Here is a 56,723-nt window from a genome sequence, read left to right as displayed (position 1 = left end):
CCGCGTGCGGTGAGTTCGGGTGCGGTGGTGCGGCACAGTTCGGTGGCGGCGGCGCAGCGTGAGACGAACCGGCAGCCGGTGCCGAAGCCCTGGGGTGCGGGGACGATGCCACGGATCTGGTGCAGCCGGTCGGCGCCCGCTTCCAGGGAGACGACGGAGCCGAGCAGGCCGCGGCTGTAGTGGTGGGTGGGGTCGGTGAGTACGGAGCGGGTGGCGCCGATCTCCGCGAGGCGGCCCGCGTACATCACGGCGACGCGGTGCGAGAGGTCGCCGACGAGCGCGAGGTCGTGCGAGACGAGGACCATCGCGAAGCCGAGTTCGTCGCGCAGCTGGACGAGGAGTTCGACGACCTGGGCCTGGACGGTGACGTCGAGGGCGGTGGTCGGTTCGTCGGCGATGAGCAGGCGGGGGTTGCGGGAGAGCGCCATGGCGATCAGGACGCGCTGGCGCTGGCCGCCGGAGAGCTCGTGGGGGTAGCTGCGCAGGGTGCGTTCGGGTGCGAGGCCGACGAGTTCGAGGAGTTCGGCGGGGGTCTTCGTACCGCCGCGCGAGGTGAGCTGCCTCAGCTGGGTGCCGACGAGGACGGACGGGTTGAGGGAGGAGAGCGCGTCCTGGTAGACCATCGCGATCTCCGGTCCCATCAGGGCGCGGCGTTCCTTCGGCGGGAGCTTCAGCAGGTCCCGGCCGCGGTACAGGATCTCGCCGCTGACCTCGGCGTTGCGGGCGAGCAGCCCCATGACGGCGAGGCTGGTGATTGATTTGCCGCAGCCGGACTCGCCGACCAGGCCGAGTGTCTCGCCCTCGTGGACGGTGAAGTTCAACGCGTCGACGACGGGGATCTCGCCGTAACGGTCGGGGAAGCGGATCGCCAGGTCCCGTACGACGAGGAGTTCGGCGGCGTCCTCCCGTACCGGCTTGATGGACGGTTCGGTGGCGTTGACGCGGTCCGCGAGCTTGGCGAGGGCGGCGTCGATGTCCACGGTGGAGGTGGCCTCGACCGGGTCGGGGGCGGTGGCCGTGGCGGGGTCGGCGGCGGGGCGGGCGCTCTTCGGGGCCGCGGAGGCGTCGGTGAGGCCCTCGGAGAGGATGTTGAGCGCGAGGACGGTGATCAGCAGCGCGAGGCCGGGGAAGAACGTCGCCCACCAGCCACCGGCCAGGAGGATCTGCCGGCCGTAGGCGAGGACGCTGCCCCAGCTGGGGTCGGGGTCCTGCACTCCGGCGCCGATGAACGAGAGGCTGGCCTCGAAGATGATCGCCTCGGCGACCATGACGGTGGCGAACACCATGACCGGGGCCATGCAGTTGACGGCGACGTGGCGGAGCACGATGTAGCCGCGGCGGGCGCCGATGACCTTCTCGGCGGCGACGTAGTCCTCGCCGTACTGGGACAGCACATTGGCGCGGACCACGCGGGCCAGCGAGGGGGTGTAGACGAAGGCGATGGTGAAGATGATCACCGGGATGCTGGTGCCGAAGACCGCGACGAGGACGGCGGCCAGCGCGATCGGCGGGAACGACATCACGACGTCGAGGGTGCGCATCACGGACTCGTCGCCGAGCTTGCGCGAGGTGGCGGCGAGGGAGCCGAGCAGTGCGCCGGCGACCAGTGCCAGGGCGGTCGCGCCGAGGCCGATGATCAGCGAGTAGCGCGCGCCGTGCACGACCCGGGCGAAGACGTCGCGGCCGGCCCGGTCGGTGCCGAACCAGTGGGCGCCGCTGGGGGCCTGGACCGGGGTGCCGGTGGTCAGCGGGTTCTGGGTGAACAACGGTGCGAGCACGGCGCCGAGGATGACGACGACGAGCACGCCGAGGGCGATGCGGGAGGTGACCGGGAGGGCGCGGAACGCGATGCCGGGTCGGGACAGCTTGTTGGCCAGACGGCCGGTGGCGAACATGTCACACCGTCCTGATGCGCGGGTTGACCAGCAGGTAGAGCAGGTCGACGATGACGTTGACCACCAGGAACGCGATGGCGATGGTCAGTACGGTGCCCTGGACCAGGGCGACGTCGCCGCCGGTGACACCTTCGAGGATGAGCTTGCCCATGCCGGGCAGGTCGAAGATCGCTTCGATGACGACGGCGCCGCTGAGCATGTACCCGACCTTGATGCCGAGCACGGTCAGCGGGGTGACGAGCGCGTTGCGCAGCACCGAGCGGATCACCAGCAGCGGCGGGAGGCCGTTGCCGCGGGCGGTGCGGACGTAGTCGCGGTCGAGTTCGGCGACCATCGAGGTCCGTACGAGCCGGGCGAGGGAGGCCGAGACCGGGAGCGCCAGCGAGATGGCGGGCAGCGCCATGGTGGTGAGCCAGCCGCTGAGGGAGTCGGCGGGGTTGGTGTAGCCGCCGGTCGGGAAGATCCGGGTGTTCAGCGCGAACTGCTGGATGAGCAGCACGCCGAGCCAGAAGGACGGGATGGCGACGCCGGCCATGGACAGGACCCGGAACAGCTGGTCGGGCCAACGGTCCCGGTACATCGCGCCGACCACACCGAACAGGACGGCCAGGATCACCGCGAGGATCAGCCCGAGGAGGGTCAGCTGGAGGGTGAGCGGAAACGCGGCCGTGATCCGGTCCAGTACGGGCTGGCTCGGCGGGACGGTCATCCCGAGGTCGAAGTGGAGCAGCTGGCCCAGGAAGTGGAAGTACCGGACCGGGAGCGGGTCGTTGAGGCCGTTGGCCTCGGCGAAGGCCGCACGGGCCTCGGGAGTGGCGCTCTCCCCGAGCGCGTTGAAGGCCGGGTCGACCGGCGAGAACTGCAGCACCACGAAGACGAGCAGCGCGATACCGAGGATCATCACCGGCATCATCGCGACGCGGCGCAGCGCGAGCCGGAGAAAAGCAACCATCGTCGGGTTCCTTGTGGTTGGACGGTCTGGGGTCTTTCGTTTGGATCAGGCCCCGCGAGCCCGGTCTGATCCGAACGAGAGGCCCTGGGTCCGGGACACCTGGATCGAGCAGGTGTCCCGGACCGGGCGATCGGGCGCCGGGGGCCGGTCAGGCGCGGCTGACGTCCAGGAAGGACAGGCCCGTGGTGGGCAGCGGCTTGAAGCCGGGCAGCGCCTTGTCGTTCCAGGCCGTGGGCAGTTTGCGGTGCAGGATCGGGTAGAGCGCGGCCTCGTCGGCGACGAGGTCGGTGACCTCGCCCCACAGTTCCTTGCGCTTCGCGTCGTCGGTGGCCTGGGCGGCCTTGTCGAGGGTCTGCTTGACCTTCTTGTACGCGGCGGACTTGCCCCAGCCGTAGCGGCTCTCGGGCCAGAAGCCGTAGTAGAACCAGCGCAGCAGGAGGTCGGCGTCGTTACCGAAGACGGACGGGTCGCCGGGGGCGACCAGCACGTCGAAGGCGCCCTTGTCGATCTTGGCGTACTGGGCCGGGGACTGGGCGATGTCGAGGGTGACCTTGACGCCGGCCGCCTCCCAGCTCTCCTTCAGCAGCGGGGCGACGTCCTTGACCCAGCCGGTGTCGGTGGTGAGGACGGTGAAGGAGAGGTTCTTCGCGCCGGCGTCGGCGAGCAGTTGCTTCGCCTTGGCCACGTCGTGGGTGTAGACCGTGGCGGCCTTGTGGTAATCGGGGTGGGTGGCGGGGACGTACCCGGTGGCCGGTGCGGCGTTGCCGACCATCGCGGTGGAGATGATCTTCTCGGTGTCCAGGGCGTAGTGCAGGGCCTGGCGCACGCGCTTGTCGGCGAACCGCTTGTCGGCGGTGTTGAACATCAGGAAGAGCAGACCGAAGGACTGGACGGACTCGGTCTTCGAGGAGCCGGCGAGGCGCTTGACGTCGATGTAGGGGACGTCCTCGATGGCCTGGACCCGGCCCGACTCCATGGCGCTGACACGCGCCGACGGGTCGGACATCAGGCGCCAGATCATCTTCTTGGCCTTGGCCGGGTGCGCGCCGTTGTACTTGTCGTACGCCTCGAAGACGATCTTGTCCTCGCGGGTCGCCTCGATGAACTTGTACGGTCCGGAGCCGACCGGCTTGGCGTCGAAGGCCTTCGGGTCCGGCTCGACGATCTTCTTCGGGACGATCCGGGCCACGGCTATGCGGGACGGGAAGAGCGCGAAGGGGTACTTCAGCTTGAACTCGACCGTGCCCGCGTCGACGGCCTTCACCGTGTCGATGAAGGGCACGAACTGCGCCATGAGGGAGGCGTTCTTCGGGTCCAGGATGCGTTCGAAGCTGAACACCACGTCGTCGGCGGTGACGGCCGATCCGTCGTGGAAGGTCGCGCCCTTGCGGAGGGTGGCCCGGTAGGTGGTGGCGTTGATCTTCTTCGGCATCTCGGTGGCGAGCGCGGGGCGCGCCACAAGTGTTGCCGGATCGAGATCCACGAGGCCCTCGAAGATGTGCATATTAGCGGCGTACGGAGTCGCACCCGAGGTGATCATGGGGTCGAAGCCGGTCGACAGGGGGTACGAGAGGCCGGCCTCGATGAGGCCGTTGCCACTGCCCTTGTCCGCCGTGCCGTCGGCGGTCGATGACGGTCCGCCACAGGCGGCAAGGCTCGCCGTGATGGCGGCTGCCGCACCGACAGCGCTGGTGTAACGCAGGAAGGTGCGGCGCTCGACACCGGCTGGTCTCAGCTCGGGCACGGGTCCTCCAGGGACGTCGAAGGTGGAACGTGGGGCGGGTACAGGCGTCGGAACGCGGGATCGCGAAGGCCAGGAAGCCTGGAGCATCAGACGTCAGATGTCTGATGCCTTGATAGCGTGGGAACGTAGCTTGACAATCGATAGGGGTCAAGAGGTGGGGAGTTCACATATGTCCGGTACGAGACCCGGACGGCAGCTGCTCCGGCAGGAAGTCGTCGACGGCATCAAGCGTTACATCCTTGAGAAGCGGCTGCGCCCCGGAGATCCGTTGCCCACCGAACCGGCCCTGTGCGAGGCGCTCGGCGCCAGCCGTTCCAGCGTCCGCGAGGCGGTCAAGATCCTCGACGCGCTGGACATCGTGGAGGTGCGGCACGGACACGGCACCTACGTCGGCAGGCTGAGCCTGTCCGCCCTAGTGGAGAGCCTCACCTTCCGCGGCCTGCTCTCCCCCGACGACGACTTCCAGGTGATGGCCGACCTCGTCGACGTACGCGAACTCTTCGAGCGCGGCATGGCCGACCGGATCGTCTCCACGCTCAGCCCGGAGCAGCTCGACGCGCTGGACGGACTGGTCGCCACCATGCGCGAGACCGGCGCGCAGGACGGACACGGCTTCGTGGCGGCCGACCGGGCGTTCCACGCACTGCTGGTGGCCCCGCTCGGCAACGACCTGATCGGCCAGCTGTCGATGGCGTTCTGGGACGTGTACACGATCGTCGCGCCGCACCTCGACGGATTCACCCACGCCGACGAGATGGCCACGATCGCGGCGCACCAGAACATCGTGGACGCCGCGCGGGCCGGGGACATCGCCGGTTTCATGGAGGCCCTCGCCGACCACTACGCCCCCGTCAGGCGCCGGATCTCCGAGGCCCGGGCCCGCGACAACGCCGCGGGCTGACCAGCCCGCCACCCCTCCCGGAGGGATGAAACCGCGCCCCGCCAAGGGCCGGGCCGGGCGGGACCCTTGACGGCCGCCGTGAGCGCTGCCTAGGGTCCGTGTGCCGATAGGACATCTGACGTCTTCTGTCCGGCCGCTCGGCATTCAGCATCCCAGCACCGCGGTTCCATCCAGGAGGGCACCTCCATGCCGTTGACGGACCTCTCACTCGCCGACTGTCGCGACTACCGGCCCGAATTGCCCGTTCCAGTCGGTTTCGACGCCTTCTGGTCGAGCACCTTGGGCGCGGCGCCCGCTGCCGACGGGCGCGGTCCGACGGAGAAGCCGGTGTTCACCCCGGTCGACACCGGGCTCGCCCAGATCCGTACGTACGATGTGACCGTGCCCGGCTTCGCCGGACGGCCGGTCCGCGGCTGGCTGCACCTGCCGACCGGGGCCACCGAACCGCTCGGCTGCGTCGTGGAGTTCCTGGGGTACGGGCGCGGACGTGGCCTCGCCCACGAGAACCTGCTCTGGGCGTCCGCCGGTCACGCACACCTGATCATGGACACCCGCGGTCAGGGCTGGTCGTCCGCGGAGGGCTCCACCGCCGATACGGACGCCGGCGCGGCAGGCACCGTACCCGGCTTCCTCACCCGTGGCATCGAGAGCCCCGAAACGTACTACTACCGAAGGGTGTTCACCGACGCGGTGCGCTGCGTCGAGGCCGTGCGCGCCCATCCCGAGGTCGACCCCGACCGGATCGTCGTCACCGGGGTCAGCCAGGGCGGCGGCATCGCCCTGGCGGTGTCGGGGCTCGTGCCGGGGCTGGCCGGGGTGATGCCGGATGTGCCGTTCCTCTGCAACTTCCGGCGTGCCGCGGAGATTTCGGGCCGACCGCCGTACACCGAGATAGCCGAATACCTGAAGCTCCACCGCGACCGCACCGAGACGGTGTTCACCACCCTGTCGCATTTCGACGCCGCACTGCTCGCCACCCGCGCCACCGCTCCCGCGCTGTTCTCGATCGCGATGATGGACGAGATCTGCCCGCCCTCCACCTGCTTCACCGCCTACAACCACTACGCGGGCCCCAAGGACGTACGGGTCTACGAGTTCAACGGGCACGAGGGCGGCGCAGCGTATCAGCAGCGGGAGCAACTGGCCTGGGTGCGTTCCCTGTTCGCCGGCCCGCCGTCGGGGCGGGCCGGTCACTCCTGACTGGAGGCACCTTCCGTGCGCAGACGATCCATGCTTCTTGCCGCCGGCGCGGCAGCCCTGAGCACCCCGCTCGGCGGCCGCGCCTTCGCCGCCGCTCCACGGAGCGGCCCCCGCCTGGACCACGACACCCCCGTGGACCTGGACGGCAGCCAGTACGTCGACCTGTCGAACCGGGTCCGCGCACTCGCCCCGCTCACCGCGGGGACCATCGTGGTCACCTTCCGCACCACCAGTCACAACGAGGCGATGACCCTGCTCAGCGCCTCGGACCCGACCGCCCCCTCCTCCAACATCACCCTGAACCTGAGCGGCGGCGCCCTGCAGTTCTCCGTGCGCGAGAAGGGCGCGGTGCTGATCAATGTCATGACCCGGACACGTTACGACGACGGTCAGCGCCATACCGTCGCCGTCACCGTCGACGGCTCGGGCACCTCTCCATCGTGTTGCGGCGCAGCACGGACGGAGGTGTGACGTGGCAGCCGCAGCATGTGGTCCGCAAGGACGCCGCCCCCAAGGGCTACGGCGACCCGAGCCTGCTCGTCGACCGCACCACCGGCCGGATCTTCCTCTTCTACCCGGCCGGGGTGAACCAGGGCTTCTTCGGCTCGGGCACCGGCCATGACGAGATCGACCCGAACATCCTCCAGGCCGACTACAGCTACTCCGACGACGACGGGCTGACCTGGACCCATCGCCGTATCACCAAGCAGATCAAGAACCCTGCCTGGGCGGGCATGTTCGCCGCCTCCGGCGAGGGCATCCAACTGCACCACGGGGCGTACGAGGGCCGGCTGATCCAGCCCCGGGGCCGGTGACGGTCACTGGGCCGGTGACGGTTCGAGGCGGGTGCGGATGCCGTCGAAGTGGGTGCGCATGGCGCGTACCGCGCGTTCGGCGTCGGCCGCCGCGACCGCGGCGACGATCTCGCGGTGCTGGGCACAGGTGGTCGCCGGGTCCTGGTGACCGTCGTCGAGGTCTTCGCGCACCCGGTCCATGGCCGCCCAGAAGGCGTCCAGCACCTCGCTGAGCAGGTGATTGTCGAGTGAGGCGTAGAGCGCGAGGTGGAAGGCGCGGTCGGTGCCGCGGGCCACCCGGCCGTCACGGCGCGCCTCCGCCTCCATCGTCGCCACGAGGCCGCGCAGCACGTCGAGATCCTCGTCGGGGATACCGGCCGTGACGGCGCCTACCAGGCCCGTCTCCAGCGCCTCGCGCACCTTCATCAGCTCGAAGAGGCCCGGCTCGCCCTGCCGGTGACGGACGGCGGCCCGGAAGGCGAGCCCCTCGGCGAAGGGCGACAGGGAGAGCGAACCGACGAAGGTGCCGAAGCCGCGGCGGATCTCCACGACATTGACGGCCTGGAGTGCCTTGAGGGCCTCGCGCACGGACACCCGGCCGACGCCGAAGAGCGCCATCAGTTCCGTCTCGGTGGGCAGCGCGTCGCCGGGGCCGAGTCCGCGTTCCAGGATCAGTTCCTTGAGTCGGCGCTCTATGTCCTGAGCCATGGTGGGGCGCGCCACTACGTCCTCCTGAGGTGCGATTGCCCCTTGACCGGTCACAGGGACATCTGTTTAAGGTGAGGCCAGACATAGGACATCTTACGTCTCATGTCCCGCTCCGTGCAGTCGCTTCGGGCCACGGATCGGTGCATCAACCAAGCTGGAGCCCTCACCATGCCTCTGACCGCACCCCTGCACGGCGTCGTCCCGCCGGTCTGCACCCCGCTCGACCCCCAGGGGGAGGTCGACACCGCATCCCTCGCCCGGCTCGTCGAGCACCTCATCGGCGGTGGTGTGCACGGGCTGTTCGCGCTCGGCTCCACCAGCGAGGTCGCGTACCTCACCGACGAACAGCGCGCCACGACGCTGGAGATGGTGGTCAACGTGACCGACGGCCGGGTGCCGGTGCTGGCCGGTGTCATCGACACCACCACCGCACGCGTGATCGAGCATGCCAGGTCCGCCGCCGAGCTGGGTGCGGACGCCCTGGTCGCGACCGCCCCGTTCTACACCCGCACCCACGGCAAGGAGATCGCCCAGCACTTCCGGCGGCTGCGCGCGGCGGTCGACCTGCCGCTGTTCGCGTACGACATCCCGGTCGCCGTGCACAGCAAGCTCTCCGCCGCACTGGTCCGGGAACTCGCCGAGGACGGCACGCTGGCCGGGCTCAAGGACAGCAGCGGCGACGAGGGCGGGCTGCGCCGGCTGCTCGTCGAACTGGGCGGCCGCGACGGCCGCAAGGAGGGCCCCGCGCCGCAGTTCAGCGTGCTCACGGGTTCCGAACTCACCGTGGACGCGGCCCTGTTGGCCGGGGTCGACGGTGTCGTGCCGGGCATCGGCAATGTCGACCCGGCCGGGTACGTCCGGCTGTACGACGCCGCGCGGGACGGGAACTGGGCGCTCGCCGCGAAGGAGCAGGAGCGGCTCGTCGAGCTGTTCGGCATGGTCGACGTCGGGCCGGAGGCGGACATGGGCCGCAGCTCCTCGGCGCTCGGCTCGTTCAAGGCGGCGCTCCAGCTGCTCGGCATCATCCAGTGCGGTGACACCGCGTTCCCGCAGATCCAGCTGAGTGCCGAGTCGGTCGCCCTGGTTGCCCAGCGCCTGCGCGCCGCCGGTCTGTCGCCGGTCCGATGAACTCCGCACCCCTGTACGCCGGCACCGGCGTCGCCGTGATCGGCCTCGATCTCGGCGGTACGAAGATCGCCGCCGCGCTCTTCGGCGCGGACGGCGCGGTCATGGCCAGGCACACCCGGCCCACCCCGGCCCGGGACGGCGCGCCGGCCGTGCTGGACGCGCTCGCCGAGGCCGCCGCCGCCGTCGATCCGGGACGGCTGGCCACGGCGATCGGCGTCGCCGCCGCCGGGGTCGTCGATCCCCGTACCGGCATGGTCACCAGTGCCACCGACGCCATCCGCGACTGGGCGGGCACCGCGCTGGGCACCGGCCTCGCGGACCGTACCGGGTCCCCGGTGGCCTGCGACAACGACGTACGGGCCACGGCCGGACCGGAACTGGCGGCGCTGAACGCCCCGGAGCCCGGTCGCGGGCCGACCGGCCACGGGTCGTTGCTGTTCGCGGCCATCGGTACGGGGGTGGGCGGCGCCATCGCCGTCGACGGGCGGATGCTGCACGGCGCCGCCGGTATCGCCGGGCATCTCGGCCATCTGCCCAGTCCCGAGGCGGCCGGGCTGCCCTGCACCTGCGGCGCCACCGGGCATCTGGAGGTCATCGCCTCCGGACCCGGCATCGCCGCCCACTACGAGCGGCTGACCGGCTCCCCCGTGGACCGGCTCGAAACCGTCGCCGCCCGCGCCGAGCAGGGCGACGCGGCCGCCGTCCGCGCCATCACCACCGGCGCGGCCGCCACCGGCCATGTGCTCGGCGGGCTCGCCAACGCCCTGGGACCGGACCGCGTCGTCGTCGGCGGCGGAGTGCCACGGATCGGCCCGCTGTACGGGGACGCGCTGGCCGCGGCCTTCACCGCGGAGCTGATGCCGCCGCTGCGCGGGCTCGTGCCCGAGCCACCGCTGTTCGGCGCCGACTCGGCCGTGCTCGGCGCCGCCGCCCTGACCACCACCCTTCCCCTCCACCACCCGGGAGCCCCTCGATGACCGCACAGGAACTGGCCAACTCCCTGCAGGGCAAGCTGATCGTGTCCTGTCAGGCGCCTCCCGGCGACCCGATGCGGGAGACCGGCACCCTCGTCCGGCTCGCGCGGTCTGCCGTCGCCGGTGGCGGCGCCGCGATCCGCGCCAATGAGCCGGAGGTCGTCGCCGCGATCGTCGCGGCCGTGGAGCTGCCGGTCATCGGTCTGTGGAAGGACGGTGACGTCGGCGTATACATCACCCCGACCGTCCGGCACGCGCTGGCCGTCGCCGAGGCCGGCGCCGTCGTCGTCGCCGCGGACGCCACCGACCGGCCGCGCCCCGACGGCTCCACCTTCGCCGAGCTGGTCGCAGCGGTCCACGCGACCGGCGCCCTGGTCATGGCCGATGTCTCCACGCTCGCCGAGGGCGTCACGGCGGCCGGGCAGGGCGCGGACTTCGTCTCCACCACCCTCTCCGGCTACGTGCCCGGCACGCCGAAGCAGACCGGCCCGGATCTAGACCTGGTCGCCGCGCTCTCCGCGGCGATCGATGTCCCCGTGGTCGCCGAAGGCCGTATCAACACCCCCGAGGACGCCGCCGAAGCCCTGGCCCGCGGCGCCCACAGTGTCGTCGTCGGCACGGCCATCACCGCCCCCACCGCCCTGACCGCCCGCTTCGTCGCAGGCCTGACCCGGCCCTGATCCTGCCCCACCACGCGGGCCGGCCGCTCAACGGCGAGCGCCGTCCCGCATCCTGGAGTCACCGTGCACACCACAACACCCCCCACGCTCCCCTGGCACCGCGAGGTGAGCGGTACCCAGTGGAAGTCGTTCCTGGCCGCCTGGATCGGCTATGCCCTCGACGGCTTCGACTTCGTGCTGATCACGCTCGTCCTCACCGAGATCAGTGACGACTTCGGCCTGAGCACGGTGCAGGCCGCCAGCCTGATCTCCGGTGCGTTCATCACCCGCTGGCTGGGCGGGGCGGTACTCGGCGCCCTCGGCGACCGGTACGGCCGCAAGTTCTCCATGGTCCTGAGCATCCTGCTGTACTCGCTCTCCACCTTCGCCTGCGGATTCGCCTGGAACTACCAGAGCCTGTTCGCCGCCCGGCTCGCCATCGGCATGGGCATGGCCGGTGAGTACAGCGCCAGCGCCACGTACGTCATGGAGAGCTGGCCGGCGAGGCTCCGCAGCCGGGCCAGTGGCTTCCTGATCTCCGGTTTCTCGGTCGGCTCGGTGCTCGCCGCGCAGGTCTACAGCTGGGTGGTGCCGTCGCTCGGCTGGCGGTGGATGTTCTACATCGGCCTGATCCCGATCGCCGTCGCGCTGTGGATGCGGCGCGCGCTGCCGGAGGCCGAGGAGTGGACGGAGACCGTCGCGGACAAGGGAGCCAAGCCCAATCCGTTCCGGCCGATGTTCGTGACGCGCGGCCGGGCCGTCGTCAACACCGTCCTGGTCGTCCTCGCCACCGTCTCGCTCTTTTTGGTCTTCACGCCGGGCGGTGCCGGAATGGTTCCGGTCCTCTCGGTGGTCGCCGGGCTCGCGCTCGCCGCGTTCGCGGTGCAGCTCGGCGGGAAGCGGGGCTGGGTGCTGTACCTGTCGATGATCGTGACGCTGTTCTTCGCGTTCCTGTACTCGTGGCCGATCCAGGCGCTGCTGCCCACGTATCTGAAGACCGAACTCGGCTACACCACCGACCAGGTCACCGACGTCCTGTACTTCGCGGGCTTCGGCACCATGGTCGGCTGCTGGACCGCGGGATTCCTCGGTGACCGGATCGGCGCGAAGAAGGCGTACGCGCTGACACTGCTGGCCTCGCTGGCCTTCGTGTACCCGGTCTTCGCCGTGCACGACAATCTGCTGCTGCTCGGGATTCTGCTCTTCCTGCTGCAGGCCACCAGCTTCGGCATCTCCGGGCTGCTGCCCCGCTACATCGGCGGGCACTTCCCGACCGAGAACCGCGGCGCCGCGTTGGGCTTCACGTACAACGTGGGAGCGCTCGGCGGCGCCGTGGCCCCGGTCCTCGGAGCGCATCTGGCGTCCGGGATGGACCTGGGTCGGGCGCTGGCGGTGCTGACCTTCGCGGGCACGGTGATCGTGGTGCTGCTGGTCGGGTTCGACGTACCGGCCAGGCTGAACCGGCTGACCGATCCGGACGCGGAACGGGACCACCTCGCGGTGCCCCTGGCGACGGAACGGGGCGAGGCCGCCCTCACGACGGCCTCCGGCTGACACACCGGGAACGCGTTCTCGTAACAGCCGACCGGGACCCGCGGGGCCCTGCGGGGGCCTGCGGGGGCCTGCCGGAGCCACGGACCCCGCAGGACCCGGCAGGTCCGAGCAGGACCCGGCAGGTCCGAGCAGGACCCGGCAGGTCCGAGCAGGACCCGGCAGGTCCGCCCGCGACTCGCGGATCACCGCCCATGTCCGTTTCGTACAAGACCCGCAGGGACGACCGGCCTACGGTCGGGGCATGACTCCACGCATGGACGCGATCAGCATCATCACCGCGGATCTGGCCGCTTCGCTCGCCTTCTACCACCGGCTCGGTCTCGACATCCCCGCCGACGCGGAATCCGCACCCCACGTCGAAGTGACGCTCCCGGGCGGGCAGCGTCTGCTCTGGGACACCGAGGAGGTCATCCGGTCGTTCGACCCGCAATGGACCGCGCGGCACGGCGGGGAACGCCTCGGGCTCGCCTTTCTCTGCGACAGCCCGGCCGAAGTGGACACGGTGTACGACGACCTGACGGGCGCCGGTTACCGGGGACATCTGAAGCCGTGGGACGCGGTGTGGGGGCAGCGTTACGCGGTGGTCCTCGACCCGGACGGCTGCGCGGTGTCGTTGTTCGCGGGCAACGGCTGAGGCCGGGACCCGGGCGTCACCGGGACGCCAGGTAGGCGGTCAGGGTGGTCCCGGCCAGGTCGCGCATCTCCCGGGCGAGATGGGCCTGGTCGGTGCAGCCCGCTTCGACCGCCGCCTCGGCGTACGGCGTTCCCGACCGGGCGAGGCCGAGCGCGCGCTGGAGCCGCAGGACCCGGGCGAGCGTCTTGGGCCCGTAGCCGAAGGCCGCGAGCGAACGGCGGTGCAGCTGGCGCGCGCCGAGGCCGACCGTCCACGCGGTGTCCGCGACGGACCGGCCGTGACCGAGCTGCGTCGCGACGGACCGCATCACAGGGTCCGGCGGTGCGGTGTCGGCCGCCCGCCGCAGGGCGATGGTCTCCAGTGCGGCGGCGGGATCGGGGGCTTCGGCGATCCGCTCGGTGAGTGCGCGGACCAGCGCGCCCGGCCACAGATCCGCGAGGGCGACCCGGCGGTCGCGCAGTTCGCGCGCGGGCACGCCGAGGAGCGCGGGGGCCGTGCCGGGCGCGAAACGGATCCCGGCGTACTGCCCGCCGGTCCCGACGGCCGACGTCCCGGCATGGGTGTCGGGACCCGCGACGAGCAGCCGTCCGTCGATCCAGAGCAGGTCCATGCAGCCGTCGGGCAGTACCGCGTGGACCGCTCCTTCCGGCACGCGCACGGTCCACACGGTCGCGCCGTCGAACCGCGACGCCCGCTCTTCGTACGTGTCGCCCATGCCCCACACGCTAACCTCGTCCCCGTCTCGTCGGAGAACTTCTCGTCGGAGACATCTCGTCGGAGAACGGATTCTGCTTCCCGGGGGCGGGCCATGACAGCACTGATGGAGTTCACCACCGACAGCGGTGCGACGGTGACGGTCGAGGTCGACCGTCATACGCCGGGTGCGCAACTGGTCGCGTTGGGCGACGACAACACCCTTGCCAGGGCAGGGCGTACGTTCGACAGCGCCCTCACCGGAATCCGTTCCGCCGCCGAGTCCGCGCTCGCCGTGTTCCGGGACGGCGCTCTCAAACCGGACGGTGTGGAGCTCGAATTCGGGGTGAAGATCACGGCGGAGGCCGGGGCCGTGATCGCCAAGAGCGCGGTCGAGGGTCACTTGGTGGTCAAGCTGTCCTGGTCCCCCGGCACGACACCGACGACACCGGCGACGCAAGCACCTCCGACGACTCCCGCTCCACCGGCGGCCGTCACCGTACCGGCGCCCACAACGCCACCCGCGGCGGCGCCGCCCGTGCCACCCGCCGGTTAGGGCCTCTCGTTCGGATCATGCCGGGCTCGGCCTGATCCAAACGAAAGAGCCTGGCCGAGGGCCGCTCTCAGCCCTCGGACGCGTTGTCCGGCTTCTCCACGTCCGGCTTCTCCACGTCCGGCCTGTCCGGGGACGGCTTGTCCGGGGACGGCTTGTCCGACTCCTTGTCGCGGCTCGGCTGCAGCCTGGACTTCACATCGTCCGGCGGCAGGAACCTCGACCACCGCTCCGGGAACTCGGACGGCATGTAGGGACTCTCGCCGACGTCGTCGTCCTCGTCGTCGTCCTCGTCGTCATCGCCGTAGTCCCCGTTCGCTGCCCTCTCCCGGCTCTCCGCCTGCGCCCGCGCGACGAGCTCCGCGGCCTGTGCCGCCCGTACCCGCTCATTCGCCGCACGCGCCGCGGCCGTCGCCAGCGAGGGCCACACCCGGTCGATGGCGGCATTGACCGCCGCGCCCACGAGCACCGCGAACGCGGAGATGCCGATCCACAGCAGGACGGCGATCGGGGCCGCCAACGAGCCGTAGATCGTCGGCCCCTCGACCGTACTGGTGAGGTAGATCCGCAGCAGGAAGCTGCCGAGCACCCACATCGCGAGCGCCACCAGCGCACCGGGCATGTCTTCGATCCAGGGCGAACGGACCGGTACGGAGACGTGGTAGAGCGTCGTCAGGAACGCGATCGACAGCAGGATCACCAGCGGCCAGTACAGGACGCTTATGAGCTCGGTGCCCCACGGGATGAACTCCACGACCCGGTCCGGGCCGACCACGAGCAGCGGCAGCACCACGGCGCCGAGCAGCAGCGCGATCACGTACAGCAGGAAGGAGAGCAGCCGCGTCTTGACGATGCCGCGCTGGCCGTCGAGGCCGTACATCACCGTGATCGTGTCGATGAAGACGTTGACCGCGCGGGAGCCGGACCAGAGCGCGATCGCGAAGCCGATGGAGATGACATCGGGCCGGGCGCCGGTGGTGACGTCCGCGAGGAGCGGTTTCGCGATATCGTTCACGCCCCGCTGGCTGAGCACCGTCTGGGCGGCGTTGAGGATGTTGCGCTCGATGGAGGCGACCGTGGTGGTGTCGGTCCACGCGTCGACGTATCCGAGCAGCCCGATCAGGCCGAGCAGCAGCGGGGGCAGGGACAGCAAGGTGAAGAACGCCGCCTCGGCCGCGAGTCCCAGAATGCGGTACTCCATGCACGAGTTGACGGTGTCCTTGAGCAACTGCCAGACCATCTGCCGCTTGGATACGTTGCGGTAGAGGACCCTGGCCCGGTGGAGCCGCCCCGATGGCCGCTCGGGTGTTTCATTTGCTGCCTGCACATCCTTACCGTAGCGGCATGGCAGCCACCACCCACACCGTGTTCAACCAGGTACCGCCGCTGGCCGGCTACGACGTCTTCGGCGCCGACCTCGCGCTCACCGAGGCGGTACGACGTCACATCTCACCCGAACTGCTATCCGAGGCCCGGGGCGGGCTCAGTGAGCTGGGCCGGGCCGCGGGCTCCGCGCAGGCGCAGGCGTGGGGAGCGCAGGCGAACGAGAATCCGCCCGTGCTGCGTACCCACGACCGGTACGGGAATCGCATCGACGAGGTGGAGTTCCACCCGGCCTGGCACCGACTGCTGGGGCATGCGGTCGGTGCGGGTCTCACCGACGCCTGGGGCAGGCCCGGCGGTCATGTGCGGCGGGCGGCCGGCTTCCTGGTGTGGACGCAGGCCGAGGCGGGGCACGGCTGCCCGCTGTCGATGACGCACGCGGCGGTGCCCGCGCTGCGGACCGATCCGGCGCTGGCCGCCGAGTGGGAGCCGCTGCTGACCTCTACGGTGTACGAGCAGGGGCTGCGGCCCGCCGCGCAGAAGGCCGGTGTGCTGTTCGGGATGGCCATGACGGAGAAGCAGGGCGGCACCGACGTACGGTCCAACACGACGCGGGCCGAGCCGCTGTCCGCGGCGGGCGAGTACCTGCTCGCCGGGCACAAGTGGTTCTGTTCGGCACCGATGTCCGACGGCTTCCTGGTGCTGGCGCAGGCGCCCGGCGGCCTGACGTGTTTCCTGCTGCCCCGGGTGCTGCCCGACGGCACCCGCAACCCGTTCGCGATTCAGCGGCTGAAGGACAAGCTGGGCAACCGGTCCAACGCGTCGAGCGAGGTCGAGTTCGACGGGACGTGGGCGCGCCGGCTCGGCGACGAGGGGCGCGGGGTGCGCACCATCATCGACATGGTGGCGGCGACGCGGCTGGACTGCGTGGTCGGTTCGGCGGCGCTGATGCGGCAGGCGGTGGCGCAGGCGATCCACCACTGCACCTACCGCAGCGCGTTCGGCGGGGTGCTGGTCGAGAAGCCGCTGATGCGCAATGTGCTGGCCGATCTGGCGCTGGAGTCGGAGGCGGCGACGGTGCTGGCGCTGCGGCTGGCCGCGGCGTACGACGCTGATACGGAGAGCGAGCGGGCCTTCCTGCGGATCGCGGTGCCGACGGCGAAGTACTGGGTGACGAAGCGGTGCGCGCCGCTGGTGGGCGAGGCGCTGGAGTGTCTCGGCGGCAACGGCTACGTCGAGGAGTCCGGGATGCCGCGGCTGCTGCGGGAGGCGCCGCTCAACTCGATCTGGGAGGGCTCGGGGAACGTACAGGCGCTGGATGTGCTGCGGGCGCTGCAGCGCGAACCGATGGCGCTGAACGCGTTCCTCCAGGAGATCGGCAGGGCGCGCGGAGCCGATCACCGGCTGGACAGGGCGGTCAAGGACATGCTGACGGAATTCGCGGATCTGACCGGGATCGAGGCGCGGGCCCGCAGGCTGGTCGAGCGGATGGCACTGGTGTTGCAGGGTTCGCTGCTGGTGCGCTGGGCGCCGCCGGAGGTCGCCGACGCGTTCTGCGCGTCAAGGCTGGGCGGGGACTGGGGCACGGCGTTCGGGACGTTGCCGCACAGCCTCGCTCTGGCCCCGGTGGTCGAACGGGCGCGGCCCGTCGAACGTTAGGGCCTCCCGTACGGCGACGGAGGGTGGCGCTTGCCCGCACAGCGACGGAGGGTGGTGCTGCGCCGACACGGCACCACCCTCCATGCTGTGCACATCGAGCGGCGGAACACAGCTCCGCCGTACCCGTCCGTCACTCTCGTACGGACCCGCACCGTTCCTGGGCGGCGACGCATATCACGAATGCGGTCCGTCCCAGGTGGGCGGAATCGATGACAGGTCTCGAACGCCCGCATGATCAAACTGCCCCGAACGGGACGCTGAACACTTCCGGGCGGCTTCGTGAAGTCGCTCAGGACCGATCGGTAACCGAACAGCGGATCACTATCGTCCGCTTTATGAAACCCATATCCAGAGCAGCCGGGCTCGCCCTCGCGCTGCTGTTTCTCGTGCTGGGCATCGGCGCCCAGGCTGCATCCGCGCATGTCACGCGGGAGCATGCGGAACTCGTGGTCGCGCCCGGTGACAACGTCACCAGCGGGCGCCTTATCGTGCACAACGCCGTAGTGGCTCCCGAGCAGGCCGGTGCTTGGGCGGCCGGGCTGCTCTCGGCCCCTTGCCCGGCCACCGGTTCCGGCGTGCCCGGCGACAACGGCGGTGTGCCCGGCGGCGTCGTCATCGAGCTCGCGTGGAGCTGCCAAGTCGACGCGCTCGACCTGAACCCGCTCATCGACAAGGGTGGACTGACCCAGGTCGTCGTCGAGTTCGACGGCACGGCGGTCGACGCCTCTGCCGCCACCCCGCTCGTCGACGTCCACGGCGCGCACGCCCTGCCGTCGTTCCCCTGGCGCACCGTCGCGCTCGTCACGGCCGCCGGTGTCGTACTGTTGCTCGCCGCCTGGCGACTGCCGTTCCTCGTACGCGGACCGCGCCGTACCCGGCGGCGCTGGCAACTGGCGACCACCGGAGCCGTCGCGCTGTCCTTCCTCGCGCCCCAGGCGGCCTTCGCCGACGACAGCGCGGATCCGGTCGACACCGTCACCGTCGAGGGCACCGTCTTCAAGGACCGCAACGGCAACGGCGAACGGGACAGGGGCGAGCAGCCCATGCCCGGCATCGACGTCACCGACGGCGCCGTGTGGACCACGACCGGCGGGGATGGTTCGTACAGCCTGCAGATCGACCCGAAGCGGCGTGAGACCGACCTTGTCGGCATCGTCTCGCCCGACGGCTACACGCCCGCGCTACGCAAGGACTACATCCCGCAGTTCTTCCACAAGGTCCCCGAGACCGGCGGCAGGGACGTCGACTTCGCGCTCGTACCCGACCGCAACGCCTCGAACCCCACCGAGAAGTGGGTCATGAACTCCGACCCCGAGGTCAGCAACACCTCCGACGCCCAGGCCCGGAGCGCCCTGCCCCAGTGGACCGGCCAGGTCCAGGCGATGTCCGAGGTCGACGGCGCGACGATGCAGATCGCGACCGGTGACCTCACCGTCACGGACTACGCCGCCGAGCCGCGCCGCCAGGGCGGGTACGACATGTTCAGCAAGGGCCTCGAGGAGGGGCGGCTCGGTCACCCCTTCTACCCGGTGATGGGCAACCACGACTTCGGCGGCACGGCGACATCGCAGGGATACGCCGGCAGCATGGAGTACTACCGCCGCAACCTCGCCCCGGAGTGGTACAGCTTCGACCGTAACGGCCGACACATCGTCGTCCTCGAGGACAACTACGACGCGAGCGGGCTGAAGCCGCAGCTGGAGTGGCTGCGCCAGGACCTCGCCCGGCACGCGGTCGGCAAGCAGGTGTTCGTCTTCGCCCACCGCTCTCTGTTCACCCAGTGGGGCCCGGGCGCCGGCATGCAGCCGACGATCGACGAGCTCGCCAAGTACGACGTACGGATGGTCGCCGCGGGTCACAACCAGCAGGCCGAGTTCCGGCGTGGCGCCTTCAAGCGATCCGTCGAGATCAACAACCAGGGCACGTACGGCATCGACGGTGCCCACCCCGACTACAAGGTGCTCGACTTCAGCGCCATCACGGACGATCCGCGCACGCCTGTCAACGAGGACACCGGCCATGTGACCGGCATTCACCGGCAGTTCGACATCGACGACGACGCCGCGCTGGTCAGCCCCGCTCAGGGCAGCGTGCACAGCGCCAAGGCCGCAGTGCCCGTCGAGGTGTACGCGGAGGACGACGGCCGCACGCCCGCCAAGGCGGTGCTGACCGTCCGCGACAGCCGAGGGCACTTGGTGAAGCGTCAGGAAGTGCGCTTCGGCAAGGAAGCGTCCCGCCCCGGCATCGAGAACTGTTACACCCCGCCCGGCGGCACGCCGGAGCCCTGCCCCGACGCACGCGGCGCCTGGACGCGGGCGAGCGGCACACTGAACGGGCTGCGGCCCGGCACGTACACCGCCGAGTCGGTCGCGTACGACACCCGGGGCAAGCAGTTCCCCGTCGTGAAGAACACCTTCGAGATCGTGCGCGACTCCGAGCTCGCGAAGCCCAGGACCGGGCAGGACTGGCTGCGGCAGGGCGGCGACGAGGCCGGGCGGTCGGCGAGCGGCGACGAGCCCGGCGCGAAGCTCGACCTCAAGTGGGCCCGCCACACCGGCGAGCAGTTCAACCTCAACGGCTCGGTGGTCGCGGACGGCAAGCTCATCGTCTCCTCCCGCGCCTTCGACTCGCCGTACAGCATGATGCTCGCGTACGACATCGCCTCCGGTCGTGAGCTGTGGCGTACGTACCTGGACGGCGACGCCGAGTCGGCGCCGACGCTTCACGGCGGCAAGGTCTATCTGACCACCGGAGTCGGCCGGATCTACGCCCTCGACGCCGCGAGCGGCCGCATCGTGTGGCAGTCGATCGACCGCGAGGAGACCCACGGGGACACCGTGCGCCGCTACGGCCGCGCCGGCGGACCGGTCAGCGTCTTCGCGCTCGCGGGCGCGGACCACCGCTCGGTCGCCGTATACCAGGACGCTTACACGGTCCGCTGCCGGGACGCCGAGACCGGCGGGAAGTTGCCCGGCGGCTTCGGCGCCGCGTTCTCCTGGGGACAGGCCCACAGCACGGTAATCCGCGAGCCCGGCTCCGACACCGCCTACCTGCACTCCATGTCGAGCAACACCGTCATCGCCATGGACCTCGCGACCTGCACCCAGCTGTGGGTGAAGGACACCGCGGGCGACATCGACAGCCACTCCTCACCCGTCCTGACCGACCCGGCCACGGGCGCGGCGAAGCTGGTTACGTTCACGACGTCCGGCGTCCGCGGGCACGACCCGAAGACGGGCGCGGTGACCTGGGAGTCCAAGCTGGGCGGCGGCAGCACCTGCGAGCCGGGGCGCGCCCCGCTCACCAGCCCGGCCGTGTGGGGCGACATCGCCTATGTCGCGGGCCGTGACGGTGTCGTACGCGCCTACGACACGAGCGCGACCGATCCGTCGAAGCCGGTGTGGGAGGCCAAGTCCGGCTATCTGGCGGGGGAGAGCCCGCTGGACGACAAGTGGCGGGTCGCCATGGGCTGTTCGGCCGGTGCCGGCTCGCCCACCATGCATCCGCTGGTGACGAAGTCCCATGTGTACGTCGGGACGTGGGACGGTCGCCTGCTCGTCCTGGACCGTGCGAACGGGACGCAGGTCGCCTCGTACGACCTCGGCGCGGGAGTGGCCTCGGCCCTCTCCGTGAGCGGTGACTGGGTCTTCGCCCTCACGGACGACGGCACGGTCCACGCGCTCGCCGCACGCCGGAAGTAGAAGGGAAGCACCAGCGTGCGATCACTGCGCACCGGGGTGCTGCTCCTGCTCGCCGCCGTCCCCGCGCTGCTCATGGGCAGCGCGGGGACGGCGCAGGCGCACCCCTTCGGAACCCCTCCCGTCGTGAAGATCGAGGCGGCGGGCACCGCTGTCGACGCCACCTGGTCCGCGCAGCGGGACGACGTCGCCGTCCTGAAGAAGGAGTCCGGCGGTGACGAGGCGGGCTATCTCCGCTCGCACATCGTCGTACGCCAGGACGGCCGCCCCTGCCGTGTGGACCGGGCGGACGACATGTTGCTCCACTTCGTCTGCCCGCGGCCGGTGGACCGCATCGAGCTGACGGTCACGGCGCTGACGGACGTCAACCCGGCGTACCGGACACTGTCGGTGACGGGCACGGGCTCCGGCGGGCTGCACACGCTGCAGGAGCCGACGCGGACGCTGACCCTGACACCGGCGGCCGCGGGGGCCGCGGCCGCAGGGGCTGCTTCGGGCTGGGCGGCCTGGACGACCGATCTGACGTCACTGCTGGACCACGGCGCGGCCCTCCCGCTGGCGCTGCTCGTGGCCGCGGCCGTGGGGGCGCTCCACGCCTGCGCGCCGGGGCACGGGAAGTCGCTGGCCGCCGGGTATCTGGTGGGCGGCAGGGGCAGGCCGCGCGACGCGGTGTGGCTGGGCGGGATCGTCGCAGTGATGCACACGTTCTCGGTCGCCGCCCTGGCGGTCGGCTGGTGGCTGGCGGCGAACAGCACGCCGGACATCGCGGCGCTGACGGGGTGGCTCCAGCTGATCGCGGCGCTGGTGGTGGCCGGGGTGGGGGTGAGCCTGCTGCGGCGGCATCTGCGCCACCGAAAGAACCACCATCCCCATCATGGGCGTGATCACAAGCACGGGCACGATCACGGGCATGACCACGGGCATGACCACGGGCACAGTCATCACATCCCGGACGCCCCGTCCCTCCTCACCTGGCGCGGCCTCGTGCTCCTCGGCGCATCGGGCGGCCTGCTGCCCTCGCCATCCGCCTTCCTCGTCCTGCTCACCGGCCTGCTGACCGACAAGGTCGGCATCGCCCTCGCGATGGTCGCCGCCTTCGGCCTCGGCATGGCGCTGACGCTCACCGGCGTCGGCCTGATCGTGCTGCGCGGCCGGGACGCGCTGCTGGATCGGGTCTCCCGCTCCCGGAGGCTGCGGACGTGGACGTCAAGGGTTCCGCTGTTCGCGGCCTCGGCGGTGACGGCCGGAGGGACGGTGGCCTCGGCGGTTGCCGCAGGCCACCTCCTGAATCCGTGATCTCCGTAGCTCTGCGAGTACCCTGACGTCCGCGTACGACAAGGTCGCCCCCCGTCCGGCCCGAAAGCGGGGGGCAACCGGCGCACGGCGGGTCCGACGCAAGGTCCCTGCCCCGGATGCTTACCGCCGCCGGTCCTGAAGGCCCGGACACCCTCCAGGACCTGATACGGGTCCGGCTTCCGCCGCTCGTGGGCGGTCCCGCCGTCCGAGCCGCGGGACCGGCTTGGGCCCCGGCCGAGCGGCATGATTCCCTGGCAGTCATGAACAACCCCGCGCGCACCGCTGCCACCACCGCCGAGGTGACCATCTGGTCCCTGGAACAGACCTCCCCCGACGATCTGCGCCCCGCCGCCGTCCCGGAGGGCGATGTACGGATCGTCCGGTCCGAGGTGCCGCTGCCCGAGTTCAGCCGGTTCCTGTACACGGCGGTCGGCGGCGACATCCAGTGGACGGACCGGCTCGCGATGACGTACGCGCAGTGGCAGGAGGTCCTGGACCGGCCCGGGGCGGAGACCTGGGTGGCGTACGCGAACGGGACCCCGGCCGGATACATCGAGCTGGACCCGCAGGACGAGGGCGTCGTCGAGGTCATGTATTTCGGGCTGATACCCGACTTCCGAGGGCGCCGGATCGGCGGCCATCTGCTCTCGTACGGGGTCGCCCGCGCCTGGGACCTGGCGGAGCGCTGGCCCCAGCGGCCGCCGACGAAGCGGGTGTGGCTGCACACCTGCTCCAAGGACGGTCCGCACGCCATGGACAACTATCTGCGGCGCGGCTTCCAGCTCTTCGACACGAAGGTCGAGCTGGAGCCGGAGGTGGCGACGCCCGGGCCGTGGCCGGGGGCGCAGCGGTAGTACGCGGGCGACGGGGGCGGCTCGGAGGCAACAGGTGGGGTGATTGCGGTCATTACGGGCGGCCCGGCCCGCGTGAATCGGGTGATGGGCACCACACCGTCTCGCATGGCGGGACACTCTCGTCCACATCATGGATAATGGTGGACTGCTCAGAGATTCGCGTGACACGCTTCCGTCATGCCTGGAACTGGAATCGCCTTGGTGAGTCGACGCCACGTCGACCTCGGCCGCGTGTCCAGCGCCATCTGTCCGGCGAGCTGAGAGTCCCAGCACCGCCGCGATCCCCTTTTCTCTGCCAGCCCTGCGCACCGCCGCGCCTCAGCGCGAGTGTGCAGTTCAGAGCCGCCCTCCTGCAGTCCCGAAGGACGTACCGTCATGGCCGCTACCCCGGAACAGCCTGCGCCCGTCACGCCCCGCCGCAAAGCCGGACGCCACCGTGGCGAAGGCCAGTGGGCGATGGGGCACCACACTCCGCTCAACGGCAATGAGCAGTTCAAGAAGGACGACGACGGTCTCAATGTGCGGACACGCATTGAGACGATCTACGCCAAGCGCGGTTTCGATTCGATCGACCCCAACGACCTTCGTGGGCGCATGCGTTGGTGGGGTCTGTACACCCAGCGCAAGCCCGGCATCGACGGCGGCAAGACCGCGGTCCTGGAGCCGGAGGAGCTGGACGACAAGTACTTCATGCTGCGGGTCCGGATCGACGGCGGCCGGCTGACCACCGCGCAGCTGCGGGTCATCGGTGAGGTCTCGCAGGAGTACGCACGCGGCACCGCGGACATCACCGACCGGCAGAACATCCAGCTGCACTGGATCCGCATCGAGGACGTCCCGGCGATCTGGGAGAAGCTGGAGGCCGTCGGGCTCTCCACCACCGAGGCCTGCGGCGACTGCCCCCGCGTGATCATCGGCTCCCCCGTGGCGGGCATCGCCGCCGACGAGATCATCGACGGCACGCCCGCCGTCGACGAGATCCACGACCGGTACATCGGCAACAAGGAATTCTCCAACCTGCCGCGCAAGTTCAAGACCGCGATCTCCGGCTCGCCGGTGCAGGACGTGGTGCACGAGATCAACGACATCGCGTTCGTCGGCGTGGTCCACCCCGAGCACGGTCCGGGCTTCGACGTCTGGGTCGGCGGCGGGCTCTCCACCAACCCGAGGCTCGCCGAGCGCCTCGGCGCGTGGGTGCCGCTCGACGAGGTTCCGGAGGTCTGGGCCGGAGTCGTCGGCATCTTCCGCGACTACGGGTACCGGCGGCTGCGCAACCGCGCCCGGCTGAAGTTCCTGATGGCCGACTGGGGCCCGGCGAAGTTCCGCCAGGTGCTGGAGGACGAGTACCTGAAGCGTCCGCTGATCGACGGGCCGGCGCCCGAGCAGCCCAGCAGCCGCTGGCGCGACCACGTGGGTGTGCACCAGCAGCAGGACGGCCGTTTCTACGTCGGTTTCGCCCCCAGGGTCGGCCGCGTGGACGGCTCCACACTCGCCAAGATCGCCGAGCTGACCGCCGCGCACGGCTCGGACCGGCTGCGTACCACCGTCGAGCAGAAGATGATCGTCCTCGACGTGGCGCGGGACCAGGTGGACTCCCTGGTCGCCGGACTGGAGGCGCTCGACTTCCAGGTGAAGCCGTCGCCGTTCCGCCGCTCCACGATGGCCTGCACCGGCATCGAGTTCTGCAAGCTGGCGATCGTCGAGACGAAGGCACGCGGTGCCTCGCTCATCGACGAGCTGGAGCGCCGCCTGCCGGACTTCGACGAGCCGCTCACGATCAACCTCAACGGCTGCCCCAATGCCTGCGCCCGCATCCAGACCGCCGACATCGGCCTCAAGGGCCAGCTCGTGCTGGACGACGACGGCAATCAGGTCGAGGGCTTCCAGGTCCACCTGGGCGGCGCCCTGGGACTGGAGGCCGGGTTCGGCCGCAAGGTCCGTGGTCTGAAGGTCACTTCGGCCGAGCTGCCCGACTACGTCGAGCGGGTCCTGGGCCGCTTCCAGGAGGAGCGCGAGGACGACGAGCGGTTCGCGACGTGGGCGGCGCGGGCCAGTGCGGAGTCGCTGTCATGAGCGAGCGCGCCGCACCGTTCCACTGCCCCTACTGCGGCGACGAGGACCTGCGCCCGCACGAGACCGGCCACGGCGCCTGGGAATGTGCTTCCTGCAACCGCGCGTTCCAGCTCAAGTTCCTGGGTCTGCTGACCCGGGGGCTGCGGCGCAACGACGTTGAAGGGGACGGGATATGACGGTCACTCCGCAACCTGGGGACCTCAAGAGCCTGGCCGAACGTGCGGGCCGGGAGCTGGAGAACGCCTCCCCGCTGGAGATCCTGAAGTGGGCCGCCGACACCTTCGGCAAGCGGTTCTGCGTCACCTCGTCCATGGAGGACGCCGTCGTCGCCCACCTCGCCTCGCGCGCCTTTCCCGGCGTCGACGTGGTCTTCCTCGACACCGGCTACCACTTCCCCGAGACGATCGGGACCCGCGACGCGGTCGAAGCCGTGCTGGACGTCCACGTCATCACGCTCACCCCGCGGCAGACCGTGGCCGAGCAGGACGCCGCGTACGGGCCGAAGCTGCACGACCGCGACCCCGACCTGTGCTGCAAGCTGCGGAAGGTCGAGCCCCTCGAGGAGGGCCTGACTTCGTACGTGGCCTGGGCGACCGGGCTGCGCCGCGACGAGTCCCCGACCCGGGCGAACACCCCGGTCGTCGGCTGGGACGAGAAGCGGCAGAAGGTCAAGATCTCGCCGATCGCCCGCTGGACCCAGGACGACGTCGACGCATACGTCGCGGAGCACGGCGTCCTCACCAACCCGCTGCTGATGGACGGTTACGCCTCCGTCGGCTGCGCGCCCTGTACCCGCCGGGTGCTGGAGGGCGAGGACGTACGCGCCGGACGCTGGGCCGGCCGGGGCAAGACCGAGTGCGGGCTGCACGACTGATGACGACTGATCAGGAGACTTCGATGAGCGTGACGGAGACGGGTGCCACCATCTGGCTGACCGGTCTGCCGAGCGCGGGCAAGACCACCATCGCGTACGAACTGGCCGGGCAGCTGCGCGGCGAGGGCCACCGGGTGGAGGTCCTCGACGGCGACGAGATCCGCGAGTTCCTCTCCGCGGGTCTCGGTTTCTCCCGCGAGGACCGGCACACCAACGTCCAGCGGATCGGCTTCGTCGCCGAGCTGCTGGCGGCCAACGGCGTGAAGGTGCTGGTCCCCGTCATCGCCCCGTACGCGGACAGCCGGGACGCGGTCCGCAGGCGGCACCAGGCCGAGGGGACCGCGTATCTGGAGGTGCACGTCGCGACCCCGGTCGAGGTGTGCTCCGTACGCGATGTGAAGGGGCTCTACGCCAAGCAGGCGGCGGGCGAGATCAGCGGGCTCACCGGGGTCGACGACCCGTACGAGGCGCCCGAGTCGCCGGATCTGCGGATCGAGTCGCACCGACAGACCGTGCAGGAGTCCGCGGCGGAGCTGTACGCGCTGCTGAGCGAGAGGGGTGCAGCGTGACGACCGTCGCGACTGTGTCGGAAGGCACCGACAATCCGTACGCACTCAGCCATCTGGACTCCCTGGAGTCCGAGGCCGTGCACATCTTCCGTGAGGTGGCGGGCGAGTTCGAGCGGCCGGTGATCCTGTTCTCCGGCGGCAAGGACTCGATCGTGATGCTGCATCTGGCGCTCAAGGCGTTCGCGCCCGCGCCGGTGCCGTTCGCGCTGCTGCACGTCGACACCGGGCACAACTTCCCCGAGGTGCTGGAGTACCGCGACCGCACGGTGGCCCGGCACGGGCTGCGGCTCCATGTCGCCTCCGTGCAGGAGTACATCGACGCCGGGAAGCTCCGCGAGCGCCCGGACGGCACCCGCAACCCGCTCCAGACCGTGCCGCTGACCGAGGCGATCCAGCAGCACCGCTTCGACGCCGTGTTCGGCGGCGGGCGCCGCGACGAGGAGAAGGCGCGCGCCAAGGAGCGGGTCTTCTCGCTGCGCGACGAGTTCTCCCAGTGGGACCCGCGCCGCCAGCGCCCCGAGCTGTGGCAGCTCTACAACGGCCGGCACGCCCCCGGCGAACACGTCCGGGTCTTTCCGATCTCCAACTGGACCGAGCTGGACGTCTGGCAGTACATCGCCCACGAGGGCATCGAGCTCCCGGAGATCTACTTCGCCCATGAGCGCGAGGTCTTCAACCGCTCCGGCATGTGGCTGACCGCGGGCGACTGGGGCGGTCCCAAGGGGGGCGAGCTGGTCGAGACCCGGCAGGTCCGCTACCGCACGGTCGGCGACATGTCGTGCACCGGCGCCGTCGACTCCGACGCGACGACGCTGGACGACGTGATCACCGAGATCGCCGCCTCCCGGTTCACCGAGCGGGGCGCGACGCGCGCCGACGACAAGATGTCCGAGGCCGCGATGGAAGACCGCAAGCGCGAGGGGTACTTCTAAATGACCACCATCTCCCAGCAGTTGTCGACCACGACCCTGCTGCGGTTCGCCACCGCGGGGTCCGTCGACGACGGCAAGTCCACCCTCGTGGGACGTCTGCTGCACGACTCCAAGTCGGTCCTCACCGACCAGCTGGAGGCCGTCGAGCACGCCTCGCGCAGCCGGGGCCAGGAGGCGCCCGATCTGGCGCTGCTGACCGACGGGCTGCGGGCCGAGCGTGAGCAGGGCATCACCATCGATGTCGCGTACCGCTATTTCGCGACGCCCCGACGCCGGTTCATCCTGGCCGACACCCCGGGGCACGTGCAGTACACCCGGAACATGGTCACGGGAGCCTCGATCGCCGAGCTGGCCGTCGTCCTGGTCGACGCCCGCAACGGCGTCGTCGAGCAGACCCGCCGCCACGCCGCCGTCACCGCGCTGCTCCGCGTCCCGCACGTGGTGCTGGCCGTCAACAAGATGGACCTGGTCGACTACGCGGAGCCCGTCTTCGCCACCATCGCCGAGGAGTTCACCGCGTACGCCGCGTCCCTCGGCGTCCCGGGCTGGGGGTCTGGAGGGGACCCCCAGGAAAACTGGTGTACCGCGATCCCGATCTCCGCACTGGCCGGTGACAACGTCGTGGAGCCGTCCGCCAACATGGACTGGTACGGCGGCCCCACCGTCCTGGAACACCTGGAGACGGTGCCGGTCAGCCATGACCTCACCGCCTGCCACGCCCGCTTCCCCGTCCAGTACGTCATCCGCCCGCAGACCGCCGAGCACCCCGACTACCGGGGCTACGCCGGTCAGATCGCGGCCGGCGCGTTCCGCGTCGGCGAGAGCGTCACCGTCCTGCCCTCGGGCCGTACGTCGACGGTCACCGCGATCGACGCGCTCGGCGAGAGCGTGGACATCGCCTGGGCACCCCAGTCCGTCACGATCCGGCTCGCCGACGACATCGACATCTCCCGCGGCGACCTCATCGCACCCGCCGACGACGCGCCCGCGGTCACCCAGGACGTCGAGGCGACCGTCTGCCACCTCGCCGACCAGCCGCTCACCGTCGGCCAGCGGGTGCTGCTCAAGCACACCACCCGCACGGTCAAGGCGATCGTCAAGGACATCCCCTCCCGCCTCACGCTGGACGACCTCTCCCAGCACCCGGCGCCGGGCCGGCTCGTCGCCAATGACATCGGCCGGGTCGTCGTCCGTACCGCGGAGCCGCTCGCGCTCGACGCGTACGCGGACTCCCGCCGCACCGGCTCCTTCCTGCTGATCGACCCGGCGGACGGCACCACGCTGACGGCCGGCATGGCCGGTGCCTCGTTCGCCGCCGTGGCCGGGACCCCGGCCGTCGCGGCCGGCGACGCCGAGTGGGACTTCTGATGACCATCGACATCTACTCCACGTTCGCGAAGGAGGGCGGCCGCGTCGGCAGCGGCGCCCTCGGCAGCGGCCAGGGCGGGGTCGCACGATGTGCGCGATGACGTACGCGCACTGCCTGCGCGCCCACCCCTGCCAACCGCACCGCCCGTTCAGACGAAGACCTGCCGACTTCCCGGCCGTGTCCCCATGAGTTCCGAGGGACGCGAGGACCGGGCCGACGAGAGGAAAGCCTCCCGTGCCTGCCCCCCGTACGACGCTGCGCCGCAGCCTCGCCGCTGCCGCCGCCCCGCCGCTGCTCGCCGTCGCGCTCACCGCCTGCGGCTACGGCTCCGCGGCGAAGGACGACGACTCCAAGAAGTCGAACGTCGCCGCCGACGCGAAGAAGCTCTCCGCGGACACCGTACGGATCGGATACTTCCCGAACCTCACGCACGCCACCGCCCTGGTCGGTGACCAGGAGGGCCTCTTCCAGAAGGAGCTCGGCGGCACGCAGCTGAAGACCTCGCAGTTCAACGCGGGGCCGTCCGAGATCGAGGCGCTGAACGCCGACTCGATCGACATCGGCTTCATCGGCCCGTCGCCCTCCATCAACGGCTACACGAAGTCCCACGGCAAGAACCTGCGGATCATCGGCGGTTCGGCCTCCGGCGGTGTGAAGCTGGTCGTCGACCCGAAGAAGATCAGGACCCTGGACGACCTCAAGGGCAAGAAGATCGCCACCCCGCAGCTCGGCAACACCCAGGACGTGGCCTTCCTCAACTGGATCTCCGAGAAGGGCTGGAAGGTCGACGCCCAGAGCGGCAAGGGCGACGTCTCCGTGGTCCGTACGGACAACAAGGTGACACCGGACGCCTACAAGTCCGGTTCCGTCGACGGCGCGTGGGTCCCCGAACCCACCGCGTCCAAGCTGGTCGCCGAGGGCGCCAAGGAACTGCTCGACGAGTCGACGCTGTGGCCGGACGACAAATTCGTGATCACGAACATCATCGTGTCGCAGAAGTTCCTCAAGGAGCACCCGGACGTCGTCGAGGCGGTGCTGCGGGGCTCGGTGAAGACCAACGCGTGGATCAACACCAACCCGGACAAGGCGAAGGCCTCCGCCAACGCGGCGCTGAAGAAGCTGACCGGCAAGGCACTGCCCGCCGAGATCATCGACCCGGCGTGGAAGTCGATCCAGATCACCGACGACCCGCTGGCGGCCACGCTCGACGCGCAGGCCCAGCACGCGGTGAAGGCGGGCCTTCTGGAGAAGCCGGACCTCAACGGCATCTACGACCTGAAGCCGCTGAACAAGATCCTCAAGGCCGCGGGCAGGCCCGAGGTGGCCGACGCCGGCCTCGGCGTCAAGTAAGCCCCCGCTCGCAGACTCCCAGGAGGTGACGACCATGGCGACCACTCTCACCAAGGCCGAGGACCGTGTCTCGGTCGGGCACGCCGCTCGTATCGCACATGTCTCGAAGTCCTTCGGCGGACCGGCGGGGCAGCAGCTCGTCCTGGACGACATCACGCTCGATGTCGCACCGGGCGAGTTCGTCACCCTCCTGGGAGCCTCCGGGTGCGGAAAGTCGACGCTGCTGAACCTGGTGGCCGGACTCGACCGCCCGACCGCGGGATCCATCGAGACCCCCGGCGGGCGGCCGGCCCTGATGTTCCAGGAGCACGCCCTGTTCCCGTGGCTGACCGCCGGCAAGAACGTCGAACTCGCGCTGCGGCTGCGCGGCGTACCCAAGTCGGAGCGCCGCACGGAAGCGGAGCGGCTGCTGGAACTCGTACGGCTGGGCGAGGCGTTCGGGAAACGGGTGCACGAGCTCTCCGGCGGCATGCGGCAGCGGGTGGCGATGGCCCGGGCGCTCGCCCAGGACAGTCAACTGCTGCTGATGGACGAGCCGTTCGCCGCGCTCGACGCCATCACCCGGGACGTGCTGCATGACGAGCTGACCCGGATCTGGCGCGAGACGAAGGTCTCGGTCCTCTTCGTCACGCACAACGTGCGCGAGGCGGTACGGCTCGCCGAACGCGTCGTCCTGTTGTCGTCCCGGCCCGGCCGGATCGCCCGCGAGTGGACGGTCGACATCGATCAGCCGCGCCGTATCGAGGACACCGCCGTGGCGGAACTGTCCCTCGAGATCACCGAACAACTGCGTGGGGAGATCCGCCGTCATGGCCGGCACTGACACCAAGCCCGACGATCTGGCCGGGCTGGAGGCCGGGCTCGACGCACTGGACGCCGTACAGGTGCGCCGCACCCCCGTGCGCGAGGTGCTGCTCCGCAAGGTGCTGCCGCCGGTGCTCGCGGTGGCGCTGGTGGTCGTCGTCTGGCAGTTGCTCGTCGAGGCCCGGGTCACCGACGACTACAAGCTGCCCTCACCGGGTGCGGTCTGGAACAGCGCGGCCGACATGTGGCTGCAGGGGACGCTCCTGGACGTCGTCTGGACCAGCATCTCGCGCGGTCTGCTCGGCTTCCTGCTGGCCGTGGCCATCGGTACGCCGCTGGGTCTGCTGGTCGCCCGGGTGAAGTTCGTACGGTCGGCGATCGGCCCGATCCTGTCCGGGCTGCAGTCCCTGCCGTCGGTGGCCTGGGTGGCGCCCGCGGTGATCTGGCTCGGGCTGAACGACAGGATGATGTACGCGGTGATCCTGCTGGGCGCCGTCCCCTCGGTCGCCAACGGGCTGGTCTCCGGCGTCGACCAGGTGCCGCCGCTGTTCCTCAGGGCGGGCCGCACGCTCGGCGCGACCGGGCTGCGCGGGACCTGGCACATCGTGCTGCCGGCCGCGTTGCCCGGCTATCTGGCCGGTCTCAAGCAGGGCTGGGCGTTCTCCTGGCGCTCGCTGATGGCCGCCGAGATCATCGCGTCCTCCCCCGACCTCGGGCTCGGGCTCGGGCAGTTGCTGGAGAACGGCCGCAACAACGCCGACATGCCCGGCATCTTCCTGGCCATCATCCTGATCCTCTTCGTCGGCATCGCGATCGACCTGCTGATCTTCAGTCCGCTGGAGCGGTGGGTGCTGCGCAGCCGCGGTCTCCTCGTCAAGAACTGAGCCACGCCATGTCCGCCCCGGTCCTCCTCGTCATCGCCCACGGCAGCCGCGACCCGCGGCACGCGGCGACCGTGCACGCGCTCACCACGCGGGTGCGGTCGCTGCGGCCGGGGCTGCGCGTGGAGACCGGCTTCCTGGACTTCAACGCGCCGTCCGTGCCGAGGGTGTTGGAGCGGCTGGCCGCACAAGGGGCGGGGGACGTCATCGCGCTCCCCCTCCTGCTGACCCGGGCCTTCCACGCCAAGTCCGACATCCCGACGGTGCTGCACGAGGCCCGGGCCAGGCTGCCTCGGATGCGCATCCGGCAGGCCGCGGTGCTCGGCCCGTCACCCCTGCTGAATTCGGCACTGGAACGGCGGCTGTACGAAGCCGGTGTCCGTCCCGGTGACCGCGGCTCGACCGGGCTCGTCCTGGCCTCGGCGGGCTCCACAGACCCGGAGGCGATCGCAGTGATCGCTGAAATCGCGCGGGAGCTGCGGCACACTGGTTGGTGCGCCGTGCGGCCTGCGTTCGCCTCCGCATCCCTCCCTCGCACCGAGGACGCCGTACGGACCCTGCGCGCCGAGGGCGTACGGCGGGTGGCGGTGGCCCCCTACGTCATCGCACCCGGCCGGCTCCCGGACCGTATCGCCGCGGGCGCGGCCGGGGCGGACGTGCGGGCCGAAGTCCTCGGCGCGTCACCGGAACTGGCACGGCTGCTGCTGACCCGGTACGACGAGGCCCGCGTCCCGCGCGCCCGGCCGGCGTCGCTCAGCGCATAGTCTGGGCGGTCCCCTCAGCCCACGTCCAGGCTGCCCGTGCGGGTCCGCTTGAGTTCGAAGAAGTCCGCATTCCCGGCGAGCACCCGGAAGCTGTCGAAGATCCGCCCGGCCTCCTCGCCCCGCGGCACGGCACGTAGCACCGGCCCGAACCAGACCGAGCCGTCGACGTGGATCGTCGGCGTACCCACGTAGGCGTCCGCCTCCGGATCCTTACCCGCGTCATGGCTGCGCCGCAGTGCCTCGTCGTACGACTCCGAGTGTGCGGCGGCCGCGAGTTCGGCGGGCAGGCCGAGCTCCGTGAGGGATGCGGCGATCACCTCGTCGAAGTCCTCGTTCTTCTGTCGGTGAATACGGGTGCCCAGCGCGGTGTAGAGCTCACGAAGCACACCGTCCCCGTGCGCGTCCGCCGCCGCGACCGCGACCCGCACCGGGCCGATCGACCGGTCGACCAGATCCCGGTACCAGTCGGGGAGTTCATTGCCGATGTTGTGCAGATAGAGGCTCATGACGTGGAAGCGGAGCTCGATGTCGCGCTGCTGCTCCACCTCCAGCATCCAGCGGGAGGTGATCCAGGCGAACGGGCAGGCCGGGTCGAAGTAGAAGTCGACGGCGGTCCGGCCCGATTCCGGGGTGCGTGGTGTGGTCATGGGTCGAGCCTAGACACGAATTGGCATGTGGCATCGGGCCATTCAACGTCATAATGACTGGGCCACTTCGATCGATGTGAGACGGGCGGTAGCATCCCCGGATGCGAACCATCGAGACACTGGTCCCGCAGGCCGGGCAGACCGATGCCGCGGGCCTGCGTGAGTTCGACGCGGACGAACTCGCGGGGTACGTCGCCGATTCGGCGCATCCGTGGTGGCGCCGCAGGGCCTGCGTGGTCGCGCTGGCCGGGCGGGTGCCGGAGCACCGTGTCGCCGGACTGATCGCGCGCATCCGCGACCCCCATGACGAGGGCGAAGTCCGCATCGCGCTGCTGGACCTCCTCGCGGACCGGGCGGAACTCCTGCCCTGGCTCAGGCACAAGGACCGGCGGAAGGAGAGTTCGTACGGACTGCCCGAGGCGATCCTCAAGGCGCGCGGCCTGCTCGGCGACCGTTCGGCGACCGGCGAACTGGCGACGCTCGCGGCCGAACCGTGGCCGCATCTGCGGGCGATCGGCGAGGCCGCACTGGACGCGCTGGTCGCCCGGTACGGAACCGCGGCGGTCCTGGCCGATGTCGGTTACGCACGCCCTGAGGACCGCGCCTTCCGCATCCGTATGCGGCACCGCGCCGGCCAGGACGTCACCGACGCGCTCGCGGACCCCGACCCGGCGGTCGCGTACCTCGCCCAGTCGCTGCTGACCGACCCGGCCCGGATCCGCGGCTACCTCGGCGAGGCGCCGACGGCCGAGGCGAAGCTGTGGGCCGCGTACGCGCTGCACCGCCTCACCGGCGACGCCGCCGAGACCCGGGCGATCCACGACTCGCTGGACCGTCCCCGGGTCGAGGTCGACGGTCTGGACGACGAACTGCGCGGGGTGATCCTCCAGGAGTACGGGCACTACTGCGAGGAGCAGAGCGACCCGCGTTGGCGGGTCGAGGCCATCTGCGCCGAGCCGCCCGTCCCACCGGACGAGGACGAGCAGCTCCGCCGGGCCGTGGCCGCGCTCACCGCGGCGGGCCTGGCACCGGAGCCCCCGATCTCCTGCGGGGAGCGCCACCGGCAGGGCGGTGGCACCTATCACGTCATCAGGTTCGGCGAGAGCGAGCTCTCCATCAGTACTCTCGGGCGGTTCGCCACCTCGTACGAGGACGAACCCGCCGCCCGCGCGGCCCTGGAATCGGCCGGCTTCCGCTGGATCGACCGGGCGACCGGCGCGCTCCGGGTCACCGGACTCTGTGTCTACTACTTCGGCGGGCGCACTCCCCTGGATGTCGGCACCCTGCTGTTCTACTGGCAGGACTGAGGGCTGCTGCCGGCAGGACCATGGGCTGCCCCGTGATCCCCGGCAGATCGGCGGCCGGGGATCGGGGGGGCCGTGGTCATGCTCCGGTCCAGTGCGGGTCGCGTCCGCTGTGGGCCAGCGCCCGTTCGAACACCGACGCCGATGCGGGCACCGTCACCTCGTCGGCGAAGCCGTCGTACTGCCGGTAGAGCGCGGCGGTGCTGTCGACGACACCGAGAACGTAGGCAGCCGCCTCGTCGGAGAGCCGGAACTCCTCGCCGACGGCACGGGCCACGTCCCAGCCGTGCAGGGCCGTCTCCTCGATGAGCATCGCGGCGATGTCGGCGGCCGGGGAAGCCGAACCCCCGAGGTCGATTTCGCCGTCCCAGACCGCGGGGTCCGACCATGCGGCGACCGCACGGTCCAGCTGCGCCGCGTACTGCTGCGCCCAGTCGGCGTCGGCGGTGAAGTCGCGGGTGGTGAGCTCCTCCGGGAGGTCCTCGCGCAGGGCTCGGTGCTCCAGGCCGTGGGACGTGTAGAGCACCCAGTGGTTGATGAGTTCGCGCAGGACCCAGTCGCCACAGGGCGTGGGCAGTTCGAGCTGGCCGGTGCTGATGGAACGGGCGATGCGGGCCGCTTCGCGGGCGACTTCGGTCATGTGAGCGTGCTCGTTCTTCATGCGTCACAGACTAGGACGGGCCACTGACAACGGTATTGAAGAAAGGCGACGCCGACCGGACCCGCCGCTTCAGGCGGCGGCGTCGACGGGGGCCACGAGTTCGGCCACGGGCATCGAGCCCTCGGTCAGCCGTCCCTTCCGAGGACGCCGCCGACGGCGCCCGCCCCGATGATGATGTAGCGCATCCCGACTCCCGTCCGCGGCCGCACAGGTCAGCACGCCGGTCCCCCGAAGGGCCGGCAACACCTCGGCACGGGACGGGAGATCGGATCGTCGAGGGGACTAGGCTTCCCGTCATGTCTTCCACGTCACAGCCGCCCGGCGATGTGTTCCTGCTCGGTGGCGAGCTGCCCGTACGTCGGCTCGGTTACGGCACCGCGCAGCTGACCGGCCCCGGGTACTGGGGGCCGCGTGGGGAGCGGCAGGAGGACGTGGCCGTGCTGCGGGCGGCCGTCGAGCAAGGGGTCACGCTCATCGACACCGCCGACAACTACGGTCCCGGGCTGGCCGAGGAGCTGGTCGCCGAGGCCCTTCACCCGTACCGCGAGGATCTGGTCGTCGCGACCAAGGGCGGTGTGGTGCGGACCAGCGACAGCGCCTGGCATGTCGCGGGCCGTCCCGAGCAGCTGCGGGCGATGTGCGAGGCCAGTCTGCGGCGGCTGCGGACGGACCGGATCGATCTCTACCAGTTGCACCGGCTGGACCCGGAAGTGCCGATGGCCGACCAGCTGGGGGCCCTGGATGCGCTGAGGCAGGAAGGTAAGATCCGGTACATCGGTCTGGACACCCTCACCGCCGACCAGCTGGAGCAGGCCCTCTCCCTGACCGGGATCGCCTCGGTGCAGAACCGCTTCAATCTCCTCGACCGTTCGTCGGACCCGGTACTGAAGGTGTGCGAGGCCCACGGCCTGGCTTTTCTGCCCTGGTTCCCGCTGGCGAACGGCGCTCTGACCGGCGAGGCGACCGCGGCGCTCGCCCATGTCGCCGACCGGCACGGTGCCACCCTCGGGCAGATCGCCCTCGCCTGGCTGCTGCACCGCTCCCCCGTGCTGTGTCCGACTCCGGGCACCGGTTCGCCCGGTCATCTCGCGGAGAACCTGGGGGCGCGGGAGATCCGGCTGTCCGCCGAGGACATGAGCCGCCTGGAGGCGCTCGCACCCGCATGAAGGAGTACCGCACTTGACCACGCGTACCACCGCCCCCGTCCCCGCCCCGGCCGGTGTCCCCGGTCCCTCCGGCGCCCCGGTGATCCGGACCGACGACGTCTCGCTCGTACGGGACGGCAGGTCCTGCTCGGCTCGGTCTCGCTGACCGTGCGCAGCGGTGAGCACTGGGCGCTGCTCGGTGCCAATGGGGCCGGGAAGAGCACGCTGCTGGGGCTGCTCGGCGCGGTCAACCACCCCACGCGGGGCTCGGTCGAGGTGCTCGGGCGCACCCTCGGGCGGGTCGATCTGCGGGAGCTGCGGTCGCCTCGGTGTCGTAGGTGACGTGGACGAGTTGGCCGTCCAGCTGGACTCCGCGCATCCGGGACGCGGTGAGCGGGCCGGGGTGCGGGGCGTCGTCCCCGGTGAGCGAGGCGATCATCCTGTCTCGGTCCCAGACCCGGCCGGTGGAGTCGATCTCGCGGTACTCGGGGTGCAGCACCTGGGAGAGGAGTTCGGCGAAGGCCCGTACCGACGGGTCCAGGAGGCGGAGCTCGCCCTCGACGGCCGCGGCCACTGCGGGGGACGGTTCGCTCATGCGCGGGCTCCGTCGTGTGCGGTCATCTCCACGAGCTTGACCACGGTGTTCCAGTTGCGCGAGGTGGCCGTGATGCCCTTGGTGAGGCCGGGCCGGGACAGCGCGTCGGCGAGTTTGGAACGGCCCAGTCCGTCGGGGGCGTAGAGGTAGAGCGCGCGGTCGCCGAGCCGGAACTCCTCGGGGAGGTAGGCCGCCGGGTCGATCCGGGCGAAGCGTTCGGCGTCGACGGGTTGCCCGAAGTAGGTGATGTGCAGTTGTCTGCCTTCGAGTTCGGCGGCCGGGAAGGGGCAGGCCGCCGCAACTGCCGCGAGGTAGGCGCCGTCCCGGACCAGGCAGGGGACGGGGAAGCCGAACCGTTTCTCGATGGCCCGTTCCAGTTCGGCGGCGAGTGCGTTCTCGTCGTCCGACGGGCTGCTGAACACGGCGTTGCCGCTCTGCAGGTGGGTGCGGACGTCGCCGTGGCCCAGTTCGGTGAGCAGTGTGCGGAGTTCAACCATCGGAACCCTCTTGTGGCCGCTCACATTGATTCCGCGCAACAGCGCCGCGTACATCGTCATGGGCACACCATAGGACGATCGCTTCACGCGGAGCGGCCGCCGCGCCCCGTGGGGGAGGGCACGGCGGCCGCCGATTCCGTTGCGCCGGGCGTCCGCCGCCCGGTCACGTCTGCGGGGGTCGGTTACTCGACGACCTTCAGCAGCTTGTTCGGTGTGCCCTCGGTCGCGTTGGAGATCGCGTCGGGGGTGGCGCCGTCGGTCAGGGCCGTGGCGACCTCGTCCGGGGTGGCGTCCGGGTGTCCGGCGAGGTAGACGGCGGCGGTACCGACGACGTGCGGGGTCGCCATGGACGTACCGGAGATGGTGTTGGAGCCGTCGTCGCTGTCGTTCCAGGACGAGGTGATGTCCGATCCGGGGGCGTAGATGTCCACGATCGAGCCGTAGTTGGAGAACGACGACTGCTCGTCGTCCACCGTGGACGAGGCGACCGTGATGGCCTGCGGGACGCGGGCCGGGGAGCTGTCGCTCGCGTCGGCGGAGTCGTTTCCGGCGGCCACCGCGAAGGTGACCCCGGAGGCGATGGCCTTCTGGACCGCGGCGTCGAGCGCCTCGTCCGCGCTGCCGCCGAGGCTCATGTTGGCGACGGAGGGGCCCTCGTGGTGCTCGGTGACCCAGTCGATGCCGGCGACGACCTGCTCGGTGGTGCCCGAGCCGGAGTCGTCGAGGACCCGGACGGCGACGATCTTCGCCTTCTTGGCGACCCCGTAGGTCGCACCGGCGATGGTGCCCGCCACGTGGGTGCCGTGGCCGTTGCCGTCGTCGGCGCTGTCGTCGTTGTCGACGGCGTCGTAGCCCGAGCCGGCCCGGCCCTCGAACTCGTTGTGCGTGGTGCGGACACCGGTGTCGATGACGTACGCGGTGACGCCCTCGCCCGCGCTGTCCGGGTAGGTGTACGCATCGTCGCCGGCCGTCTCGGTCTGGTCGATCCGGTCCAGTCCCCAGGACGGCGGGTTCTCCTGGGTGGCGTCGATGTGGAACTTCTTGTTCTGGACGACCTTGGAGACGGCCGGGTCGGCGGCCAGGCGCTTGGCCTCGGTCAGCGTAAGGCCGCTGGCGGAGAAGCCGTTGATGGCGGAGCTGTAGTTCCGCTTGAGCTCGCCGCCGTACTCCTTGGCGAGCTTCGCCTTGTCGGCCTTGTGGTCGAGCTCGTGGTCGAGCATCACGATGTAGCTGCCCGATACGGCGTTCGCGGCGTCCGCACCGTAGACGGTGCCGGTCGCGGGAGCGGGAGTGGCTCCGGCGAGGGAGCCGCCCATCAGGGTGACTCCGGCGGCCGCGGCCACGGCGGTTATCGCCGCGGTCAGCTTGATCCGGCGTGCGCGCTTGTGAATTGCCATGAAGAGGGGTCTCCTCGTCATTCTTTGTGGGGGGATTGACCCCCGGCCGGAATATCTCCGGGGGTTGGCTCGAAACCCTCGCCGATTGACGCGCTCAGATCAAGACCTTCATGATGCTGTGACTTATTCAACAAGGCTTCGTAATAAGAAACCGGCCAGCCGAACCCAAGTCGGACAGCGCCGTCGCAACACCCGTCCCGGGTAAGGGGCTCACCGCTCCCGCACCGACGACCGGCGCCCTTCGCAGGCGGGAACAGGGAACGGGGCGGCGCCCCGGGGCGGGCGAGGAGTCGGCTTGATTCCGTCCCCGCCCGCCACATGTGCGGTTCGGCCCCGATGAGGTGGGGGCCGTCGGCGTCTCAGCGCTGATAGCGGGCCAGCACCCGGTTCCCGTCGTCCACCAGACGTCCTCTCAGCTCCGCCGCCCCGATCGCCCCGCTGTAGTACTCCTGGAGGGCGGGGGTGGCTACCTTGTCCTTCCATTCCGGGTAGCCGCGGACCGCCTGGGCGGGCGCCGGCCGGAGCCCCTCCGCGACCGCGACACCGGTCGACCAGCCGTCCTTGTCGGTGTGCAGGGCCGGGTCCGCCAGGGCCGCCGTGCCGGTCGGGAGCATCCAGTCCCCCTTGGCCAGGCGCACCATGTTCCGCGGTTGCAGCAGGAAGTCGATGAACTGCGCGGCCTCCTTCTTGTGCGGGCTGGCCTCCGAGACGGAGAGGGTCTGCGGGCTCACCCCCTGGGCGGATCCCCCGCCGCCGACGGGGGCGGGCAGCACCGTCCACTCGAAGCCCTCGGGGGCCTGCTCGACGACTTGCTGGCGGTACGAGAAGCCGAGCGGAACCATCGCGTACTTGCCGCCGAAGAACCCCGGCAGGGTGTCGGAGCCGCCCATGCCGAGCGCGGTGCGTGCGGCGCTGTGGTCGGTGTTCACCTGGTCGTGAATGATGCCGGGGACGACCTGGTCGCCCTCGCCCGCCCGGATGGTCACCTTGCCGTCGGCGCCGCGGTGGAAGAGCCGGCCACCGGCGGAGAGCCCGAGGTTGAGGGTGACGGAGACCGGCTCCTTGAGCGGCCAGGCGACGCCGTATCTCCCCTTGCCCGTCAGCTCCTTGGTGACCTGCCGGAATTCGGCCCAGCTCCAGGGGCTGTCGGGCGTGGGGACACGGACCCCCGACTCCTTGAGGATCCGGGTGTTGGCGATCAGTACGCGGGGCTCCTGGAGGAACGGCACCCCGTAGACGCCGTCGCCGAAGGTGGTGGTCTGCCAGCTCTGCTGCGGGATGTCGGCGGTCAGCCGGTCCGGGAGGAGCGTGCGCAGATCGGCGAGGTAGCCGCCGTACGCGAAGTCGGCGAGGTCGTCGGAGGCGTCGTGGATGACGTCCGGGGCCTCGTCGCCCTCGAAGGAGGTGAGCAGCTGATCGTGGACGGTGTCCCAGCTGCCCTGGACGTAGGTGACATGGATGTCGGGGTGGGTCGCGTTCCACTCCTTCACCAGTTGCTTGTTGGCGTCGACGGACTCCTTCTGCCAGGCCAGCGACTGGAAGCTGAGCTCGGTCCGGCCGTCGTCGCTCCTGCCGTCGTCCGTACCCGCGCAGCCGGTGAGCAGCAGAGCCAGCGCGGTGGCCGCGGCGGCGGCCGTCGTCCGTACCCGTGCGCGCATCAGCTCTTCACCGCCCCGGCCAGCATGGAACCGGTGATCCGCCGCTGGATGAGCGCGAAGACGACCAGCGAGGGAAGGGTCGCGAGGAACGCGGCGGCGGCGAGCGGCCCGAGATCGGCCGCTCCCTCCGCGCCGAGGAAGTGGGTCAGTACGACCGGCAAGGTCTGCTTCTGCGGTGTCTTGAGCAGGACGAGCGCGAAGAAGAACTCGTTCCACGCGGTGATGAACGCGAAGAGTGCCGTGGCGACGATGCCGGGGGCCAGCAGCGGGGCGGTGACCGAGACGAGCGTACGCAGCCGGCCCGCGCCGTCGACCGACGCGGCCTCTTCGAGCTCGGCGGGCACGGCCCGTACGTATCCGGTCAGCATCCACAGCGCGAACGGCAGCGCCCAGACCACGTACACCATGGCCAGCCCCCACAAGGTGTTGATCAGATGGAGGTTCTTCAGGATCAGGAAGAGCGGAATGATCAGCAGGACGAACGGGAACGCCTGGCTGACCACGACCCAGCCGGTGGTCGCCGTCGAGAGCCTGGAGCGGTGGCGGGCCGTCACATACGCCATGGGCGTGGCGACGAGGACCGCGACGACGGCGGCGCACAGGGCGACGATCAGCGAATTGGCGGCGGCCTGGAGCAGCGGCTGTTCGTCGAACGCCGCGCGGAAGTTGTCGAGCGTCGGATGTTCCGGGATCCAGGTCGGGTGCAGGGAGCCCAGTTCGCGCGCCGGTTTGAAGGCGGTGGAGATCAGCCACAGGAACGGGAACGCCAGAAAGACGAGATAGCCGAGCAGTGCGACGTACTGTCCGGCACGTGCGGATCTGCTGGTACGCACGCTCATCGGTCCTCGCCTCCCCTGAGCCGGCCGACGAGATACGCGGCGAGGGTCACGGAGATCACCGCGACCATCACACAGCCCATCGCCGCGGCGTAGCCGAACTGTCCGTAGCGGAATGCCTCTTCGTAGGCGAAGAGCATCGGCAGCCGGGTACGGCCGCCGGGTCCGCCGTTGGTCAGTACATAGACCAGGGCGAAGGAGTTGAAGTTCCAGATGAAGTTGAGCGCGGTGATGGAGAGCGCGACGGGTCTGAGCGCGGGCCAGGTGACGGTACGGAAGCGGCGCCAGGCGCCCGCTCCGTCCAGCGCGGCGGCCTCGTGGAGTTCGTGCGGGGTGTTCTGCAGTCCGGCCAGCAGGGCGACGGTGGTCTGCGGCATGCCGGCCCAGACGCCCACGACGATCACGGCGGGCAGGGCGGTGGCGAGTCCGGTGAGCCAGGCCCGGCCGTCGCCGAGGCCGAGATCGCGGATGGTCTCGTTGAGGACCCCGGCGTCCGGGTTGTAGACGAGCCGCCACATGATGCCGACGACCACCTCGGGCATCGCCCACGGAATGATCGCCAGCGCCCGCGCCAGCCAGCGCATCCGCAGATTCTGGTTGAGCAGCAGGGCGAGGCCGAGCGCCAGCACGAACTGCGGGACGGTGACGCCGACCGCCCACAGGAGACCGATCCGGAAGGACTCCCAGAAGAGGGCGTCGTGGAACAGGTCCTGGAAATTCAGGCCGCCCACCCACTGCGTGGAGCGGGTGCGGCCGGACTGCGCGTCGGTGAAAGCCAGCGCGATGCCGTAGAGGAGCGGGCCGACGCTGAGGATGAGGATCGGGATCAGCGCGGGCAGCACCAGGAACCAGGAGCCGGCGCTCCGGTTGACCGGCCGGTGCTGCTTGTCATGCGGGCTGCCGGGCGGGCCGTGTGTCCCGGATTTTACGGTCGCACTAGCTAATGTCATGAATTCGCCCCCTTGCGTGATTCGATCGGTTTCATACCGTTCTGGCCGCTCAGGTGGCCCTCGTCATCGTGCTGACGGGCCGTCGGTTCGTCAAGCGGGCCTGCACGGATGCGAAAATCGGAGCCTTGGCTTCCTCCCCCCTCGTGAACGAGGGGGATTCCTACGGCTCGCGCCGTGGGGGTTTCTGCTTCGTCGCCGACTGCCCGCCCGGACCCCTGCTCCGCAGGAGTCCGTTTCCTCTCCGCCCTGAAGGGCGGAGTATCCACGGAGGAATCCGATGAACGAGAAGCGTGCGCGCGAGGTGCTGACCGCTGCCGGACTGTCCGGCGGTGCGGAGCTGCTCGCGTTGGGTGAGAACGCGGTGTTCGCCGTGGGCGACCTGGTGGTCAAGGTCGGCCGGGACGCCGTGCGGAACCCGGAACTGCGGGACCGGGCCGAGCGCGAGGTGGCCGTCGCCGAGTGGCTGGCCGCCTCGGCGGTCCCCGCCGTGCGGGCCGCCGAGCCCCGGGCGCGGCTGGTGGAGGGCCACCCGGTGACGCTCTGGCACCGGCTGCCCGATGCCGTACGCCCGGCCGAGCCGCAGGATCTGGCGCGGCTGCTCACCCTGGTCCACGCGCTGCCCGCGCCGGACGGTTTCGCCCTTCCGCGCCGTGAGCTGCTGGGCGGGGTCGAGCGCTGGCTCCGGCTCGCGGGCGATGCGATCGACCCGGCCGACGCCGAGTATCTGCGTGAGCGCCGCGACGGCTTCGCGACGGCGGCGGCCGCGCTGGTCCCCCATCTGCCGCCCGGTCCGATCCATGGCGATGCCCTCCCCCGTAATGTCCACGTCGGCCCGGACGGGCCGGTGCTGGTCGATCTGGAGACCTTCTCCGCCGATCTGCGTGAGCACGATTTGGTGGTGCTCGCACTGTCCCGGGACCGGTACGGGCTGGCGGCCGAGGCGTACGACGCCTTCACCGCCGCGTACGGCTGGGACGTCCGCGAATGGGACGGTTGCGCGGTGCTGCGCGGGGCGCGGGAGACGGCCAGCTGCGCCTGGGTGTCCCAGCACGCGCCGGCGAACCCCAAAGCGCTGGCGGAATTCCGGCGCAGGGTGGCGTCACTGCGCGAGGACGACCCCGAGGTGCGCTGGTACCCCTTCTGAACGACGCTTCCCGTCGCACAGAAGCGCTGGATACGCGCGACGGGCCGCCGCCCGCACCGCTGTGCACCCGGTCGCTCGTGTCTCCCTGTCGGTCCTTCGAACGGTCCTCATGGGCGTACGCCCTTGTCCGGGCGAGGGTGCGGCGCCGAGGCCCGGGGCGCCGGCACCACCCATGAGGGCGTCCAGGCCCAGGCCCGCCTTCGCGGGCGGCGAGGCTTCGGCCAACGGCCGCGCCGACGCCGGCCCCGTCGGCAGTCGCAGGTCTACCTGTCCATGCTGGACGTCGCCGATCCGAGCAGGCGGGCGGTGATCCGTCTGATCCTGACGGTGACCGCGTCTCAGCACCTCGCCGTCCTGGAGGACTTCCGGGACTTCGTGCGCACGGTCCGGCCGGACACCGGCGCGGCTTCGTAGGACGTCCCGCCGGAACGGCCCTTCTTGCACCGCCAATCCGACCCCTCATAGGTTGACCTCATGGGATTCTTCGACATGCTGACCGGAACCAAGCGCCCCGAGGACGGGGTCGCGCCATGCTCAGCCGAGGAGTTGCGGACGGCGCTGCTCAGCCTCAACCGGCCGGATGTCCCGTACATCGTCCGCGACGGCGCAGCACATGACGCCGATCTGGTGGCGGAGTGGCGGATCGCCGAGCCGGCCTGGCAGACCTTCTTCATCGGGTCCCAGCTGACGCACGCCCTCCGGATCCGGATGCGCCTGGTCAAGGAGGTCCCTGAGGTGCGTGCCGTCGAGGAGCAGTGGGAGGTCACCCGCGTCGGGAATCCTCCGCGGCTCCAGACTTCGTCGGAGTACTCGCGCGGCTCGGGCAGGACCGTCTCCCGCCGCTGGACGCTCCAACGCGGGGAAAACGGCCGCCTCGAAGCGACGGAGACATTCAGCTTCGACAGCGCGGAGCTGACCAACCCCCTGCGGAACGCCGCCCTCGAGTCGGGCTGGACCTGGCGCGGAGTGGTCTTCGGCAAGCTGTGAGGTTGGCGGCTCCTGACTCGCCGCCTTGGCGCGCGGCTTCCCCCCACCGTTAAATCCGGAGATCGCCGGCTTCGGTGTGACCGTCGTGGGCATCGACGGCTTCACGCGGTGACCAACATTCCGGAGCTGTCCTGGCGACGCATCAATCACCCCCCGACGTCGTCAGGGCCGGCCGGGGGATGAGCGGCCAGGCCGGTTCGACGACTGCCGCCGGATCCGCGGTGCGTCGCAGATAGGCCTGCAAGGAGAGCGACTGCTCGGCTGCCGCGTGCACCTGGAGACCCTGCAGGTCCTCCAACGGCATCACTCCGACGGGCTGGTACTTCTCCCCCATACGTCGCACCACGCGGGCAGCGGCCACGGCGTCCGCCCTCGCGTCGTGCGCGTCGTCGAGCGACACCCCGTAGTGGGCACACAGCGCGTGGAGGGCCCGCTTCCCCTTCCGGTACTTGTCGACATGCTTGTCGATCACCAACGGATCGATGACGGGCGAAGGCGCGTTGCCCAGTCGCTCGCTGACCGACTCGATCGCGTACCGCCGGCACTCACGGTCGAGCAGGGACAGGTCATAGCGGGCGTTCATCACCACCAGCGGCGTCCCTGAGCGCAGCCCGTCGGCGACGGCCCGTGTGATCTCCTCGATCGCGGAAGCGGCCGACACCCCGTGCTCGCGGGCACGTTCGGTCGAGATGCCGTGGATCGCCGATGCCTGCTCGGGTATGGCCACACCGGGATTCACCAGCCAGGTCCGCTCCTGCGACACGGATCCGTCCACCTCCAGCCGGACGACCGCCGCCGTCACGATGCGGTCGGTCTCGACATCCGTCCCCGTGGTCTCCAGGTCGAACGCCAGCAACGGCCCGCTGATCCAGCTCATCGGCCCACCACCGCCTCGACGACCGCGGCGGTGACGATCCGGGCCTCCAGCCGGTCCGTGCCGCTCGTCTGCGGGCCGAAGCCGACCGGGCACTCCTGGTGCCAGCTCATCCCGTACCTCCTTCTGTGGTGCGTTCCCCCAAGTGATGACCACCTTCGCACGCACCACTGACAACGCTGGAAGAGGCGTCAGGAGACGGGCCTGGAGTCCGCCCACACCGACTCGAACTCCTCGCGGTACGTCTCGAACAGCCCGTGCTCGTTCTCCTGCCCCGCCCGGACCACCGCGCGCCCACCGCCCCGCAGCACCAGAACGGGCGCCTCCATGCCGCGTGCGCGCCGCAGATAGGTCTGGACGACCCCGACCGCGTCCGTCCCGTCACCGTCCACCAGATAGGCCGTGAAGCGCGGCGTCTCGTCGAAGACATGGATCTCGAACGCGCCCGGATCGCGGAGCTTGGAGCGGACCCGGCGCATATGGAGGATGTTCATCTCCACCGACCGGCTCAGCTCCCCCTTCTTGAGGCCCAGCTCCCGCTCACGGCGCTTGACGGCGCTGCTCGCCGGGTTGATGAAGAGGAGCCGGACCCGGCAGCCGGACTCGGCGAGCCGGATCAGCCGGCGGCCGGAGAAGTTCTGCACCAGCAGATTGAGCCCGATGCCGATCGCGTCGAGGCGGCGCGAACCGCCGAAGAGGTCCTCGGCGGGCAGCTGGCGCTGGAGCCGCACCCGGTCGGAGTGGACGGAGACCACATCCGCGTACCGGTCGCCGACCAGCTCCTCGACGGCGTCGACCGGAAGCCGGTCGGACGAGGGGACCACCGCCCCGCTGCCCAGGATCTCCAGGAGCCGGGCCGAGGCGCGCTCGGCCTGGGCGAGGACCGCCTCGTTCAGGGCCCGGTTGCGGGAGACCACGTTGCGGGCGACCTCCAGTTCGTCGAGCGCCAGCTCGACCTCGCGCCGATCGTCGAAGTACGGCTCGAAGCACGGCCAGTGCTGGACCATCAGCTCGCGCAGCTGCGGCAGCGTGAGGAAGCTCAGCACGTTGTCGTCGGCCGGGTCCAGCAGATAGCCCTTGCGGCGCGAGACCTCTCGTACGGCGACGGCGCGCTGCACCCATTCCTGCCCGGCGGGCCCGGCGGCGGCCACCACCCAGTCCTCGCCGTGGACCGGCTCGTAGATGGGTCGGAGCACCGCGGCGACCACGGCACGCAGTCGCTGTTCCACGAGATTCAGCCAGATGTAGGCACGCCCGGCCCGCTGGGCGCGCGTACGCACCTCGCTCCAGGCGTCCGCTCCCCAGTCCAGTTCCGCGCCGATCTCCATGGGCCGCGCAAGTGAGATCGCCCCGGGCGGGGCATCGGTGGATTCCCCCTCGTGACCTGTGTCACCTGGAGGCAGCTCGAACCCTCCCGAGCTCACCCGCGCACCGCCTTCCACTCCCCCACCAACGATCAAGGAAGGGTACTCCGCGAGCGGGATCCGGTGCAGCAGGATGCGCAGGCTGCTTCGTCAACTCCCCTGTGACATAGGCATGTTCCAGGTACGAGATTTGCCGTAGTGAGCGGATTCATAGTGATTGGGCACCCCGTCGGGGGCCCTGCACGGGGCCCGCGACCGGCTCGGGACCCCGGATTCCCGTTCCGGGCGACACGGAGAGGCCCGATGTTGACCGGACCGCGCGACGTCCTAGGTAGCCGCACCACTTTCGGGGAAGATCTGGCACAAGCAGCCCGAAAGCCCCAGACACCCGGATCAGAAGTGGAAGAGTCGAACCTATGCAGGTCTGGCCGGGACAGGCGTATCCGCTCGGTGCCACGTACGACGGCGCCGGGACCAACTTCGCGGTCTTCTCGGAGGCCGCCCACCGAATCGAGTTGTGCCTGCTGCACGACGACGGTTCCGAGACGGCGGTGGAGCTCAGGGAGACCGACGCGTTCGTCCGCCATGCCTATCTGCCCGGGGTGATGCCTGGTCAGCGGTACGGATTCAGGGTGCATGGCCCGTACGAACCGGAGCGCGGCGTCCGCTGCAATTCGGCCAAACTGCTACTCGACCCGTATGCCAAGGCCGTCGCGGGGCAGATCCGCTGGGGCGAGGCGGTGTACGGCTATCCGTTCGGCCGGCCCGACGCGCGCAACGATCTCGACTCGGCGCCCCACACCATGACCTCGGTCGTGGTCAACCCGTACTTCGACTGGGGCGACGACCGGCGGCCCCGTACGGACTACCACCGCACCGTGATCTACGAGGCCCATGTGAAGGGCCTGACGATGCTCCATCCGGCGCTGCCGAAGGAGCTGCGCGGCACATACGCGGGGCTGGCCCATCCGGAGGTGATCGCGCACCTGACGGAACTGGGCGTCACGGCGATCGAATTGATGCCGGTGCACCAGTTCGTCCAGGACCACCGGCTGGCGGACGCGGGGCTGGCCAATTACTGGGGCTACAACACCATCGGCTTCTTCGCCCCGCACAACGCGTACGCCTCCTGGGGCGACCGCGGCGAGCAGGTGCTGGAGTTCAAGCAGGCCGTACGGGCGCTGCATCAGGCGGGCATCGAGGTGATCCTCGACGTGGTCTACAACCACACCGCGGAGGGCAACCACCTGGGTCCGACGCTCTCCTTCCGGGGGCTGGACAACGCCTCGTACTACCGGCTCGCGGACGACCAGCGATATTACATGGACACCACGGGGACCGGGAACTCCCTGCTGATGCGGTCGCCGCACGTGCTCCAGCTGATCATGGACTCCTTGCGGTACTGGGTCACGGACATGCACGTGGACGGGTTCCGCTTCGATCTGGCGGCCACCCTGGCCCGGCAGTTCCACGAGGTGGACCGGCTGTCGTCGTTCTTCGATCTGGTGCAGCAGGACCCGGTGGTCAGCCAGGTGAAACTGATCGCCGAACCGTGGGACGTGGGCGAGGGCGGCTACCAGGTGGGGAACTTCCCGCCGCTGTGGACGGAGTGGAACGGAAAGTACCGGGACACCGTGCGGGACCTGTGGCGGGGCGAGCCGAGGACCCTCGCCGAGTTCGCCGGGCGGCTGACCGGGTCGTCGGACCTCTACCAGGACGACGGACGGCGGCCGCTCGCCTCGATCAACTTCACCACCTGCCACGACGGGTTCACCCTGCACGACCTGGTCTCGTACAACGACAAGCACAACGAGGCGAACGGCGAGGGCAACCGGGACGGCGAGAGCCACAACCGGTCCTGGAACTGCGGCGCGGAGGGCGATACGGACCAGCCGGAGGTGCTGGAGCTGCGGATGCGGCAGATGCGGAATTTCATCGCCACGCTGATGCTGTCGCAGGGCGTGCCGATGCTGAGCCACGGCGACGAGTTCGCGCGCACGCAGCGCGGCAACAACAACGCGTACTGCCAGGACAACGAGTTGTCATGGGTGCACTGGCCCGACCCGGCCGAGGCCGCGGCCACGGCTGACGACACGGACGACGCGGACGGGGACGCTCCCGCCGAGGGGGACGGTCTGGGCAGCAGCCTGCTGGAGTTCACCCGGGCGATGGTCTGGCTCCGCCGCGACCATCCGGTCTTCCGACGCCGCCGGTTCTTCCACGGGCGGCCGGTCGAGGGCACGCACGACGAGCTCTCCGACATCGCGTGGTTCACGCCCGAGGGCCGCGAGATGACGCAGCGGGACTGGCAGGCCGCGCACGCCAAGGCGCTGACGGTCTTTCTCAACGGCCACGCGATCTCGGAGCCGGGCCCGCGCGGCGAACGGATCTCCGACGATTCGTTCCTGCTGATGTTCAACGCGAGTGCCGAGACGCTGGACTTCTCCGTGCCGGTGAATCACGGCCGGCAGTGGCTGGTGGTGGTCGACACGGCCCGCCCCGCCGGGGTCCTTCCCGGCTCGGGGCCGAAGGTGTCGGCGGGTGAACGGGTGACGCTGGTCGGGCGGAGCCTGGCGGTGCTGCAGCGGCCCGCGTAGGTCCCGGCCGACGACACCGCCGGTCGAGCCCTTTGCGGCGTTCCGTGACACAGAAGGCCGCAGTCTGGGTACGTAACGGCGCATGACGCCCACCGCCACCTACCGGCTCCAGCTCCAGCCGGACTTCCCGTTCTCGGCCGCCGGACAGGCCGTGCCCTATCTCGCCGCGCTCGGCGTCTCCCACCTGCATCTGTCCCCCGTCCTCGAAGCCGTGCCCGGCTCCAGACACGGGTACGACGTCGTCGACCACAGCCGGGTGCGCGCCGAACTCGGCGGGGAGGACGGGCTGCGGGAGCTGGCCCGTACGGCGCGTGAGCACGGGCTCGGGCTGATCGTGGACCTCGTGCCGAACCACATGGCCGCCGTGCCCCGCCTCAACCACGCGCTGTGGGAGGTGCTGCGCGAAGGCAATGGGTCCCCGTACGCCCGCTGGTTCGACATCGACTGGGCGGCGGGCGGTGGCAAGGTGCTGCTGCCGGTGCTCGCCGGGCCGATCGGCGTCGAGATCGACAGGCTCCGCGTCGACGGGGAGGTGCTGCGCCACGGCGAGCAGGAGTTCCCGCTCCGGACCGGCACCGCCCACCTGCCGATGTCCGAGCTGCTGGATGCCCAGCACTACCGGCTCGGCTGGTGGCGACTGGCCCGTACGGAGCTGAACTACCGTCGGTTCTTCACCATCTCCGACCTCATCGGAGTGCGGGTGGAGGACCCCGAGGTCTTCGCCGCCACCCACGGCAAGATCCTCGAACTGGTCCGGGACGGGGTCGTCGACGGTCTGCGCATCGACCACCCCGACGGACTCGTCGACCCCGCGGCCTACCTGGAACGCCTCTCGACGGCGACCGGCGGGCGGTGGACGGTGGTGGAGAAGATCCTCACCGGTGCCGAACCGCTGCCCGCGGACTGGGCGGTCGCCGGGACGACGGGGTACGACGCGATGCACCGGATCGACGGCCTCTTCGTCGATCCGATGGGTGCGGCGGAGCTGATCGGCCGCTACCGGGAGTACTCGGGACCGGCCGGGGACCGCGGCGGCGACTGGAAGGCGACCGTGCGACGGGCCGCGTACCGCGTGGTGACACATGAGCTGGCCGCCGAGACCGCACTGCTGACCCGGCTCGCGGTACGCATCTGCGCCGAGGACCCCGCGCTGCGGGACCACGCCCCGTGGGCGCTGCACACCGCCGTGCGCGAACTGCTCGTACGCGTACCCGTCTACCGCCCCTACGTGACGGCCGGTGGCCCCTGCGCGGAGACGGCCCGGGCGGCGCTCCCGGACGGGGCCGTGGAGGACGCGAAGGCGGCGTTCTCCGTTCCCGAGGAGGCGTCGGCCGTCGATGTGGTGCGGGAACTGGCGCTGGGGCGGCTGGGCGAGGGGCCCGACCGGGCCGCGTTCTGCGCCCGGTTCGCCCAGACCGCGTCGGCGCTGCGCGCGAAGTCGGTCGAGGACACGGCGTTCTACCGGTACGTGCCGCTGATCTCGGCGAACGAGGTGGGCGGCGATCCCGGGCATCCGGCGGTGACGCCGGAGGAGTTCCACGCGTTCTGCGCCCGGCTGGCGCGCGACCGGCCTGCCACGGGCACGGCGCTGACCACCCACGACACCAAGCGGAGCGCCGATGTACGGGCCCGGCTCGCGGTGCTGACCCAGTGCCCGGAGCAGTGGTCCTGGCTGCTGGTGGAGCTGGCGCGGGTGACTCCCGCGGCGGCGCCCGACGCACAGCTGGCCTGGCAGGCGTGGCAGACGGCGTACGGCTGCGCGAGGCTGCCGGCCCGCGAGATGGCGGGGCGGCTGGAGCCCGCGCTGCTGAAGGCGGTCCGCGAGGCGGGGCTCTTCACCAGCTGGACCGAGCCGGATCCGGCGTACGAGCGGGCGGTGACGGACTTCGTGGCTGCGGGGCCGGCCGCGGGCAGCGGTCCGGTGCGGGAGGCGCTGGAGCGGTTCGCGGGCACGCTCGACCCGTACGTACGGGCCAATGTGCTCGGTGCGGCGCTGGTGCAGCTGACGATGCCGGGTGTGCCTGATCTGTATCAGGGCACGGAACGGGAGTACGTGGCGCTGGTCGACCCGGACAACCGGCGGCCGTTTCGCCACCCGCCCGAGGACGGGCCTTCCAGCGAGAAGGGCGAGCTCACGGCGGTGGCGCTGCGGCTGCGGCGCGACCGGCCCGAGGTGTTCGGCGAGTCGGGAACGTACACCCCGCTCGGCGCCCACGGCCCGGCGGCCGCGCACTGCCTGGCCTTCTGCCGTTCGGGCGAGGTGGTCACGGCGGTGACCAGGCTGTCGTTGCGGCTGGCGGAGTCGGGCGGCTGGCGCGGGACGGAGCTGACGCTGCCGGACGACGGGCCGTGGGCCGATCTGCTGGCAGGGGGCCGGAAGTTCACCGGGGCCACGGTCGCGGCGGTCGACCTGTTCGCCGAGCGGCCGGTGGCGCTGCTCAGCCGGGTCGGACGAGGAGGGCCCGCGGACCGCGGGTGAGCAGCCCGGTGCCGGCCGGGCGGAAGCCGTCCGCCCAGCGGAGCCGGGGCATCGCGTCGAGCAGGGCACGCAGTCCCTGCCGGGCCTCCAGCCGGCCGAGTCCATCCGGGTGATGCCGGCGCGCCCGTACGGGCCGTGGCTCAGTCCGCTTTCGACCGGAGGCAGAACGGCCCGGAGGCGCCGAGCAGCTCCGTGAACGCGGCGGCCCCGGTGAGCTCGACGCGGAAGAAGACCGCCAGTTGACGTCGGCACGGCGGGTCGACGGCGAGCACCGCGCAGTCCTCGCCGACCGCTCCCCGGACCACGTGTACCGGGACCGCGGTGACTACGACTCCGGCCGCGGCCATCCGTACCTCTGTCGAGGTGTGTTCGGTGCGCACCGCCGTACGAGGAGCAGTCCTGATCCGGACGAAGGGCCCTGGGGCCGGGCCGGCTAGCGGGGAGGGGGGCCGAGGACGGGCACGGAGAGCCGGAAGCTCATGCGGCCGAAGCTCACCTGGTCCCCCTCACGGACCGGGACCGTGCCGATGACCCGTTGCCCGTTGACACAGGTGCCGTTGGTCGAGCCGAGGTCGCGCAGCAGCCAGCGGCCGTCCTGCACGGTGAGTTCCGCATGGAGCCGGGAGACGGTCTCATGGTTGAGCCGCAGGCCGTTGCCCGGGTCGCGGCCGATCAGCAGGGGGTACGGGCTGGGGGCGGGGAGCAGGAGCTTCGGGAGCCGTTCGGTCTGCCAGACCCGGCGTACCCGGCCGGGAAATCCGGACACCCCGCTCACGACCCGGAGTACCCGCCGCGACCAGCGCCCTCCGCTCTCCAGGTCGGCGGTGAGCGCCGCCAACTCCTCCGAGCGCCGGGCGGTGAGGGCCAGTTCCATGCGCCGCATGAAGGTGTCGTGGGACAGCTTGCCCTGTGCCGCACCGTCTCTGAGCACGCCGAGAACCCGGTCGCGCTGGGCGTCCGACAGCCGCGCGGGGTACGTGTGGAACTCGAAGGGGGACGTCACACGGTCAATTGTCGGCCGACCGCCCCGGGGTGTCCAGAAGAACCCCGGCTTTCGGCCCTCCTGACCTGCGCGGAACACCGGCACGGGAATTCCGGGGCGGCTGCCGGGCAGACGTTGCTACTGTCTGCGTCGCCGGCCGCCGGCGATCGCCACGCGGCCTTTTACGCATGTCAGGGAGATCATGTGACCTCTGTACCGGGGGAATTGACCATCCGACCACTCGCCGGTCCGCAGGAGCTCGGGCTCTTCCGCGAGCTCTCGTACGTTCTCGATCACGAGCTCGCGGCGGACCTGGAGAGCGGGCGCCGCCGGCCCGAGTGGCTGTGGGTGGCGCTGCGCGGCGAGCGGGTGGTGGCGCGGATCGCTTGGTGGAGCCGGGACGGTGACGTGCCGCTGCTGCTCGACGTCTTCGACCTCGACGACACCCTGCCCGAGCCCGAACGCGGCGAGGCGGGCCTGCGGCTGCTGGAGGCGGCGACGGCGGCGGTCGTACCGGCCGGTGCCCCGCGGCCCGAGTACGGTCGCTACGTCCCGCCGGACTGGCGCGAGGACCCGGTGGTGCGCGATGGCGTCGAGGCTCGGATCCGGGTCATGGAGCGTTCCGGTGCGCAGATGCTGGTCGAGCGGCTGCGTCTGGAGTGGCGCGCCGGTACGCCGGTCCCCGCCGACAGCGGCCGTCTGCGGTTCCGACCGGTCGACGGACGGGAGGATCTCCTCGCGCTGATGACACCGGTGATGGAGGGCACCCTCGACGCGCACGGCCGGGCCGACCTGGCGTCCGGCCTCAGCGCCCGCGAGGCGGCCGAGAAGCACTACGACGAGGAGCTGGCGGTGTACCCGACACCGCGGGAGTGGTGGCGCATCGCCGAACTGCCGGACGGTGAGCCGGTGGGGTTCGTGATTCCGGCGCGCAACAGTTACAACCCGATCATCGCGTACATCGGTGTGCTGCCCGCCCGGCGCGGCCACGGGTACATCGACGACATCCTCGCCGAGGGGACCAGGGTGCTGGCGGCGCAGGACGGCGTGGAACGGATCCGGGCCGCGACCGATCTCGGCAACGTCCCGATGGCGAGGTCCTTCGAACGCCTCGGGTACGTGAACTTCGAGCGCGCCTTCGACATGGTCTGGGACGAGGGGTCCTGAGCGGCGGCTCTGCCTGCGTTGCGCGCTCGTCAGCGTGCTTCACAGCTTGCCGTCGAGGAATTTCCGCAAGTGGGCGGTGAGGACGGTGGGCTGGTCCTCGGGGATGAGCGTGTAGCTGTCGGCGATCTCCACGAGTTCGGCCTGCGGCAGCAGTTCGGCCAGGCGGCGGCCGTGGGCGAGGGGCATCACGCGGTCCTCGGTGGCCCAGGCGACAAGGGCTGGGCGGTCGAAGGTGCGAAGCGCCTCGGACCAGGCGAGCAGCTCGGCCTTCGGTGGAGTGCTGAGGACGTACTTGCGCAGGTCGCGGCGGACCTCGGCGGAGCTGACCACGGGCCGGAACCAGGCATCCATGATCTCTGGCGGCACCGGCCGCTTGGTCATCCAGCCCCAGGTCACCGGAAGCCGGCGCATGGGCTTCAGGCGGAGCAGGTTGAAGGCCAGGGCCAGGCCGCCGGGCAGCCTGGCGGAGGTGACCAGGTTGCTGCCGGGCAGGCCGGGCGGGTAGTTGTCGAAGGCCTCGCAGGAGGTGATGACGAGTCGGCCGATGCGGGTCGCACGGCCGTCGGCGACAAGGCTCTGGGCGCCGCCCCAGTCGTTGAGCACCAGCGTGACATCGCTCAGGTCGAGCCGTTCGAGGAACTCGTCCACCAGCCGGGCGACGCCGAGGATCGACAGGTCGGCGTCCGGGTGCATCGGCCGGCGGTGGCCGCCGAGCGGGAGCGTGGGGACGACGCAGCGGAAGTCGCCCTGGAGCCCGGCGACTACGTGACGCCAGAGCGAACCGTCCATGGCGACGCCGTGCAGCAGGACGACCACGGGGCCGTCACCGCCGGAGTCCTGGTAGTCGATGGTTCCCGCCGAGAGTTCCAACTCGGGCATGAGGCCCCCCTCTTACGCTCGTGCCGATGGACCAGCCGCGCCAAACGCGTGGTGCTGCGGTGCTGAGTGAGGCCCAACACTCCAGCAACATAACGCACTTGGTTCGTCGGTCGGATCTTCCGTGAATTCACGTACCGGAGACCGGCAGGGTCTGAGGTCGGGGAGAAGGTCACGGCATAGGTGAAGCGTCCGGTGCGGACTGCTCGGTCGAACCGGACCACGAATCTGTCGGCGTCGCCGGCTCCAGCGGTCGGTACATGTGGCGCAGCATTGATCAGGCGGGGGCGGTCAGCGAGCTCCGGGCCTCTCCGGGGCGCCGTGCCCGGCCACCGAGGACTTCTGTGTGCGGATGAGTTCCCGGTACCAGGCGTACGAGTCCTTGGGCGTCCGGCGCAGCGTCTCGTAGTCGATGTGGACGAGACCGAACCGCTTGCTGGCGCCCTCGGTCCATTCGACGTTGTCGGTGAGCGACCAGGTGAAGTAGCCGCGGACGTCGACGCCCGCGTCGATGGCTGTGCGCAGGGCCTTCAGGTGGCCTTCGAGGTAGGCGATCCGGCGGGTGTCCCGGGCGGGTTCGTCGACGGCGCAGCCGTTCTCGGTGATGTAGAGCGGCGGGAGCCGTTCGCCGAAGCGGCTGTGGAGCTGGAGGAGGGTTTCGCGCAGGCCGTCGGGGACGACGGGCCAGCCGAAGTCGGTCTTCTCGTAACCCTCTATCTCGCGGATTCCGAAGGGGAGTTCGGCGGGCATTTCGAAGCCGGAGAAGGAGTCCAGGGCTTCCGTGTGCGGGGCGCCGACGAGGGTGGGGTTGTAGTAGTTGACCCCGTACCAGTCGATGGGGGTGGAGATGGTCGCCAGGTCGTCCTCGACCGGGCCCGGCATCAGGGCGGCGAAGTTCTCGTCGGGGTAGCGGCCGGTGAGGATCGGGTCGGCGAACAGCCAGTTGGTGATCGTGTCGTACAGCTCGGCGCCCAGGCGGTCCTCGTCACTGTCCCCGGCGGTCCAGACGGGGGTGTGCGAGACGGCGATGCCGATGTTGTCCGCGCCCGCGCCGCGCAGGGCGCGTACGGCCAGGCCGTGGGCGAGGAGCTGGTGGTGGGCGGCGGGCAGGGCGTCGAAGAGGAGGGTGCGGCCGGGCGCGTGCTCGCCGAGGGCGTAGCCGAGCATCGTCACTTCGGCCGGTTCGTTGATGGTGATCCACATCGGTACGCGGTCGGCGAGGCGCTCGGCGACGATGCCCGCGTACTCGGCGAAGCGGTAGGCCGTGTCGCGGTTGAGCCAGCCGCCCTCCTCGTCCAGCGCCAGCGGGGTGTCCCAGTGGTAGAGGGTGGGGGCCGGGGTGATGCCGTGGGCGCAGAGTTCGTCGACGAGGCGGTCGTAGAAGTCGAGCCCCTGCGGGTTGACCGGCCCGCTGCCGCCGGGAACCACGCGCGGCCAGCTGATGGAGAACCGGAAGGCATCGGCGCCGAGGCCGGCCAGGAGGGCGACGTCCTCGCGGTAGTGCCGGTGGAAGCCGGTCGCGCGGGTGGTGTCGGTGCCGTCCTTGATCCGTCCGGGCTGCGCGGCGAAGGCGTCCCAGCCGGAAGGGCCCTTGCCGTCCGTCTCGGACCCGCCTTCGGTCTGGAACGCGGAGGCGGAGGCCCCCCAGAGGAAACCGGGCGGGAACGACGGCACAGTCATCTCGGCCTCCACAGCCGTAAGAGGGAGCGCGTATTGAGCAGAACCTGA

General features: G+C 70.6%; 50 protein-coding genes and 5 pseudogenes (1 of these 55 running past the window's edge). 34 read left to right on the top strand and 21 right to left on the bottom strand.

What is annotated here, in order from left to right; all coding sequences use genetic code 11:
• The 3 genes from OH735_RS29910 to OH735_RS29900 form a co-directional block, all read right to left on the bottom strand.
• Positions 1-1,895: the 5' portion of a dipeptide/oligopeptide/nickel ABC transporter permease/ATP-binding protein gene (locus OH735_RS29910; protein ID WP_406384785.1), read on the bottom strand. Its footprint begins 73 nt before the window's first position; only the first 1,895 of its 1,968 coding nucleotides appear in the window; the start codon lies at positions 1,893-1,895; the stop codon falls past the left edge of the window.
• Position 1,896: 1 nt separating this feature from the next.
• Complete coding sequence (locus OH735_RS29905; RefSeq protein ID WP_406384783.1) at positions 1,897-2,847, bottom strand: ABC transporter permease; 951 nt, start codon at positions 2,845-2,847, stop codon at positions 1,897-1,899.
• A gap of 148 nt (positions 2,848-2,995) precedes the next feature.
• Positions 2,996-4,591, bottom strand: coding sequence for an ABC transporter substrate-binding protein (locus tag OH735_RS29900; RefSeq protein WP_406384781.1), 1,596 nt, complete (start codon positions 4,589-4,591; stop codon positions 2,996-2,998).
• A gap of 169 nt (positions 4,592-4,760) precedes the next feature.
• Here OH735_RS29900 and OH735_RS29895 point away from each other — a divergent pair, with 169 nt between their 5' ends.
• The 4 genes and pseudogenes from OH735_RS29895 to OH735_RS29880 all read left to right on the top strand — a co-directional run.
• On the top strand, positions 4,761-5,492 hold the full coding sequence (locus OH735_RS29895; RefSeq protein ID WP_406384779.1) for a FadR/GntR family transcriptional regulator: 732 nt from the start codon (positions 4,761-4,763) through the stop codon (positions 5,490-5,492).
• Positions 5,493-5,678: 186 nt separating this feature from the next.
• Positions 5,679-6,692 carry an acetylxylan esterase gene (locus tag OH735_RS29890; protein ID WP_406384778.1) on the top strand — a complete coding sequence of 338 codons (1,014 nt, stop codon included), beginning with the start codon at positions 5,679-5,681 and terminating at the stop codon, positions 6,690-6,692.
• A 30-nt stretch (positions 6,693-6,722) separates the two neighbouring features.
• On the top strand, positions 6,723-7,163 hold the full coding sequence (locus OH735_RS29885; protein ID WP_406386796.1) for a laminin G domain-containing protein: 441 nt from the start codon (positions 6,723-6,725) through the stop codon (positions 7,161-7,163).
• Positions 7,118-7,492: pseudogene (locus OH735_RS29880) on the top strand (exo-alpha-sialidase); the annotation flags it as partial. The gene OH735_RS29885 and the pseudogene OH735_RS29880, both read left to right, overlap by 46 nt.
• Before the next feature lie 18 nt (positions 7,493-7,510).
• Here OH735_RS29880 and OH735_RS29875 read toward each other — a convergent pair.
• The gene (locus OH735_RS29875) at positions 7,511-8,209 is read right to left on the bottom strand and encodes a FadR/GntR family transcriptional regulator (protein WP_406384777.1); all 699 of its coding nucleotides are present in this window, start codon (positions 8,207-8,209) and stop codon (positions 7,511-7,513) included.
• A 153-nt stretch (positions 8,210-8,362) separates the two neighbouring features.
• On the opposite strand from OH735_RS29875, the gene OH735_RS29870 reads away from it, so the two are divergent.
• The 5 genes from OH735_RS29870 to OH735_RS29850 all read left to right on the top strand — a co-directional run bounded on the left by OH735_RS29870 (position 8,363) and on the right by OH735_RS29850 (position 13,143).
• Positions 8,363-9,322 carry a dihydrodipicolinate synthase family protein gene (locus OH735_RS29870; RefSeq protein WP_406384776.1) on the top strand — a complete coding sequence of 320 codons (960 nt, stop codon included), beginning with the start codon at positions 8,363-8,365 and terminating at the stop codon, positions 9,320-9,322.
• The gene (locus OH735_RS29865) at positions 9,319-10,299 is read left to right on the top strand and encodes an ROK family protein (protein WP_406384775.1); all 981 of its coding nucleotides are present in this window, start codon (positions 9,319-9,321) and stop codon (positions 10,297-10,299) included. The genes OH735_RS29870 and OH735_RS29865 overlap by 4 nt, the downstream gene beginning before the upstream one ends.
• The gene (locus OH735_RS29860) at positions 10,296-10,976 is read left to right on the top strand and encodes an N-acetylmannosamine-6-phosphate 2-epimerase (protein WP_406384773.1); all 681 of its coding nucleotides are present in this window, start codon (positions 10,296-10,298) and stop codon (positions 10,974-10,976) included. Before OH735_RS29865 ends, OH735_RS29860 begins: the two co-directional genes overlap by 4 nt.
• 63 nt (positions 10,977-11,039) lie before the next feature.
• Positions 11,040-12,509: a sialate:H+ symport family MFS transporter gene (locus OH735_RS29855; RefSeq protein ID WP_406384772.1), complete on the top strand. Its 1,470-nt coding sequence runs from the start codon at positions 11,040-11,042 to the stop codon at positions 12,507-12,509.
• A 241-nt stretch (positions 12,510-12,750) separates the two neighbouring features.
• Positions 12,751-13,143 (top strand): VOC family protein, encoded by a 393-nt coding sequence (locus OH735_RS29850; RefSeq protein WP_406384770.1) that lies wholly within the window; start codon positions 12,751-12,753, stop codon positions 13,141-13,143.
• On the opposite strand, the pseudogene OH735_RS29845 reads toward OH735_RS29850, so the two are convergent.
• Positions 13,083-13,858 (bottom strand): annotated as a pseudogene (locus OH735_RS29845) (DUF6597 domain-containing transcriptional factor). The gene OH735_RS29850 and the pseudogene OH735_RS29845 sit on opposite strands and share 61 nt — an antisense overlap.
• A gap of 93 nt (positions 13,859-13,951) precedes the next feature.
• On the opposite strand from OH735_RS29845, the gene OH735_RS29840 reads away from it, so the two are divergent.
• Positions 13,952-14,392, top strand: coding sequence for a CU044_2847 family protein (locus tag OH735_RS29840; protein ID WP_406384769.1), 441 nt, complete (start codon positions 13,952-13,954; stop codon positions 14,390-14,392).
• Positions 14,393-14,459: 67 nt separating this feature from the next.
• Here the strand turns inward: OH735_RS29840 and OH735_RS29835 are convergent, their stop codons facing one another.
• On the bottom strand, positions 14,460-15,716 hold the full coding sequence (locus OH735_RS29835) for a YihY/virulence factor BrkB family protein (protein WP_406384767.1): 1,257 nt from the start codon (positions 15,714-15,716) through the stop codon (positions 14,460-14,462).
• 17 nt (positions 15,717-15,733) lie between these two features.
• Here OH735_RS29835 and OH735_RS29830 point away from each other — a divergent pair, with 17 nt between their 5' ends.
• The 15 genes from OH735_RS29830 to OH735_RS29760 all read left to right on the top strand — a co-directional run bounded on the left by OH735_RS29830 (position 15,734) and on the right by OH735_RS29760 (position 32,835).
• Entirely contained in the window at positions 15,734-17,371 is a 1,638-nt protein-coding gene (locus OH735_RS29830) for an acyl-CoA dehydrogenase family protein (RefSeq protein WP_406384766.1), read from the top strand.
• Positions 17,372-17,706: 335 nt separating this feature from the next.
• Positions 17,707-21,072: a PQQ-binding-like beta-propeller repeat protein gene (locus OH735_RS29825; protein ID WP_406384765.1), complete on the top strand. Its 3,366-nt coding sequence runs from the start codon at positions 17,707-17,709 to the stop codon at positions 21,070-21,072.
• Between the two features lie 15 nt (positions 21,073-21,087).
• Entirely contained in the window at positions 21,088-22,365 is a 1,278-nt protein-coding gene (locus OH735_RS29820) for a nickel/cobalt transporter (protein WP_406384764.1), read from the top strand.
• Between the two features lie 260 nt (positions 22,366-22,625).
• Positions 22,626-23,219 carry a GNAT family N-acetyltransferase gene (locus tag OH735_RS29815; protein ID WP_406384763.1) on the top strand — a complete coding sequence of 198 codons (594 nt, stop codon included), beginning with the start codon at positions 22,626-22,628 and terminating at the stop codon, positions 23,217-23,219.
• Between the two features lie 177 nt (positions 23,220-23,396).
• Positions 23,397-23,480: a putative leader peptide gene (locus tag OH735_RS29810; RefSeq protein WP_317864749.1), complete on the top strand. Its 84-nt coding sequence runs from the start codon at positions 23,397-23,399 to the stop codon at positions 23,478-23,480.
• A 114-nt stretch (positions 23,481-23,594) separates the two neighbouring features.
• Positions 23,595-25,292, top strand: coding sequence for a nitrite/sulfite reductase (locus OH735_RS29805; RefSeq protein WP_406384762.1), 1,698 nt, complete (start codon positions 23,595-23,597; stop codon positions 25,290-25,292).
• A complete protein-coding gene (locus tag OH735_RS29800) occupies positions 25,289-25,468 on the top strand; it encodes a hypothetical protein (protein WP_406384760.1) in 180 nt (59 codons plus the stop codon). The genes OH735_RS29805 and OH735_RS29800 overlap by 4 nt, the downstream gene beginning before the upstream one ends.
• A complete protein-coding gene (locus tag OH735_RS29795) occupies positions 25,465-26,166 on the top strand; it encodes a phosphoadenylyl-sulfate reductase (RefSeq protein ID WP_406384759.1) in 702 nt (233 codons plus the stop codon). Before OH735_RS29800 ends, OH735_RS29795 begins: the two co-directional genes overlap by 4 nt.
• Before the next feature lie 23 nt (positions 26,167-26,189).
• Positions 26,190-26,735: an adenylyl-sulfate kinase gene (gene cysC, locus OH735_RS29790; RefSeq protein ID WP_406384758.1), complete on the top strand. Its 546-nt coding sequence runs from the start codon at positions 26,190-26,192 to the stop codon at positions 26,733-26,735.
• Positions 26,732-27,667 carry a sulfate adenylyltransferase subunit CysD gene (gene cysD, locus OH735_RS29785; RefSeq protein WP_406384757.1) on the top strand — a complete coding sequence of 312 codons (936 nt, stop codon included), beginning with the start codon at positions 26,732-26,734 and terminating at the stop codon, positions 27,665-27,667. Before cysC ends, cysD begins: the two co-directional genes overlap by 4 nt.
• Positions 27,668-29,035, top strand: a complete 1,368-nt coding sequence (locus OH735_RS29780) for a sulfate adenylyltransferase subunit 1 (RefSeq protein ID WP_406384756.1) — start codon at positions 27,668-27,670, stop codon at positions 29,033-29,035.
• Between the two features lie 235 nt (positions 29,036-29,270).
• The gene (locus OH735_RS29775) at positions 29,271-30,386 is read left to right on the top strand and encodes an aliphatic sulfonate ABC transporter substrate-binding protein (RefSeq protein ID WP_406384754.1); all 1,116 of its coding nucleotides are present in this window, start codon (positions 29,271-29,273) and stop codon (positions 30,384-30,386) included.
• 34 nt (positions 30,387-30,420) lie between these two features.
• Positions 30,421-31,209 carry an ABC transporter ATP-binding protein gene (locus tag OH735_RS29770; protein ID WP_406384752.1) on the top strand — a complete coding sequence of 263 codons (789 nt, stop codon included), beginning with the start codon at positions 30,421-30,423 and terminating at the stop codon, positions 31,207-31,209.
• Positions 31,196-32,074: an ABC transporter permease gene (locus tag OH735_RS29765; RefSeq protein ID WP_406384750.1), complete on the top strand. Its 879-nt coding sequence runs from the start codon at positions 31,196-31,198 to the stop codon at positions 32,072-32,074. The genes OH735_RS29770 and OH735_RS29765 overlap by 14 nt, the downstream gene beginning before the upstream one ends.
• An 8-nt stretch (positions 32,075-32,082) precedes the next feature.
• Positions 32,083-32,835 (top strand): sirohydrochlorin chelatase, encoded by a 753-nt coding sequence (locus OH735_RS29760; protein WP_406384748.1) that lies wholly within the window; start codon positions 32,083-32,085, stop codon positions 32,833-32,835.
• Positions 32,836-32,849: 14 nt separating this feature from the next.
• Here the strand turns inward: OH735_RS29760 and OH735_RS29755 are convergent, their stop codons facing one another.
• Positions 32,850-33,482 (bottom strand): DsbA family protein, encoded by a 633-nt coding sequence (locus OH735_RS29755; protein ID WP_406384746.1) that lies wholly within the window; start codon positions 33,480-33,482, stop codon positions 32,850-32,852.
• Between the two features lie 101 nt (positions 33,483-33,583).
• Here OH735_RS29755 and OH735_RS29750 point away from each other — a divergent pair, with 101 nt between their 5' ends.
• A complete protein-coding gene (locus OH735_RS29750; protein ID WP_406384744.1) occupies positions 33,584-34,789 on the top strand; it encodes a hypothetical protein in 1,206 nt (401 codons plus the stop codon).
• Between the two features lie 76 nt (positions 34,790-34,865).
• On the opposite strand, the gene OH735_RS29745 is transcribed toward OH735_RS29750, so the two are convergent.
• Complete coding sequence (locus OH735_RS29745) at positions 34,866-35,447, bottom strand: TIGR03086 family metal-binding protein (RefSeq protein WP_406384743.1); 582 nt, start codon at positions 35,445-35,447, stop codon at positions 34,866-34,868.
• A gap of 296 nt (positions 35,448-35,743) precedes the next feature.
• Between OH735_RS29745 and OH735_RS29740 the strand changes: the two genes are divergently transcribed.
• The gene (locus OH735_RS29740; RefSeq protein ID WP_406384741.1) at positions 35,744-36,613 is read left to right on the top strand and encodes an aldo/keto reductase; all 870 of its coding nucleotides are present in this window, start codon (positions 35,744-35,746) and stop codon (positions 36,611-36,613) included.
• Positions 36,614-36,692: 79 nt separating this feature from the next.
• Positions 36,693-36,916: pseudogene (locus OH735_RS29735) on the top strand (ATP-binding cassette domain-containing protein); the annotation flags it as partial.
• Here the strand turns inward: OH735_RS29735 and OH735_RS29730 are convergent.
• From OH735_RS29730 to OH735_RS29705, 6 genes are all read right to left on the bottom strand, one after another.
• Positions 36,840-37,187, bottom strand: coding sequence for a DUF4440 domain-containing protein (locus OH735_RS29730; RefSeq protein ID WP_406384740.1), 348 nt, complete (start codon positions 37,185-37,187; stop codon positions 36,840-36,842). The pseudogene OH735_RS29735 and the gene OH735_RS29730 overlap by 77 nt on opposite strands.
• Positions 37,184-37,744, bottom strand: a complete 561-nt coding sequence (locus OH735_RS29725; protein ID WP_406384739.1) for a DUF1697 domain-containing protein — start codon at positions 37,742-37,744, stop codon at positions 37,184-37,186. Before OH735_RS29725 ends, OH735_RS29730 begins: the two co-directional genes overlap by 4 nt.
• A 122-nt stretch (positions 37,745-37,866) precedes the next feature.
• Complete coding sequence (locus tag OH735_RS29720; RefSeq protein WP_406384737.1) at positions 37,867-39,081, bottom strand: S8 family serine peptidase; 1,215 nt, start codon at positions 39,079-39,081, stop codon at positions 37,867-37,869.
• A gap of 359 nt (positions 39,082-39,440) precedes the next feature.
• Positions 39,441-40,739 (bottom strand): ABC transporter substrate-binding protein, encoded by a 1,299-nt coding sequence (locus OH735_RS29715; protein WP_406384735.1) that lies wholly within the window; start codon positions 40,737-40,739, stop codon positions 39,441-39,443.
• Positions 40,739-41,578, bottom strand: coding sequence for a carbohydrate ABC transporter permease (locus OH735_RS29710; RefSeq protein ID WP_406384733.1), 840 nt, complete (start codon positions 41,576-41,578; stop codon positions 40,739-40,741). Before OH735_RS29710 ends, OH735_RS29715 begins: the two co-directional genes overlap by 1 nt.
• A complete protein-coding gene (locus OH735_RS29705; protein ID WP_406384731.1) occupies positions 41,575-42,525 on the bottom strand; it encodes a carbohydrate ABC transporter permease in 951 nt (316 codons plus the stop codon). The genes OH735_RS29710 and OH735_RS29705 overlap by 4 nt, the downstream gene beginning before the upstream one ends.
• Positions 42,526-42,802: 277 nt before the next feature.
• Here OH735_RS29705 and OH735_RS29700 point away from each other — a divergent pair, with 277 nt between their 5' ends.
• From OH735_RS29700 to OH735_RS29690, 3 genes are all read left to right on the top strand, one after another.
• A complete protein-coding gene (locus OH735_RS29700; RefSeq protein ID WP_406384729.1) occupies positions 42,803-43,669 on the top strand; it encodes a phosphotransferase enzyme family protein in 867 nt (288 codons plus the stop codon).
• A 123-nt stretch (positions 43,670-43,792) separates the two neighbouring features.
• On the top strand, positions 43,793-44,083 hold the full coding sequence (locus tag OH735_RS29695) for a hypothetical protein (RefSeq protein ID WP_406386973.1): 291 nt from the start codon (positions 43,793-43,795) through the stop codon (positions 44,081-44,083).
• Positions 44,084-44,143: 60 nt separating this feature from the next.
• Positions 44,144-44,656, top strand: coding sequence for a hypothetical protein (locus OH735_RS29690; RefSeq protein ID WP_406384727.1), 513 nt, complete (start codon positions 44,144-44,146; stop codon positions 44,654-44,656).
• A gap of 142 nt (positions 44,657-44,798) precedes the next feature.
• On the opposite strand, the gene OH735_RS29685 is transcribed toward OH735_RS29690, so the two are convergent.
• Both OH735_RS29685 and OH735_RS29680 read right to left on the bottom strand, forming a co-directional pair.
• Positions 44,799-45,533 carry a 3'-5' exonuclease gene (locus tag OH735_RS29685; RefSeq protein ID WP_406384725.1) on the bottom strand — a complete coding sequence of 245 codons (735 nt, stop codon included), beginning with the start codon at positions 45,531-45,533 and terminating at the stop codon, positions 44,799-44,801.
• 188 nt (positions 45,534-45,721) lie between these two features.
• Entirely contained in the window at positions 45,722-46,954 is a 1,233-nt protein-coding gene (locus OH735_RS29680; RefSeq protein WP_406384723.1) for an SAV2148 family HEPN domain-containing protein, read from the bottom strand.
• Positions 46,955-47,310: 356 nt separating this feature from the next.
• On the opposite strand from OH735_RS29680, the gene glgX reads away from it, so the two are divergent.
• Together glgX and treY are read left to right on the top strand one after the other, a co-directional pair.
• Entirely contained in the window at positions 47,311-49,491 is a 2,181-nt protein-coding gene (gene glgX / locus OH735_RS29675; protein ID WP_406384721.1) for a glycogen debranching protein GlgX, read from the top strand.
• An 82-nt stretch (positions 49,492-49,573) separates the two neighbouring features.
• Positions 49,574-51,970 (top strand): malto-oligosyltrehalose synthase, encoded by a 2,397-nt coding sequence (gene treY / locus OH735_RS29670; protein ID WP_406384719.1) that lies wholly within the window; start codon positions 49,574-49,576, stop codon positions 51,968-51,970.
• Here treY and OH735_RS29665 read toward each other — a convergent pair.
• From OH735_RS29665 to OH735_RS29655, 3 genes and pseudogenes are all read right to left on the bottom strand, one after another.
• Positions 51,930-52,070, bottom strand: a pseudogene (locus OH735_RS29665) (cytochrome); the annotation flags it as partial. The gene treY and the pseudogene OH735_RS29665 overlap by 41 nt on opposite strands.
• Before the next feature lie 40 nt (positions 52,071-52,110).
• Positions 52,111-52,362, bottom strand: a pseudogene (locus OH735_RS29660) (LysR family transcriptional regulator); the annotation flags it as partial.
• A 41-nt stretch (positions 52,363-52,403) separates the two neighbouring features.
• Positions 52,404-52,973, bottom strand: a complete 570-nt coding sequence (locus OH735_RS29655) for a DUF1707 and FHA domain-containing protein (protein WP_406384717.1) — start codon at positions 52,971-52,973, stop codon at positions 52,404-52,406.
• A gap of 183 nt (positions 52,974-53,156) precedes the next feature.
• Here OH735_RS29655 and OH735_RS29650 point away from each other — a divergent pair, with 183 nt between their 5' ends.
• The gene (locus OH735_RS29650; RefSeq protein ID WP_406384715.1) at positions 53,157-54,119 is read left to right on the top strand and encodes a GNAT family N-acetyltransferase; all 963 of its coding nucleotides are present in this window, start codon (positions 53,157-53,159) and stop codon (positions 54,117-54,119) included.
• A gap of 39 nt (positions 54,120-54,158) precedes the next feature.
• On the opposite strand, the gene OH735_RS29645 is transcribed toward OH735_RS29650, so the two are convergent.
• Both OH735_RS29645 and OH735_RS29640 read right to left on the bottom strand, forming a co-directional pair.
• Positions 54,159-54,998, bottom strand: coding sequence for an alpha/beta fold hydrolase (locus tag OH735_RS29645; protein WP_406384713.1), 840 nt, complete (start codon positions 54,996-54,998; stop codon positions 54,159-54,161).
• Between the two features lie 288 nt (positions 54,999-55,286).
• Entirely contained in the window at positions 55,287-56,675 is a 1,389-nt protein-coding gene (locus OH735_RS29640; protein ID WP_406384711.1) for a GH1 family beta-glucosidase, read from the bottom strand.
• Positions 56,676-56,723 lie beyond the last annotated feature (48 nt).

It is taken from the genome of Streptomyces sp. NBC_01618 (assembly GCF_045209435.1).
Lineage (GTDB): Bacteria > Actinomycetota > Actinomycetes > Streptomycetales > Streptomycetaceae > Streptomyces.
Note: the sequence above shows the minus strand (reverse complement) of the source record. Positions and strands in the feature narration are given on the sequence as shown.

Excerpts from the sequence above, each read along its gene's own strand:
- OH735_RS29905 (WP_406384783.1), bottom strand. The coding sequence starts at position 2,847 with ATGGTTGCTTTTCTCCGGCTCGCGCTGCGCCGCGTCGCGATGATGCCG.
- OH735_RS29895 (WP_406384779.1), top strand. The coding sequence starts at position 4,761 with ATGTCCGGTACGAGACCCGGACGGCAGCTGCTCCGGCAGGAAGTCGTC.
- OH735_RS29890 (WP_406384778.1), top strand. The coding sequence starts at position 5,679 with ATGCCGTTGACGGACCTCTCACTCGCCGACTGTCGCGACTACCGGCCC.
- OH735_RS29885 (WP_406386796.1), top strand. The coding sequence starts at position 6,723 with ATGCTTCTTGCCGCCGGCGCGGCAGCCCTGAGCACCCCGCTCGGCGGC.
- OH735_RS29870 (WP_406384776.1), top strand. The coding sequence starts at position 8,363 with ATGCCTCTGACCGCACCCCTGCACGGCGTCGTCCCGCCGGTCTGCACC.
- OH735_RS29865 (WP_406384775.1), top strand. The coding sequence starts at position 9,319 with ATGAACTCCGCACCCCTGTACGCCGGCACCGGCGTCGCCGTGATCGGC.
- OH735_RS29860 (WP_406384773.1), top strand. The coding sequence starts at position 10,296 with ATGACCGCACAGGAACTGGCCAACTCCCTGCAGGGCAAGCTGATCGTG.
- OH735_RS29850 (WP_406384770.1), top strand. The coding sequence starts at position 12,751 with ATGACTCCACGCATGGACGCGATCAGCATCATCACCGCGGATCTGGCC.
- OH735_RS29840 (WP_406384769.1), top strand. The coding sequence starts at position 13,952 with ATGACAGCACTGATGGAGTTCACCACCGACAGCGGTGCGACGGTGACG.
- OH735_RS29830 (WP_406384766.1), top strand. The coding sequence starts at position 15,734 with ATGGCAGCCACCACCCACACCGTGTTCAACCAGGTACCGCCGCTGGCC.
- OH735_RS29825 (WP_406384765.1), top strand. The coding sequence starts at position 17,707 with ATGAAACCCATATCCAGAGCAGCCGGGCTCGCCCTCGCGCTGCTGTTT.
- OH735_RS29815 (WP_406384763.1), top strand. The coding sequence starts at position 22,626 with ATGAACAACCCCGCGCGCACCGCTGCCACCACCGCCGAGGTGACCATC.
- OH735_RS29810 (WP_317864749.1), top strand. The coding sequence starts at position 23,397 with ATGCCTGGAACTGGAATCGCCTTGGTGAGTCGACGCCACGTCGACCTC.
- OH735_RS29805 (WP_406384762.1), top strand. The coding sequence starts at position 23,595 with ATGGCCGCTACCCCGGAACAGCCTGCGCCCGTCACGCCCCGCCGCAAA.
- OH735_RS29800 (WP_406384760.1), top strand. The coding sequence starts at position 25,289 with ATGAGCGAGCGCGCCGCACCGTTCCACTGCCCCTACTGCGGCGACGAG.
- OH735_RS29795 (WP_406384759.1), top strand. The coding sequence starts at position 25,465 with ATGACGGTCACTCCGCAACCTGGGGACCTCAAGAGCCTGGCCGAACGT.
- cysC (WP_406384758.1), top strand. The coding sequence starts at position 26,190 with ATGAGCGTGACGGAGACGGGTGCCACCATCTGGCTGACCGGTCTGCCG.
- OH735_RS29780 (WP_406384756.1), top strand. The coding sequence starts at position 27,668 with ATGACCACCATCTCCCAGCAGTTGTCGACCACGACCCTGCTGCGGTTC.
- OH735_RS29770 (WP_406384752.1), top strand. The coding sequence starts at position 30,421 with ATGGCGACCACTCTCACCAAGGCCGAGGACCGTGTCTCGGTCGGGCAC.
- OH735_RS29765 (WP_406384750.1), top strand. The coding sequence starts at position 31,196 with ATGGCCGGCACTGACACCAAGCCCGACGATCTGGCCGGGCTGGAGGCC.
- OH735_RS29760 (WP_406384748.1), top strand. The coding sequence starts at position 32,083 with ATGTCCGCCCCGGTCCTCCTCGTCATCGCCCACGGCAGCCGCGACCCG.
- OH735_RS29755 (WP_406384746.1), bottom strand. The coding sequence starts at position 33,482 with ATGACCACACCACGCACCCCGGAATCGGGCCGGACCGCCGTCGACTTC.
- OH735_RS29750 (WP_406384744.1), top strand. The coding sequence starts at position 33,584 with ATGCGAACCATCGAGACACTGGTCCCGCAGGCCGGGCAGACCGATGCC.
- OH735_RS29745 (WP_406384743.1), bottom strand. The coding sequence starts at position 35,447 with ATGAAGAACGAGCACGCTCACATGACCGAAGTCGCCCGCGAAGCGGCC.
- OH735_RS29740 (WP_406384741.1), top strand. The coding sequence starts at position 35,744 with ATGTCTTCCACGTCACAGCCGCCCGGCGATGTGTTCCTGCTCGGTGGC.
- OH735_RS29730 (WP_406384740.1), bottom strand. The coding sequence starts at position 37,187 with ATGAGCGAACCGTCCCCCGCAGTGGCCGCGGCCGTCGAGGGCGAGCTC.
- OH735_RS29725 (WP_406384739.1), bottom strand. The coding sequence starts at position 37,744 with ATGACGATGTACGCGGCGCTGTTGCGCGGAATCAATGTGAGCGGCCAC.
- OH735_RS29720 (WP_406384737.1), bottom strand. The coding sequence starts at position 39,081 with ATGGCAATTCACAAGCGCGCACGCCGGATCAAGCTGACCGCGGCGATA.
- OH735_RS29715 (WP_406384735.1), bottom strand. The coding sequence starts at position 40,739 with ATGCGCGCACGGGTACGGACGACGGCCGCCGCCGCGGCCACCGCGCTG.
- OH735_RS29710 (WP_406384733.1), bottom strand. The coding sequence starts at position 41,578 with ATGAGCGTGCGTACCAGCAGATCCGCACGTGCCGGACAGTACGTCGCA.
- OH735_RS29705 (WP_406384731.1), bottom strand. The coding sequence starts at position 42,525 with ATGACATTAGCTAGTGCGACCGTAAAATCCGGGACACACGGCCCGCCC.
- OH735_RS29700 (WP_406384729.1), top strand. The coding sequence starts at position 42,803 with ATGAACGAGAAGCGTGCGCGCGAGGTGCTGACCGCTGCCGGACTGTCC.
- OH735_RS29690 (WP_406384727.1), top strand. The coding sequence starts at position 44,144 with ATGGGATTCTTCGACATGCTGACCGGAACCAAGCGCCCCGAGGACGGG.
- OH735_RS29685 (WP_406384725.1), bottom strand. The coding sequence starts at position 45,533 with ATGAGCTGGATCAGCGGGCCGTTGCTGGCGTTCGACCTGGAGACCACG.
- glgX (WP_406384721.1), top strand. The coding sequence starts at position 47,311 with ATGCAGGTCTGGCCGGGACAGGCGTATCCGCTCGGTGCCACGTACGAC.
- treY (WP_406384719.1), top strand. The coding sequence starts at position 49,574 with ATGACGCCCACCGCCACCTACCGGCTCCAGCTCCAGCCGGACTTCCCG.
- OH735_RS29645 (WP_406384713.1), bottom strand. The coding sequence starts at position 54,998 with ATGCCCGAGTTGGAACTCTCGGCGGGAACCATCGACTACCAGGACTCC.
- OH735_RS29640 (WP_406384711.1), bottom strand. The coding sequence starts at position 56,675 with ATGACTGTGCCGTCGTTCCCGCCCGGTTTCCTCTGGGGGGCCTCCGCC.